Genomic DNA, 57,538 nt, shown 5'->3' on the forward strand with positions numbered 1-57,538 from the left:
CGCCGATGGTAGTGTGGAGCTTCTCCATGCGAGAGTAGGTCATCGTCAGGCATCTATACCAAGGCCCCGATCAATCGATCGGGGCCTTTTTTTATGCCTGAAATATACCCCGTGCGTACAGCCATCAAGCCGCATATCTTTATCGCTGGTACACTAAAGGCCCCTTTTTCACGATGCCGCAAGGAGTACCGCTAATCATGACCACTGATGTTGTCATACTCGCCGCTGGGCAAGGAAGCCGCATGAAATCTACCCTGCCTAAAGTGCTACACCCTCTGGCAGGTAAACCGATGGTTCAGCATGTTGTGGATGCCGCGAAGTCCATCGGAGAGGCCACATTGCATGTTGTGGTTGGCCATGGCGCTGAGCGGGTCGAGAAAACACTTTCGGATCAGAATATCCGCTTTGCGCTTCAAAAAGAGCAAAAGGGGACAGGTCATGCCGTTGCCCAAACGCTTGAGAATCTTGGCGATGGCCCGGTATTGGTGCTCTACGGTGATGTGCCGCTTATCAAGTCGGAAACGCTTGCCGCGTTGCTGGAAAAAGTCGATGACGATCATCTGGGCCTTTTAACCGTGACCGTTGATGACCCGTCCGGGTATGGGCGTATCGTGCGTGAAAATGGCGCGGTGACTTCCATTGTCGAGCAAAAGGATGCGACGGATGCGCAAAAGGCCATTCAGGAATGCAACACGGGCATTCTTGCGACAACCGGCAAGAAGCTCAAGCAATGGCTTCCGGCACTTTCCTCGAACAACGCTCAGGGCGAATACTATCTGACGGACATCATCGCCATGGCAGCTGGCGAAGGTGTGACGATCACAACCGCCGAACCCATGAACGAGCATGAGGTACAGGGCGTTAATGATCGTGTTCAGCTCGCCTATCTGGAACGTATTCATCAAAAGGCACAAGCTGAAACACTGATGCGCAGCGGCGCAAGCCTTGCCGATCCAAACCGCATTGATGTCCGAGGCCGGTTGAGCGTTGGTCAGGACGTCTTTATCGACGTAGGCTGCGTCTTCGAAGGGGATGTGGTGCTTGAAGATGGCGTGCATGTTGGGCCATATACGCTTATCAAGAACAGTGTCATCAAGCAGCACACAGTTATTGCAGCGCACAGCATTGTTGAGTCGGCGCAGGTTGGTGAAGAGGCAACGGTTGGGCCGTTTGCGCGCCTGCGACCGGGGACGGAACTGGCCGATCAGGCCAAGGTCGGCAATTTCGTCGAGACCAAGAACGTCAAGGTCGGAAAGGGCAGCAAGATCAATCATCTGAGCTACATTGGCGATGCTGAACTTGGCAGTGATGTGAACGTAGGCGCAGGCACCATCACGTGCAATTACGATGGCGTCAACAAACACAAGACGCTTATTGGCAACGGCGCGTTCATTGGCTCGAACACCGCGCTGGTTGCGCCGGTGGACGTTGGCCAGGGGGCGACCATCGCGGCGGGCTCTACCATCACTGACAGGGTCAGCGAAGATGCGCTTGCGATTGCGCGTGGTCGTCAGGTCGAGAAGAATGACTGGGTCAGACCGGCCAAAAAGTAAGCGCTAAAAAAGCCGGGGCATTGAGCCCCGGCTTTTTTATATGCGCGTGAATGCCATCGAGCACGAGGACATCTGAAGCGGCGTGTCAGGAATCCAGTTTCTTGGTGTCCAGACCGCTGATGTCGGTGTGTCGAATATCCAGCCCCTTGACCAGATAGATGACGGATTCAGCCAGATTGTTGGCGTGATCGCCAATACGTTCCAATGCGCGAAGTACCCACATGATATTAAGGATGGACCCGATTGAGCGAGGGTCTTCCATCATGAAGGTGACCAGTGAGCGCATTGAACTTCGGTACTCACTGTCGACCGCTTCGTCGGTATGCAGGACCTGAATCGACAGCTCCGTATCAAAGCGTGCAAACGCGGTCAGCGCGTTTCTAAGCATCTCCCGGACCTGCTGGCCGATACGTCGCACTTCGACAAACCCGTGATTGGTGTGGCCTTCCTCAATCAAAGACAGCGCGTTTCGCGCGATCTTGTTAGCTTCATCGCCGATGCGTTCGAGATCCGAAGCTGTTCGGGTCACCGCGAGGACAAGTCGAAGGTCAGATGCTGCCGGCTGACGACGAGCGATGATGTGCGTGCACTCATCGTCGATGCGCAACTGCATCTCGTTGACTTCCTGATCCTTCCTGCACACTTCCTGGGCTTGATGCGCATGGCCTTCGAGCAAGGCATCAATGGCATCTTGAACCTGCCGTTCCACCAAACCGCCCATGGCCATCAGGTGGGTCTTCAAAGCCTCCAGTTCCTGATTGAACTGACTGGAGATATGTTGGCTGTGCCGGCCGCTGTCGATATCCATAACCCATCCTGCTGCCATAAAAGAGGCGGTTGAGTGCCATAGTAATGGCTGAACATGTTATTCGATCAATATGACAATCGTTTGACACTCAAAGCACGTCGAGCTTGGCAAAGCCCAGAACCAGCCATTTGTCACCGTGCTCTTCGAAGCTCACATGCACCCGAGCGCGGTCACCCTCGCCCTCACCATCGATGATGATGCCCTCACCGAACATCGGATGGCGAACGCGCTGGCCAACGCTCAACTGCGTTCCCGACGCCTTGGCGCCCTGGGTTGGGGTTGGCCGATGTGAAACCGGGCGCGAGACCTGCCCCCGCAGGCGGATTTCCTCGAGTGCCTCGTCCGGCAGTTCGCGGATAAAGCGAGAGGGGCGCTGATAGGTTTCCTTGCCGTGCAATCGGCGCATTTCCGCGTGTGTCAGATAGAGTTGCTGCATGGCACGCGTAACGCCGACGTAGCAGAGCCGTCGCTCTTCTTCGAGCCGCCCGGGTTCTTCGAGCGACATCTTGTGCGGAAACAAGCCTTCTTCGACGCCTGTGATGAACACCACCGGAAACTCAAGGCCCTTGGCCGAGTGTAATGTCATCATCTGAACGGCATCCTCGAATTCGCCGGCCTCATGGTCACCTGCATCGAGTGCCGCTTCTGCCAGAAACGTCGCCAGGCCGTTATCAGCCTCAGGCAGTGCCTCTGTATCGGCGAACGGATCCTGGGTGCCGGTATTTTTGGCGGCGCTGACCAGCTCCTGCAGGTTCTCGACGCGCGCCTGGCCCTTTTCACCCTTTTCGGCCCGGTGATGTTCGATCAGGCCGGTCGTTGTGATCACATGATCGATCTGTTCATGAAGACTGACGCCTGCGGTGTCGTTGTCCATCGATTCGATCAGATCGGTGAACTGGCTGACTGCGCTGGCCGCCCGACCCTTGAGCAGCTTATGAGCTGTCGCCTCATGCAGGGCCTGCCACAGTGACATATCCTGTTCACGAGCGATCATGCGAAGCTGCTCGATCGTGCGGGTGCCAATGCCGCGGGCGGGCACATTGATGATGCGCTCGAGCGAGGCGTCATCGTCGCGATTGATCAACAGGCGCAGATACGCCAGCGCGTTTTTGATCTCGAGGCGTTCGTAGAAACGCTGTCCGCCGTAGATGCGATAGGGCACGCCTGCACGAATCAGCGCCTCCTCCAATACGCGTGACTGCGCATTTGAGCGATAAAGGATCGCGATGTCCTTGCGCGAGATGCCTTTCTTGGCGTGTTTTTGAATGGTGTCGACGATGAAGCGTGCTTCATCCAGATCGTTGAATCCGGAGTACACGGCGATCTTTTCGCCGTTAACGACGTCGGTCCAAAGCTCCTTGCCCATGCGCCCGGCATTATTGCGAATCAGATGGTTTGCAGCATCGAGGATGACGTTGGTCGAGCGGTAATTGCGTTCTAGCCGAACCACCTCGGTATTGGCAAACTCGGTTCGAAACCGGTCGAGGTTCTCGACCCGAGCGCCACGCCACCCATAGATGGATTGATCATCGTCGCCGACGATCGTCAGGCATTCACGCTGGCCGGCTAGAAGCTTGAGCCAGGCGTATTGGAGCGTATTGGTGTCCTGGAACTCATCGACCAATAGATGCGCGAATCGCTCCTGATAATGGGCGAGAAGCCGCGGGTTATCACGAAGAAGCTCCAGGCTTCTCAGCAGAAGTTCGCCGAAATCGACCAGCCCGCCACGCTCGCAGGCCGCTTGATAAAGCTCGTAGAGCTCGACCATCTGCATCATGTAGCTGTCGCCGTGCGCATCGATCTGTGGCGGACGAAGACCTTCTTCCTTGCAGCCTCCAATGAAATACATCACCTGCTTGGGCGGATAACGCTCATCGTCGATGTTGTATTCCTTGATCAAACGCTTGATCAAACGAAGCTGATCATCGGGGTCGATGATCTGAAAGTGCTCTTGAAGCTTGGCATCCTGCCAGTGAGTGCGCAGCAGTCGGTGAGAAATCGAGTGGAAGGTGCCGACCCACATGCCTCGCAGCGAGACATCCAGCAGAGCTTCGAGGCGGGTACGCATCTCACGTGCGGCCTTGTTGGTAAAAGTGACCGCCATGATCGAAAAGGGGGAGAGGTGCTCGTTATGCATCAGCCAGGCGATGCGGTGAACCAGCACCCGGGTCTTTCCGGAACCTGCGCCGGCAAGCACCAGCAGGTTGCCCTGCGGCGCGCTGACGGCGCGGCACTGGTCCGAATTGAGGGCGTCGAGTAAAGGCGATGAATCCGTCATGAAAGGCCGTCGGCAGAAGGTGACTGAATGCCCTTACCTTACCATACCCGTCAGTGGTTGCCGCTGCCCTCGGGCACGCGCAGTGGCGCGAGACTGCGTTTTACCGCCCGGACCTTTTCATCGAGCTGAGGGCCCTTGGACTTCGCCACGCCCACCGCAAGAATATCGATTACGACCAGGTGGACGATACGAGAGGTCATCGGTGTATACACTTCGCTGTCCTCACGGACATCGATGTAGAGTGGCAGATTGACCGCGTGAGCCAGCGGGGAATTCTTGGGGCAGAGCCCGATGACGGTCGCGCCGGCCTCGCGCGCCAGATCGACGCTGCTGAGCAGTGAGCTTGTGCGCCCGGTCTGTGAGATCGCCACGACCACATCACCTTCGCCAAGCGTTACCGCTGACATGTTCTGCATGTGTGGGTCAGCGTAGGCGGCGGTTGAGACCTGAAGCCTGAAGAACTTGTGCTGCGCGTCGGAGGCCACGGCGCCGGATGCGCCGAACCCATAGAATTCGACCCGGTTGGCGTTGGTCAGGGCGTGAATGGCCTGACTGATGGACTCGGGATTCATTCGGTCGCGGACGGACAGCAGAATACCTACGGTTGAATCGAAGATACCGTTGGTGAATTCAGCCACATCGTGGCTGTCATCCATGGAAAACTGAGCGAATTGCGCACCGGTTGCGAGCATCTGGGCCAGCCGCAGCTTGAAATCCTGGAAACCGTCGCACCCCAGTGCCCGGCAAAAGCGGATAACGGTGGGCTCGCTCACGCCAGCGTTCTTGGCGATGTCGGCAATACGCATGTGGATGGCTTCTTCAGGGTGGCGCAGAACGTAGCGCGCCACCTTCTGTTCGGAGCGTCTGAAATCGGGCAGACGTTCCCTCAGCTCATCAAACAGGGCAAGACTCACGGTAGCTCCCAATGCATAAATTTGGCTCGGCTAACGTCATTATACTGTCAATAACGCTATAGTAATGTTGCAGCGCCTCGTTCACGACGAGACAGCCGTCCGGATGATGCGTCACATAGTACTGTTAAACGGACCTTAACGTTAGGCGAAAACGCTGTTTTAGATAGGCCCTTTTAACAGATAGACCCGTCGTTCGGTTGGCATTGTTCATAGATCCCCCAAGGGAGAGTTGATCATGCACAAGGGCGAACAGCTTGCAACCATCAAGGCCGAGCTTCTGGACATTTATATGGCACTTGAAGCCGAGCAGCACGAAAAACGCAAGCAAACGGCAGAAATGCGGTATGTGAAGGCTCGCAAGGGCATCGAGCAGCATCGCGAAGAACGTCGTTTGGAGCGCGATCTAAAAGACATCAATGAAGAGGCGGCTCGACGAAAACGCCGGCTCTCCTGAACTTGCCCCGCCCAAGTCAGGGCAGGGCTTTCAACACCAGCTCGACGCGTCGATTCTCGGCGCGTCCGGACGGTTTGTCATTGTCGGCCACAGGATGGGTCGATGCCAACCCGACCGCACGCAGTCGCTCGCCATCAATCCCTCGCGTTCTCAGCAAACGCACCACCGAACTTGCCCGTGCCGTCGACAGTTCCCAGTTCGAGGGGAAACGCTCGGTCGAAATTGGCCGGCTGTCCGTATGCCCTTCAACCGAAATTGATCCCTTGAACTGACTGAGTCCCGGCACTAACCGGTCAAGCAAGCGTTCGCCGCTGGCTGATATATCGACGTCACCGCTTGAGAAAAGCACCTGATTTTGAATGCGCACGGTAACGCCCTGAGGCGTCGGACTGACCAGTACGCCCTCAAGCGCCGGGAACATGTCCTCGAGCCGATCCACTGCCGGCACGGAATCGCTTGCCAGCGCGGGCTCTGACTCGGCGCTGAGTGCCGGCGTGATCGGTGGTGTGAACGCGTTGGAGGGTGCTGTGACCAACCCCACCGCCATGAGTGCTTCCGGAGACAGCGCAAAGACGGGAGCAGAAGGCGCGGGCCGCTCTCCGGGCGTTTCGACGATGGCCTGACGTGCAGGTTTCGCAGGCCCGACCACTTCGCCATTGACCATCGGTTGAATGCCTCGGTGCAAGGGCATGATGCCGCCAGTCATTGGAGCCTCAATTGGAGGTTCCGGCTCATTTGCTGGCCGATTGAACATCAGCAGGATGATGAACAGCATGATCAGAAGTGTCAGTACGTCCAGATAGCTTATGAGCCATCCGGCCTGCTCGATGGGGCTTTCGGCATCATCCAGCGCATCGTGCTTGGCGCCGGCGCGCCGAACGGGTTCAATCTCTGATTGAGCATCAAGACGCTTGGCGAACATGGGGGGCTTTCTCCATGGAGCGGTGTTCACCGAGTTCATCCTGATCGCGGTATTCCGCGATGAACGACTGAAGCGTGGCCTCGATGAAGGAGGGCAGTCGGCGGCGGCACAGCATCGAGACGCCTTCAAGCACCATGTTCATGGTAATGACGCGCCGCTCGGTGCGGCGTTCGAGCTTGACCGCAATCGGTTTGAACACCAGATTCGCCAGCAAAATGCCGTAAAAGGTCGTCAGCAGCGCGATGCCCATGCTGGGGCCGATGACGGAGATATCACCGGTTTCCATCACGCTCAGCATGTTGATCAGGCCCACAAGCGTTCCCAGCATCCCGAACGCCGGCGCGTAGGCGGCCATGGTGCGAAAGATCTGCGCTTCGGCCCGTTCCCGCGCCTTGAGCCGGGCGATGCGCCAGCGCATGAGGTCAAGAATTTCCTCTTCCTTGATGTTGTCGATGACGAGACTGATGCCGGTTTTCAGAAACGGGTTGCGGGTCTGCTCCAGCATTTTTTCGATATTGCGCCCCTGGCCGTGCATCCACTGGCGAGACAGATTCACAAGCTCGGCGATGTCTTCCTGCACGTGGTCGTCCTCACGGCGAAAGATGGCCGGAAGCGATGAAAACACACGCGAGAGTTCCTTCAGCGGAAAGCTCAGAAAGGTAGCCGCCAGCGTGCCGGCGATCACGATCGACAGACCGGGAATATTCAGGAAGGCAAGGGGAGAGTCAGCGCCATAGGCCAGAACGGCCACCAGGAGCAACACGCCGACGGACAGCCCGATGAGCGTCGAGGCATTGATCGGAAGTCGGCTGAGTTTAAGCACGGAAGAAGTCAGTTTGTTTGACATGAAAGCCCCATACCTCGGTGGAGGTAGTCATCAAGACGGTAGGGCTATCCTATCCAACCAGGCATGAACGTCAGACCAAGAAAAAGGGCCGACAAGCCCGCCTTATCGGCAGAACGTGTCGACCCTTGAGTCGCAGCGTCGCGGCTAACTCAGTGCAGCAGGCCGAAGATAAACACGGCCGCCACACCAATTGGCGTAATGAAGCGCGAAATGGCGTACCAGACCGAGAACGCACCGCTCGACATGTTGAGCTGGGTTCTGAGCTCGTCGCGCTGCATGTACCAGCCCACGAATATAATAGTGGCCAGCCCCGTCAGCGGCAGCATGATCTTGCTGGTCAGATAATCCAACAGATCGAAGATGGTTTTACCCTCGAACATCGCGAACACGCCCAGAGGATGAACGCCCGACCAGAGGTTGAACGACAGCACGGTGGCGATCCCCAGTGCCCAGGTCGCAAGGCCGGCGGCGATGGTGGCCCCGGTTCGGCTCAGCGGGCTTTTCTCTTCCAGCCACTCAACGATTGGTTCCAACAGTGAAATCGACGATGTCCAGGCGGCGAACACCAGCAGAACGAAGAATAAAATGCCGAAAAACCAGCCTCCGGACATCTGCCCGAACGCAAGTGGCAGTGTCTGGAAGATCAGGCCGGGGCCAGCGCCAGCGTCGAGGCCGTTACTGAACACAATCGGGAAGATCGCAAGACCGGCCATCAGCGCGATGACGGTATCCATGATTGCAACAGTGACGGCCGTGCGGCCGATGTTGACGTCATCCGACAGGTACGAGCCGTACGCCATCATGATGCCCATGCCAAGACTTAGCGTGAAAAACGCGTGTCCCAGTGCGGCAAGGACCGTTTCGCCGGTCAGTTTGGATAGATCCGGCATCAAAAGGTACGACGCGCCCTCTGCAAAACCGGGCGTGGTCGCGGCGTAGAGCACCATGACCAGCAAAAGGATGCCAAGTGCCGGCATCAATGTCTTGGCTGCCCGCTCGAGACCGCCCGCAACACCGCCGATGACGACCCCGACCGTCATGATCATGAAGACGCTGTGCCAGCCCAGAAGTGCTGTGGGGCTTTCAAGCAGTCCACCAAAGAGACCACCGACGCTGTCGTTATCCAGCCCGCCGAAGGTATTGGTCACGGCGTACTTCACGTAGGCCAATGCCCAGCCACCGATCACGCTATAAAAGGAAAGGATTAGATACGCGCCGAGAATACCGGCGAGTCCGACCAGGGCCCAGGCCGGTGAGCGTTTCAGGCGGCCTGAAATCTGCTGCATGGTCGACATGGGGTTTTTCTGTCCGAGCCGGCCGAGCATCCACTCGGACATTAGAATCGGCAAACCGATCAGCGCGATACAGATCAGATAGACCAGCACGAACGCGCCACCGCCGCTTTCGCCGGTCATGTACGGGAATTTCCAGATGTTGCCCAGGCCGACAGACGACCCGACCGCAGCCAGCAAAAACGCAACACGAGAAGACCACTGCGCGTGGGTATGGGATTTTTGAGACATCACTTCACCCTGTTTGTCGAAGGCGCGTCCTCACGACCGCCTCTGTTGTTATGTTTGTTATGTCACCAAGCCAGTATGGATCCTGCATAGAGGCTTGCATAACGCTTCTGATCGGCGCGGGTAATCGCCTTTAACCACATGGCACCTTGGCTCGATGCCATGATCAAGAAGCAGTGGCGCGAAGTATACGCCAAGCCGCCCGAGCACTTTAAGCATGAACTCTCAAAAGAGCTCCGCGCAATATCGGGCGGTTTATTCAAGATAACGTCACGTTGATAGCACGATGGCGTCGTTTTTTGATTAAGTGTCTGATGGCGCTCATTGCGCTCAAAAGAGCGACGTTTGTTTATCGGCGGGGAATTCCGGTAATTCAGGCAGCTCCACAGTCTCGCTTAACCTGTTCCAGAATGTGCGTGCCCAGGCCGGGGCCAAGATGTTATCGGGGGTGTGAACGAAGAAATAAGGTTTTTTCCCCTGATTTATCCACAGATTTAGCTGGGAAATCCACGGTTCAAAAAAGTGAGTGTTCGCTTTCTCATCGAAGTGACCGATGAATCGAACGATGGGGTGGTCGCCTGTGGAGAGCACATGCAGCGGGCGTCGAGGTTTTTCCTGTTGCGCTTTTGTCAAGCCTCGATTGGCAACATCCCTACTTGAAAATAACGGACGTACGTCCAGCATCACCCGATTGGCATTGAAAGTTATCAACAATCGGTTGAGTTGACGCTCGGCATCGCCCTTGTGGAAAAACTCGAGCGCCCGTACCTCGACCGCACACACAATATCGTCGGGCCAGCGTGCAAGCAGTCGCTCGAGCTTTAAAAGCTCACTGGCGCCGAAATCCCGAGGTAGTTGCACCATCACCGGGCCGATGCGCGGCCCCAAAACTCGAAGTGCCTCGAGAAACGCCAGGCAGCCATCGATGTCATTCAGGCGGCGCTCGTGCGTTAGAAGCTGTGGCAGTTTAAAGCAGAATCGAAACGTCTCCGGGGTCTGGGCCGCCCAGTTCTCCAATGTCCGCTGGGCGGGTGTGCCGCTATAGAACGTAGTATTTCCTTCAACCGCACCGAATACGCTCGCGTATTCCTCGAGCGCATGCTGCATTGGGGTAGTTTGGGCCAGGAAGTGACCTTTCCACTCCTCATACGACCACATGGGGAGGCCAAGTCTCAGCGGGGCCGCTGGATAATCGGTCATCAGCGAACGCGTCGAGGCGCGAACGGATGCGACGGCGTGACGAGCGAATCCTGCGCCGCGATCAGTTGAAGTTCACGTTCGCCTGACGCGAACGTTGCCGAGAAGACGTCATATACGGACGCCGCTGTGCGTGCCAGAGCGTCTTCCGGGGCAAGTGCGTTCATGCGATGCGCCAGATACAGCGCACTGGTCAGATCGCCTGCCCCATTCGGTGGGGTTTCAAAATGAAGCCGCGGCGTGGCCAGTTCCCAGCTGCCTTCTGCCGTATCGACCATCATCGCGATGTGCCCCTCCGGCAATTCGTCGATGTCGAGTGAAGTTACCACCACCTCGGCAGGCCCTCGTGCCCGCAGCGCACGGGTCGCCTCGAGCGCATCCTGACGTGTGGCGATAGTGGTGCCGGTGAGAAAGCCCAGTTCGAACTGATTGGGCGTAGTGATGGTGGCACGAGGGATCGCGTGTTCGCGAATCCAGTCGGGCAACCCATCTTTTACGAAAAAGCCGCGCCCGACATCGCCCATGACCGGATCGCAGCAGTAGATCGCATCAGGATGATGACGGCGGATGCGCTCGAGCGCCGTCAGTACCACGTCACCGGTATGCTCATCGCCCAGATACCCGCTCAAAAGCGCGGTCATGTTCGAAAGTGCCCCGAGGGTTTCCATGCCATTCAATACCTCGAGCAGGTGATCCGGTGAAAAGACCGTGCCCGAAAAATGGCCGTAACCCGTGTGGTTTGAAAACTGGACGGTATGCAGGGCCGAAACATCGAAGCCCAGGCGCTGAAGCGGAAAAACCGCAGCGCGATTGCCGACATGACCGAAGGCGACGTGGCTTTGAATGGAGAGCAGGTGAGGCATGGCGGATAAGCGACTAAGGCAGTGGGTGAGTCTTGCACTATGCCGAGGATCGCACCAAGTATAAAGCCTCGGCGCCGCAGAGTGCGGCGCCGAGGCTTTAAAGGCTAAGCCTGGGGGACTTACTCGACCGTAACGCTCTTGGCGAGGTTACGGGGCTGGTCCACATCGGTGCCTTTCAACACGGCCACATGATAGGACAGCAGCTGCAGCGGCAGCGTGTACAGAAGCGGCGCGACGTGTTCATCGACCGCCGGCAGGCGCATCACGTGCACGTGATCGTCTTCCTTGAAGCTTACGTGCTCGTCGGCGAACACGAACAGCTCGCCACCACGGGCGCGAACTTCCTGCAGGTTCGATTTGAGCTTTTCGAGCAGCTCATCGTTCGGCGCCACCGCGATGACCGGCATATCGGCATCGACCAGGGCCAGCGGGCCATGTTTCAGCTCGCCTGCCGGGTATGCTTCAGCGTGGATGTAGGAAATTTCCTTGAGCTTCAGCGCACCTTCAAGCGCGATCGGGAACATCGGGCCACGGCCAAGGAACAGGGCGTGATGCTTCTCGGCAAACGCCGCGGACAGCTTCTCGATCGCCCCATCCATCGCAAGGCCTTTTTCGAACAGACCCGGCAGGGCGCGGAGCGCCTTGACGATGTCGGCCTGAATGTCGTCATCGCCTTGCTTGACGTTTCGAAGTGCCAGCGTCAAAAGCATCATGGAGATGAGCTGCGAGGTGAAGGCCTTGGTCGAAGCCACACCGATTTCAGGGCCGGCATGGGTCATCAGGCACAAATCGGATTCCCGCACCAGCGAGCTGCCCGGAACGTTACAGATGGCAAGGCTTGCCAGATACCCGCCCTTGCTGGCGGCGTAGCGCAATGCGGCGAGTGTATCGGCGGTTTCACCGGATTGAGACAGGGTCACGAACAGCGTGCCTTCGGGCACGACCACCTCGCGGTAGCGGTATTCCGAGGCTACTTCGACCTGAGTCGGGATGCCGGCCAGTTTCTCGATCCAGTAACGTGCGACGAGCCCCGCATGATAGCTGGTGCCGCAGGCGACGATCTGGATGTTCTTTACGTGAGACAGCATGTCATCGGCGTCGGCGCCAAAGCAGCGCGGAAACACGTGGTGATCGCTGAGACGGCCTTCAAGCGTGGCGGCGATGACGCTTGCCTGCTCGTGAATCTCTTTCAGCATGAAGTGGCGATAGTTGCCTTTCGAAGCCGCGCCGTCACCGTGCTCGAACTTGGTGATTTCACGGGATACCTGCTCACCGGCGTGATCGAAGACCTGAATATTGCCCTGATGACGCAGGCGAACCACATCGCCTTCCTGCAGATAGATGAAGCGGTCGGTGACTTGCAGCAGTGCCAGCGGGTCGGAGGCCAGGAAGGCTTCCTCGATACCGACGCCCACGACCAGCGGGCTGCCCTTGCGAGCGCCGATCAGGGTGTCGGGCTGGTCGGCGTGAATGACGCCGAGCGCATAGGCGCCATCAAGGCCACTGACAATGTTTTGAACTGCTTCGAGCAGATCGCCGGTTTTATCGAACTCACGGGCCAGCAGGTGGGCGATGACTTCGGTGTCGGTCTCTGACGTGAAAACGTAGCCTTCGCCTTCGAGCGACTCCTTGATGGCTTCGAAGTTTTCGATAATGCCATTGTGCACTACGGCCAGCTTGTCGCCGGACTGATGCGGGTGCGCGTTGTGCTCGGACGGCCGGCCGTGGGTGGCCCAACGGGTGTGCGCGATGCCGGCGTGACCGGACAGGGCGCTTTCCAGAAGCTTGTCTTCGAGCGCGGCGACCTTGCCCATCGCACGGGTGCGATTCAGCGTGGCCTGATCGTCGAGAATCGCCATACCGGCGGAATCATAGCCCCGATATTCCAGTCGCTTGAGGCCTTCCAGCAGGATGTTTTGAACCTGGCGTTGAGCCATGGCGCCAACGATGCCACACATAAGTACACTCCTTGTTCTTGATGGACACGATGCGGTTCAGTGCGTGGTGGACGCACGAATGACTCGAACACCGTGTGTTGCAATGGATTCTAGATGGCCGTCACTGAGCCCGTCATCGGTGATGAAGACATCAATGCAGGACCAGGGCAGTTCGAGATTGTGCATGCGCCGACCGACCTTGTCGGATTCCGCCATCACCACCACCTCGCGTGCGGTTTCCGCCATGACCTGAGATAACCCCAGCAGCTCGTTGAACGTGGTGGTACCCCGTTCGACATCGATGCCGTCTGCCCCGATAAAGAGCTGATCGAAATCGTAGGCCTTGAGCACGCCTTCGGCGACCTGACCCTGAAACGATTCCGAGTGCGGATCCCAGGTACCGCCGGTCATCAGAAGCGTCGGTTCGCGCTCGAGCCCGCGAAGCTGGTGGGCGATCGAGAGTGAGTTCGTCATGACGACCAGGCCCATCAGGGGTTCGAGCAGCGGAATCAGCGCCGCTGTCGTACTCCCACTGTCGATGATAAGGCGGTTATGATCCTTGATGGTTGCCGCTGCGGCACGCGCAATGGCCTGCTTCTGCTTTGAAAGTCGAGGCGGCTGTTCGGCCAGTTCAGACGGCAGGGGAATCGCGCCACCGTAGCGTCTGAGCAGCAGGCCGTTTTTCTCGAGCGCCGCCAGATCCTTGCGGATAGTGACCTCTGAGGTATGAAAACGGCGCGCGAGTTCATCGACGCTCGCTTCTTGCTGGGCGTTGACGAACTCCACGATACTGCGTCGGCGTTGCGGGGTGTTTCGCTTGGCTAGCACTTCCGTCACGATGACTGCCTTGTTTTGAGATGAAAGTAATAATGATTACTTCGAAAGAAAAATTCAACGCTCGATTTTGTAAATGCGACAATAGGCACAAAGGCCTGGTCGTATCAGATCCCGATAAAAGGAAGGCAACGCTATGCTTGAATCGGTAGGCATGTTGGAAAAAGGGCTTCGGATGGTGCTGAAGCCCGGATGTCGGCGCTACGTTGTGGTGCCACTGCTGCTTAATCTGGTGGTGTACAGCCTGCTGATTGGCTGGCTCTTTACCCAGTTCGGCGGTTGGATGGACTACTGGATGGCGCAGGTGCCAGCGTGGCTTTCATGGCTTGAGTGGTTGATCTGGCCGTTGGTGGTGGTCTCGCTGCTGATCGTCGCGTTCTATACCTTCAACCTGTTTGCCACGTTGATCGCGGCGCCCTTTTACGGCTTTCTTGCCGAGCGTCTGGATGAAGAACTGACGGGGCGCCCGATCAATGACTCGAGAAGCCTAACGCGCCAGGCTCTCGATAGCCTTGGGCGAGAACTCAAGAAGCTTGGGTACTTCCTGCCTCGCGTGGCAGTTCTGATCGTGATTGGGTTCATCCCCGTCATCAATGTGGCAGCCCCCTTTCTATGGGCACTCTTTTCGGCCTGGAGCATGGCGATTCAATATCTGGATTACCCGATGGACCTTCATCGCGTCAGCTTTACCGACATGCGCGGCCGCCTTCGAACGAAATGGTGGCAATCCCTGACGTTTGGTGGCGTCGTCACACTTGGGCTCATGATTCCGTTGGTGAATCTTTTGATGATGCCGGCGGCGGTCGCCGCTGCGGTCATGATGTGGAACCGGCATTACTGCGCGCTGCTTCCTCACGATGCCAAGTCGGTACAAAAGAGCGCGCGATGATCAGGCTTTGATTAGGGGCTACCGCCGCACCGTGGCCAGCCCCTTTCCAAGGCGATACTGGAATGATTACCGGGTCGGCGCAGCGGCGGTGCTGCGCCGAATTACCAGCCGATGGGGAAGCGTTTGATGAGGCGTTACGTCTCTCTTGCCTTCGATGACCTCAATCAGCCGGGCAACGGCTTCCTGGCCGAACCGTTCGGCCGGTTGCGAGATGGTGGTAAGCGGCGGGTCGATGAATGAGGCAAACTCGATGTCATCGAATCCCGCGACCGAGATGTCCCCCGGTACGCGAAGCCCGGCTTCCTTGAAATACTGAACGGCGCCAATCGCCATTTCATCGCTTTCGCAGACGACCGCTGTTGGGCGGTTTGCATGATCGACCAGGTGCCTGGCGGCCTCGAACCCGGAGCGCGGGGTGAAGTTGCCGGGCAGAAACAGGTCGGGGTCGGCCTCGAGTCCTGCGGCCTCGAGCGCCTCTTGATAGCCTGCATTTCGTTCTCGAGTCAGAGGGCTCTGGCCGGGGCCCTGGATCATCGCGATACGGCGATGGCCCAGCTCGATAAGATGCCGTGTCAGCTCGTAGGTGGCGCCACGGTTATCGATGCCAACGGTCGGGCACGGGGCGTTATCCAAAAGCTCACAGGCGTTGACCATGGGAGGGGTGGGGCCGTCGCCTGAAAACGGATTGAACGCGCGTAGCTGGATTATCCCATCCGCCTGTCGCGACGACACAAGCCTTGCATAGTCGCGCTCAATCTCATCCTGCCCTTGGGTATTGCACAGCAGCACGCTGTATCCGGCCTTTCGCGCCGTTTCCTGAATGCCGCTGATGACGCGGGCATAGAATGTATTGGCAATTGTTGGCACCAGCACGACCAGGTTATGGGTGCGCTGTGAGCGAAACTTGACGGCCATCTGATTGGGTCTGTACCCCGCGCGTTCGACCGCATCGAGCACCTTGGCACGCGTTTTGGGTGAGACCATCTCGGGTGTAGCCAGACTCCGTGACACCGTCGCGACCGAGACCCCGGCAAGCTCGGCTACCTTGCGAATATTAGACATGAAAGCCGCCTGCGTTCACTGCATTTCCCCACGTGCGAGCCATTGATTTCCGTTCAGGACAAGCTTAACGGATTTCAGGGTGAGGCTCATAGATTCCACGCCGACGCCTGAAGCGTCAACTTTGGTCTGATTGACCAGTTTGCTGTTGAAAACCTAAATTCTACCGCATTGTAACCGGTTACAATTTCATTTTAAGGGGCCGGACTCAAACCCGCACGCCCCGATTGAGCTCAACGGAGAACAATGATATGGCGCAACCCTTGGTGCCTGTTCGCATGGGAATGATTGGTGGCGGTGACGGCGCTTTCATCGGCAAGGTGCATCGACTGGCCGCGGCGCTAGATGGGCACATTGAGCTGGTCAGTGGCAGTTTCAGCCGAACCGACGATAACAATCGCCGTACCGGCGCCTTGTGTGGGCTTTCTCCTGAGCGAGTACACACCGATTGGCGTGCGCTTCTGGAGGCCGAGCGCCACCTTCCGGAAGATCAGCGTATGCAGATGGTCGCGATCGTGACTCCGAATCATCTGCATGTGCCCATGGCGGTTGCTGCACTCGAGGCCGGGTTTCATGTGATGTCGGAAAAACCGGCGGGCCTATCACTTGAGCAGACTCAGGCCTTGCCACAAGCCCTTGCCGACAGTGGGCGTTTGTATGGTCTGTCGCACACCTATCTGGGCTATCCGATGGTGTGGCAGGCCAGGGATATGGTTGCGCGCAATGAACTCGGGGCGCTTCGAAAGATTCATGTCGAGTACCCGCAGGGGTGGCTTGCCGATCAGCCCGAGGCGCAGGGCAACAAGCAGGCCGCCTGGCGGACTGATCCTGCATTTTCCGGGGCAAGCGGATGCATGGCAGACATCGGCACCCATGCGTTCGGGCTGGCCGAGTTTGTCTCTGGGCATCGCATCGATGCCCTGTGCGCCTCGCTCGGCATTCACGCCGAGGGGCGCCAACTCGATGACGACGGCGATGTGTTGTTCAAAACCGCAGAAGGGGCCAGCGGGACATTGACCGTGAGCCAGGTCTGTACCGGTGAAGAGAATGGCCTGCGTCTGAGAGTCTACGGCGAGGCCGGCAGTCTCGAGTGGCGCCAGATGGCGCCCAATAGTTTGATTCATCGCCGTGCACAGGCGCCGATGCAGATTTTTAGAGGCGGCATCGACCAACCCGGTCTGTGCGATGAGGCCAAGCGTCGCTTTCGTCTACCGGGCGGGCATCCGGAAGGGTATCTGGAGGCCTTGGCCAACCTCTACAGCGATTTCGTACACGCCATCCGTGCTCAAAAAACACACGACGCCGAGGGCGTGCCAACGCTTTCGTCAGGCCTTCGCGGCATGGCGTTCATCGAGGCCGTCACCGCCAGTCAGCGAAGCAGTGAAAAATGGACATCGGTAACCGATACAGACGCGTACCTCGAGGCTCAGCGTCGCCAAGCGACCCAGGGAGAATAACGTCATGACACAGGAAACGTCTCAAGGCATGCGCGGGCCGGGTCTCTTTCTGGCCCAGTTTTTGGATGAGGCTGCCCCGTTTGATCGGTTGGACACCCTGACCGAGTGGGCGGCAGAGAAAGGCTACCGCGGCGTTCAGATTCCAAGCGGAGATGCGCGCTGTATGGATCTGACACTTGCCGCCGAAAGCCAGACGTACTGCGACGAACTCAAGGGCACCTGTGAGGCCGCGGGCGTCGAGATCACCGAGCTGTCGGCTCACATACAGGGTCAGCTGGTCGCAGTTCATCCGGCCTGCAATGAGCTGTTCGATACCTTTGCCCCCAAGGCGCTTCAGGGGAACCCCAAGGCACGGACCGAATGGGCGGTCGAACAGATGCACCTGGTCGCCCGTGCAAGCGAGCGGCTGGGACTGACCTCGGCGGCGGCGTTTTCCGGTGCGCTGCTTTGGCCCTTTCTTTACCCGTGGCCTCAGCGCCCACCCGGACTGGTGGAAGAGGGGTTTGCCGAACTGACAAAACGATGGCGGCCGATTCTGGATCGCTTCGATGAGGCCGGTGTGGATCTTTGTTTCGAGCTGCACCCCGGTGAAGATCTGCACGATGGCGCAACGCTTGAGCGGTTTCTGGACGGCGTCGATCACCACCCTCGAGCCAAGATCCTGTACGACCCGAGCCATCTGCTGCTTCAGCAGCTCGACTACCTCGGATTTATCGACCGCTATCACGACCGCATCGGCATGTTTCACGTCAAGGACGCTGAATTCCGGCCTGATGCTCGAAGCGGCGTCTATGGCGGGTATCAGGACTGGATCGACCGTCCGGGCCGATTTCGCTCGCTTGGCGACGGTCAGATCGATTTCAAGACCATTTTCAGCAAGCTGACCCAGTACGGCTATGACGGCTGGGCGGTGCTCGAGTGGGAATGCTGTCTGAAAGAGGCCACGCAAGGGGCGGTCGAAGGCGCGGACTTCATCAAATCCCACCTGATTCAGCGCGCCGAGAAGGCGTTCGATGATTTCGCAGGCGGAGAAAGCAGTCCTGCGCGTAACCGGCGGCTGCTCGGGCTGGACGCTGCCAACTGACCTGGGCGTTCGCCCCTTGACCAACACTACAACAGAGAGGCTACGGCATGATTCGATCCAGGCTCGGCATCATGATGTTTCTGCAGTTCTTTATCTGGGGCGGCTGGTTCGTCACGCTCGGGACCTTCATGGCCAACAATCTCGAGGCCACCGGCGGTGAGATTGGCATGGCGTTTTCGACCCAATCCTGGGGCGCAATCATTGCTCCCTTTATCATCGGATTGATTGCCGACCGCTACTTCAATGCCGAACGCATTCTCGGCGTGCTTCATCTGGCCGGCGCCGCCTTGATGTTCGGCCTATACACATCGACCGACTTCTCGACGTTTTACCCGCTCGTGCTTGCCTACATGGTGCTCTATATGCCAACGCTTGCGTTGGTCAATTCGGTATCGTTTCGGCAGATGGAAGACCCGGGCCGCGAGTTCGCGCGTATTCGCGTATGGGGCACGATTGGCTGGATCGTGGCAGGTCTGATGATCAGCTTCGTATTTTCATGGGATTCCACGGCCGCCATCGAGGCGGGTCTTCTGCGCTACACCTTTCTGATGTGTGCCATCGCCTCCCTTGCGCTCGGCTTGTATAGCTTCACCCTGCCAGCGACACCCCCGGTGGCTGGCGGTGGTGGGCTTCGAGAGGTGCTCGGGCTCGATGCGCTGACGTTGCTCAAGGATCGAAACTACGCGGTGTTTTTCATGGCCTCGATTTTGATCTGTATACCGCTTGCGTTTTATTACCAGAACGCCAATCCGTTTCTGGCTGAAATCGGGGTCGAAAATCCGACGGGCAAGATGACGCTGGGTCAGATCTCGGAAGTGTTGTTCATGCTGCTTTTGCCGGTATTCATTCAGCGTTTTGGCATCAAGATCACGCTGTTGATCGGCATGCTGGCCTGGGTCGTACGGTATGTGCTGTTCGCGTTCGGCAACGCCGACGACGGGGTCATCTTGCTACTGATCGGGATTGCCCTGCACGGGGTGTGCTACGACTTCTTCTTCGTCTCGGGGCAGATCTATACCGACAAGCGGGCCGGTGAGCGTTTCAAGAGTGCAGCCCAGGGCATGATCACGCTTGCAACCTACGGCGTGGGCATGCTGATCGGCTTTTGGGTGGCCGGCCAGGTCACCGAGCGGTTCGTGGCGGCGGATGGCCATGACTGGCAAGGCATCTGGTTGTTTCCTGCATGCTTCGCACTCGGCGTGCTCGTACTGTTTCTGCTTTCGTTTCGAAACAAGCAGTAGCGGCGTTTATTAACGTTGGGTCTTTGGGGGCGGGCGTAGTGCAAGTTATTTACTCGCCTTTGGTCGAATAGAGACCAAAGTGTGCTGCGCTTTGTCAGACAAATGCGCTATCGATTATAGGCGGGGTCATAGATAAGACGGATAAAACATGGCCCTGACCGATAGGATTCTTCGATGGGAGCAGCTCATGGCAAGACCGACCGACGACGCCAGCCCCTGGCAGGCGATTCAACGCAACCCGACCTTTCAAACCCTGGTTGAGCGCCGCGGGCGCTTCGCGACGCGACTGTCGCTGATCATGATGGCGCTGTACTTCACCTTCATCCTGTTGATCGCCTTTGCACCGGGGGTACTTGGCATGCCGCTCGGAAGCGGGACGGTCATCACCCTCGGTATCCCGATCGGGCTTGGCCTGATCGTGGTGGCGATCGTGTGCTGACCGGCATATACGTGCGCCGCGCCAATGGGGAGTTTGACCGGCTGACCGCCGAGATTCTGGACGACGTCAAGAAGCAGCGCATCGGGGGTGGGCAGCGTGATTAATCGACAACGTCTTTTATGGGCTCTGTGGCTGGTGGTGGTCGGCGCGCTGGTACTGACACCGCAGATCGTGTTTGCCGACGCCATCACCGGGTCGGTCGAGAAGCGCAGCATCAATGTCTCGGCCATCGTGCTGTTTTTGGTGTTCGTGGCGGCAACGCTTGTGATTACGTGGTGGGCATCGAAACAGAACCGCACCGCGTCGGATTATTACGCCGCTGGCGGCAAGATCACCGGCTTTCAGAACGGGCTGGCGATTTCGGGCGATTTCATGTCGGCGGCGTCCTTTCTGGGCATCTCCGCGCTGGTGTTCACCTCGGGTTACGATGGGTTGATCTACTCGATGGGCTTTCTGGTCGGCTGGCCGATCATCATGTTCCTGATCGCCGAGCGACTGCGTAATCTGGGCCGCTATACCTTTGCCGATGTGGCCTCGTTTCGCCTCGGCAAGCGCCCCGTGCGGACGCTCTCGGCGTTTGGCTCGCTTGCGGTGGTGGCGCTTTATCTGATTGCGCAGGTGGTCGGGGCGGGCAAGCTGATTCAGCTGCTGTTCGGGCTCGATTACGTGATCGCGGTGGTCGCGGTGGGCGTGCTGATGGTGTGCTACGTGCTGTTCGGCGGCATGCTGGCGACCACCTGGGTTCAGATGATCAAGGCCGCGATTTTGCTGTTCGGCGCGACCTTCATGGCGTTGATGGTGCTGGCGCACGTGGACTTCAGCCTCGAGGGCCTGTTCCAGCAGGCGGTCGATGTACACGACAACGGCGCGGCGATCATGAGTCCGGGCGGGCTTGTGGATGACCCGATTTCGGCGATTTCGCTGGGCCTTGCCTTGATGTTCGGCACCGCCGGGCTTCCGCACATTCTGATGCGCTTTTTCACCGTGAGTGACGCCAAGGAGGCGCGCAAGAGCGTGTTCGTGGCGACCGGTTTCATCGGCTACTTCTACATTCTGACCTTCATCATCGGCTTCGGCGCGATCATTCTGGTCAGCACCAACCCGACCTTCATGGACGACACCGGGGCGATCATCGGCGGCACCAACATGGTGGCGGTGCATCTGGCCGAGGCGGTCGGCGGCAGCCTGTTCTTGGGCTTCATTTCCGCAGTGGCCTTCGCGACCATTCTGGCGGTGGTGGCGGGGCTTGCGCTTGCCGGGGCATCGGCCATCTCGCATGACCTCTACGCGGGCGTCCTCAAAAATGATAACGCCGATGAAGCGAAAGAAGTGCGGATCTCCAAGATCACCGTGCTGGTGCTTGGGGTGGTGTCGATCGTTCTGGGGATTGCGTTCGAAACCCAGAATGTCGCCTTCATGGTGGGGCTTGCGTTCTCGATCGCGGCGAGCTGTAACTTCCCGGTGCTGCTGCTGTCGATGTACTGGAAGCGGCTCACGACCCGCGGGGCGGTGATCGGTGGCGGGCTGGGGCTTCTGACCGCGATCGCGCTGGTGATTCTTGGGCCAACGGTGTGGGTGCAGGTGTTCGGCTATGAAAACGCGATCTACCCCTACAAGTACCCGGCGCTCTTCTCGATGGCGGTCGCGTTCATCGGTATCTGGCTGTTCTCGATCACTGATAACTCGGAGCGGGCGCGGCTTGAGCGTGAGGCGTTCGACGCTCAGTTCGTTCGCTCCCAGACCGGGCTTGGCGCCCACGGCGCGGTCGATCACTGAGTCGTTTCAAGGCCAGTGGCGGCGCCCCTTCGGGGGCGCTTTTTTTTGGGCGCGCGCCGTGCGTGAGTGGCGCCCCCTGCCCGGGGGTTATAGGGTGACAGGACTGAACCGCACCAATCCACGATTCACATTCACGATTCACGATTCACGATTCACGACCCGGCGAGACGCCGAGGGGAGCGCCCATGACTCCGCAGGACCTATTGGCCGAACTGGTGAGCTTTGACACCGTCTCGCGCCATTCCAATCTCGAGCTGATCGAGTACATCGAGCGTTATCTGAATGCGTTTGGGGTGACCAGCCAGCGCATCGAAAGCGATGACGGCACCAAGGCCAATCTCCTGGCCCGCATCGGGCCGAACGTCGAGGGCGGGGTGGTGCTGTCCGGCCACACCGACGTGGTGCCGGTCGATGGCCAGCCGTGGTCGAGCGAGCCGTTCACGCTGACCGAGCGTGACGGCAAGCTCTACGGGCGCGGCAGTTGTGACATGAAAGGCTTTATCGCCTGCGCGCTGGCCGAGGTGCCAACGTGGGTGACGCTTGATCTGGCCCGGCCGATCTGGCTGGCGTTTTCCTATGACGAGGAAGTCGGCTGTGTCGGTGCCCCTCGGATGATCGAGCGTCTGGTCGCCGAGTGCCCGCGCCCGGCCGCGGTGATTGTCGGCGAGCCGACGATGATGCGCCCGGTGACGCAGCAAAAGGGCATTACCTCGCTTCGAACCACGGTGACCGGGGTCGAGGCGCACTCGAGCCAGGTCGATCAGGGCATCTCCGCGATTCACGTTGCGGCGCGGCTGGTTGCGAAGATCGAGGACATCATGGTAGAGCGTCAGGCGGCCGGCTGCTGCAACGAGGCGTTCAATGTGGCGCACTCGAGCCTGCACGTCGGCAAGATTCAGGGCGGCACCGCGATCAACATCATGGCGCGCGAGTGCAGCTTTGACTGGGAAATTCGCCACCTGCCGGAAGAAACGTTCGAGGCCGTGTTCGAACACGTGCGCGCCTACAGCGAGTCGCTCGAGTCGACGCTCAAGGCGCGTGACGCGCGCGCAGCGATTACCACCGAGTTTCTGACGCACACCGTGCCGGGGCTTGCCGGCAGCGAGAACCTGCGGGCGATCGCGCTGTGCGATGCACTCCTTGGCAAGACGCCACTCGACGCGGTGGCCTATGCAACCGAAGCCGGCCAGTTTCAGAACGCCGGCATCGAGGCGATTATCTGCGGGCCCGGCAGCATCACACAGGCGCACCAGCCCGATGAGTACATTGCCTGCGAGCAGCTGGCACTCGGCGCTGACTTCATACGCCGTCTTGGCCCGCACCTGACCGAGACGCCTGCATGACGAGTACGCCGTGAGCGCCTTCGGAGGTGATAAGCATAAAGGTGATAGACATAGAGGTGATAGACATAGAGGCGATAAACATCAGGCATAAAAAAACGGCCACCCCGGATGGGGTGGCCGTTTCGTTGATACGCAAGGTTTGGCTCAGCACTCGACGGCGTTGACCGCCAGACCGCCCTTGGACGTTTCCTTGTACTTGTCCTGCATGTCGCGGCCGGTATCGCGCATGGTGCGGATAACCTTGTCGAGCGAGATGAAGTGCTGGCCGTCGCCACGAAGCGCCAGCTGAGCGGCGTTGATCGCCTTGACGGTCGCGATGGCGTTGCGCTCGATGCAGGGCACCTGCACCAGACCACCGACCGGGTCGCAGGTCAGGCCAAGGTTGTGCTCGAGGCCGATTTCCGCGGCGTTCTCGACCTGCTCGGGCGTGCCGCCCATCACTTCGGCAAGCCCGGCCGCAGCCATGGCGCAGGCCGAACCGACTTCACCCTGGCAGCCGACTTCGGCGCCGGAGATGGAGGCGTTTTTCTTGCACAGTACGCCGATCGCGCCGGCGGCGAGCAGGAAGTCGACCGCATCACGCTCGCTCGCGCCCTGCTGGAACTTCATGTAGTAGTGCAGTACCGCCGGGATGATGCCGGCCGCGCCGTTGGTGGGCGCGGTGACCATGCGCCCGCCCGCGGCGTTTTCTTCATTGACGGCGAGGGCGAAGATGTTGACCCACTCCATCGCCGAGAAGGTGGAGGCGATCAGGCACGGATCGTTTTCCGCCTTTTCAAGCCGCTGGTGCAGGGTGCGGGCGCGTCGGCGCACGTTAAGCCCGCCCGGCAGAATGCCTTCGTTGGTTAGGCCGTTCTGAATGCAGTCGCACATGGCGCCCCAGATGGTCCAGAGCTTGCTGCGCACTTCTTCTTCGCTGCGCCAGACCAGCTCGTTGGCCATCATCAGCTCGCTGATGCGCATGTTGTGCGTCTTGCAAAGATCCAGCAGTTCGACGGCGGTGTCGAAGTTGTAGGGCAGTGTCACGTCGGTATCGAGCGGTGTGTCACCGGCCTGGGCCTGAGCTTCGTCGATGATGAAGCCACCGCCGATCGAGTAATACGTGTTTTCGTACAGCAGGTCGCCGTTCGCGCCGTAGGCGTGCAGCGACATTGCATTTGGGTGGTAGGGCATCGGGTCATCGAAGAACTGCATGTCCCGCTCCCATACGAACTCGGCCGTGGTCTCACGACCGAGCTGCAGCTGGCCATCGGCCTTGAGCGCGGCGATGGACGGATTGATGATGTCCGGATCGATGCTGTCGGGGCGCTCGCCCATCAGGCCCATGATCACGGCGTTATCGGTGCCGTGACCTATGCCGGTCGAGGAAAGCGAGCCGAAGAGCTTCGCTTCGACGCGGTGGACGTCCTGCAGCAGGTGCTTCTCCCGCAGGGTCTTTTGATAGTCGAAGGCCGCTTGCATCGGACCAACGGTATGAGAACTCGAGGGCCCGACACCGATCTTGAACAGTTCGAATACGCTGATTGGCATTGAAACCTGCTCCTGTCTTGTTATCACCCGCTACCGCGTAGGTAACGGGCCGAATGAGCGGAGAGCGGCGCGTCTGCGCCGTCAGTGTTTTAAAATCACGGTCCGTCCGGCGTGCAGGAACACACGCCGTTCGATGTGGTACCCAATGGCGCGCGCAAGCGTCAGACACTCGACGTCGCGGCCCTTGACCACCAGGTCCTCGGGGTAGTGAGCGTGATCCACGGCATCGACCCCTTGGGCGATGATGGGACCTTCATCCAGATCGTCGTTGATGTAGTGCGCGGTGGCACCCACCAGCTTGACGCCCTTTTCATAGGCTTGGTGATACGGCTTGGCGCCTCTGAAGCCGGGGAGCAACGAGTGATGAATGTTGATGGCTCGGCCGCTTAGACGGTGGCAGAGCTCCGGCGACAGCACCTGCATGTAGCGCGCAAGCACCACCAGTTCGGCATCGACCTCATCGATCAAGGCCCGGATGCGCGCTTCCTGCGCCCGCTTGGTGTCGGGCGTGACCGGGAAGTGGTAATAGGGCAGCCCGTGCCACTGGGCCAATGGCTCGAGGTCTGGGTGGTTCGAGACAATGCCCTTGATGTCCAGCGGCAGCTGGCCGGTGCGGTGGCGATAGAGCAGGTCATTCAGGCAGTGATCGGCCTTGGAAACCATGATCAATGTCTTGACCCGCTTGTCGGCGGGCGTCAGTTCGAACGTCATGGCAAAGGGCGCGGCGCGCTCTGAAAAGGCCGTTTCGAACTCGGCCTGATCGAAGGTTGCCGTGTCGTCTGCGGTAAACGCCGCCCGAATGAAGAACCGGCCGGCGCGCGGGTCATCGAACGAGCTGATTTCGGTGATGTAGCAGCGTCGCTCCTTGAGAAAGCGGGTCACGACATCGACCGAACCGAGCTGGCTTTCGCACTGCGCTGACAGTATCCAGGTAGACGCTTTTGCCGTCATGACGCTTCCACTCCTTGCCAAAACGCCGCTGTGTACGCACGTACGGCGTCCCCCGTGTCCGAGAACTCGGGAGTTTAAAAAAAGAAACTGGAAAAAAGGCCGGCCCGGACGGGCCGGCCTTTATAGGGTCAGGCGCGCTCTTGCGTCACACCGTATTCGGCGGCTGCGTCGAGCAGCCAGCGGTAGGTGTAGTCGGCGAAGCTACGACGCACGACCAGTTCCCAGTGATCCTCGGCCGGGCGCCGAATGATGGTGGTCGCCTTGGCGAAGACCGTAGTTACGCCCTTGCCGACCGGGAACGCGGACGGATGCACGTCATAGACCACGGACTTCATCAGCACTTCCCGAACGTTGGCGCCGGACAGCGTCAGAACGGTCTGGCCGCCGCTGACGTTGACGATGCTGAAGTGCGCATCACCGAGCGCCTTGCGAAGCTTGGTCTCAAGCTCGGCCTCTTCACCACCGGGCACGATCACGAGCCACTCGTCCGGGCCAAGCCACTGAACCGAGTGCGTACCGGCGTCGTTCTGGGTCATCGTGTTCGGGCGGCCCGGCAGGGCGATACCGAGAATGTCACGAACGGCTTCGTCGAGCACGATGGCACCGCCGCGCAGGATCAGGTGACCCAGAAACGCCTTCTCGGCGATGCGCACGCCGGGGTTTTGCCCGGCGGGGCGTGATTCATGGTGCTGGTGTGTCCATGCCATCGGCGACTCGGCGCCTTCCTGACTGACCGGACGGCAATCGAATTCTTTGATATTAGACATTTTGACGCTCCCACTTGGGATCAAGAAATACCGGGCTGACGATTTCTGCTTCATGCACCGTGCCATCGACCATCGGCATGTAGACGGTCTGGCCCATGCGCTCGTGACCACCCTTGACGACCGCGAGTGCGATGCCGTGCTTCAGGTGCGCACTGTAGTAGCTTGATGTCACGTGGCCGACCATGGTCATCGGGATCGACTGGTTCGGGTCGAACACGATCTGGGCGCCTTCCTCGAGCACCACGCTTGGGTCCTTCGGCTTGAGGCCGACGAACTGCTTGCGGTCCTTGCGCGAGGTGTCGGGACGCGTCAGAGCGCGCTTGCCAATCCACTCGAACGGCTTGTCGTAGCCCACGGCCCATTGAAGACCAAGGTCTTCCGGCGTGACGGAACCATCGGTGTCCTGACCGGCGATGATCAGACCCTTCTCGGCACGCAGTACGTGCATGGTTTCGGTGCCGTACGGGGTCAGGCCGTATTTCTCGCCCTTGTCGAACAGCTCAAGCCAGACCTTCATGGCGTAGTTGGCTTGAATGTTGATCTCGTAGGCCAGCTCGCCGGTGAACGAGATTCGGAAGATGCGCGCCGGTACGCCGGCCACGGTGCCTTCCTTCCAATCCATGAACTTGAACGACTCACGGTCGAGGTCCAGATCGGTGGTCACTTCTTCCATCAGCTTCCGCGCGTCCGGGCCGGTCACGGTCATGGTGGCCCAGTGATCGGTTACGGAGGTGAAGTAGACGTCGAGTTCCGGCCATTCGGTCTGATGCCATACTTCCAGCCACTCGAGCACGGACGCCGCGCCGCCAGTGGTGGTGGTCATCAGGAAGTGGTTCTCACCGAGGCAGCTGGTGGTACCGTCGTCCATCAGCATGCCGTCGTCTTTACACATCAGGCCGTAACGAACGCGACCCGGCGCGAGCTTGGCCCACTTGTTGGTGTAGACGCGGTTAAGGAATTCACGCGCGTCCGGACCCTGGATGTCGATCTTGCCGAGGGTGGATGCGTCCAGAATGCCGATTTTCTCGCGCACCGCGAGGCATTCGCGGTTCACGGCCTCGTGCATCGTTTCCTTCTTGCCGTTGACGGTTTTCGGGAAGTACCACGGACGCTTCCACTGACCGACGTCCTCGAATTCCGCGCCGTGCTCGACGTGCCACTGATGCATGGCGGTGTAACGCTCGGGGTCGAACAGCTCACGGCAGTGACGGCCGGCGATGGCGCCGAAGGTGACCGGCGTGTAGTTCGGGCGGAACACGGTGGTGCCGACTCCCGGGATGCTGCGCTTCAGAATGCGCGCGGCAATCGCCATGCCGTTGATGTTGCCGAGCTTGCCCTGGTCAGTGCCGAAGCCGAGCGCGGTGTAGCGCTTGACGTGCTCGATGGACTCGAAGCCTTCACGGGTCGCGATGTCGATGGCAGAGGCCGTGACGTCGTTCTGGAAGTCGACGAACTGCTTGGGCGCGCGCAGCGTGTCCTTGGTGTGTGGCACCTGGTAAAGCTCGCAGCTCGGGCCTTCCTTGAGTGCGTCGACCTTCGGTACTTCGATCTTCTTGCTGCTGTCGAGGCTGCCGAGATCGCTGAGTGCCTGTTCGGCGGCGGCGGCGGCGTTTTCAAGCACGCTTTTCAGATCGAAGGTGCCGGTAACGCTGCCTGCAGAGGTCAGACCGCGAACCTCGCCGGGTACGAAACCAAGCACGTCGTCACGCCATTGCGGACGGGTACCGGTGTGCGAGGACAGGTGCACGACCGGGCTGTAGCCACCGGAACTTGCGATGGTGTCGCACTCGATGTCCTGAACCTTGCCGGTGACCTTGAAGCCCTGCGGATCGATTTCGGCAACGCATGCGCCAGAGACGCGGTTGGTGCCCTTGCCTTCGATCACGGCGCTGCCGGTGATGATCTTGATGCCGAGGTCACGGGCCTGATCGATCAGGCTGCCTTCGGGCGATTTACGCGCATCGACGATGGCGGCGACCTTGCGGCCGGCTTCGTGCCAGTCAAGTGCGGCGCGATAGGCGTGGTCGTTGGTGGTCGTGAGGACCAGCGTGTTGCCCGGTACTACACCGTAGCGACGGATGTAGGTCGAGACAGCGCCGGCGACCATGTTGCCCGGAACGTCATTGTTGGCATAAACCAGCGGACGCTCGTGCGTACCGGAGGCCAGAATCACGCGCTTGGCGCGAACGCGGTGCATGCGCGAGCGAACCTGCGGGCGGCCGTTGATCGGCGTGGCGCGGTCCCAGACGTGCTCGGTGCGGCGCTCGTGCAGGGTCACGAAGTTGTGATCGTGCAGGCCGTTGGCGGTGGTGCGCGGCAGCAGTTCGACGTTGTCGAGCTGTGTCAGTTCCTCGAGCACCTCGGCGACCCAGCGTGCGGCCGGCTTGCCGTCGATCAGCTCGCGGCTGTCGAGCAGGGCGCCGCCCATTTCTTCCTGTTCGTCGCAGACAATGACGCGCACGCCACTGCGACCGGCGGAAAGCGCCGACATCAGACCTGCCGCGCCGGCACCGACGATCAGAACGTCGCAGTGCTGGTTCAGGTGGTCATAGGTGTCCGGGTCGTTTTCACGCGGGCTGCGGCCGAGACCGGCGCCCTTGCGGATGTACTTTTCGTACGTCATCCACATGGAGGCCGGGGCCATGAAGGTCTTGTAGTAGAAGCCCGGCGGCATGAACCCACCGCCCATCTTGCCGACCATGCCCATCAGGTCGCGCTGAACGTTGGGCCAGCCGTTGGTGCTCTTGGCGACGAGGCCTTCGTAGAGCGCCTGCTGAGTGGCACGCACGTTCGGAACCTGAGTGGACTCGGTCGAACCAAGCTGCACCAGCGCATTGGGCTCTTCGGCACCTGCGGCGACGACGCCACGCGGACGCGAGTACTTGAAACTGCGGTTGACGATGTCGACGCCGTTGGCGAGCAGGGCCGAGGCCAGTGTGTCGCCTTCAAAGCCTGTGTAACGTGTGCCGTTGTAGGTGAACGTGAGCGGCCGCTTACGGTCGATGCGTCCACCCTTGGCAAGACGATTAGCCTGTGTCATGCCTGTTCCTCCTCGTTCAGTGATTCGCTCTCGGGACGTGCGCCAACGGTCTGCCAGCCGCTTGTTTCAGCCTGGACGCCGGACTGACGTTTCAGGTCCCCAACGTTTTCAGCGGTAACCGACGGGCGCTCACCCATCTTGTACGTCTCGTAGATTTCATAAGTTGCGGAGTTACGCGTCATGTTGAAGAACTTGCGGCAACCGACCGCGTGCAGCCACATCTCGTGGTGAACGCCGCGCTCGTTATCACGGAAGAACAGGTAGCCGCCCCATTCGTCGTCGGTGCTGTTCGCCGGGTCCGCCGGACGGCGCAGGTGCGCCTGACCGCTCGGGTGGAACTCTTCTTCTTCGCGGTACTCGTCGCAGTACGGGCAATAGATATGAAACATGCTGCAATCTCCTCAGTGAGCGACGCCAGCGGCACCGTGTTCGTCCACCAGTGCGCCCGTATTGAAACGGTCGATCGAAAATGGCGCGGCAATGGGGTGGGCTTCGTTCTTGGCAAGCGTTGCCGCGAAGATATGACCGGAACCTGGCGTGGCCTTGAAGCCACCGGTACCCCAACCGCAGTTGAAGAACATGCCCTTGACCGGCGTTGCCGAGATGATCGGGCTGGCGTCCGGGCAGGTGTCGACGACACCACCCCACTGACGGTTCATGCGGACACGCGAGAAGATCGGGAACATCTCGACGATGGCCTGAAGCGTATGCTCGACCGTCGTGTAGCTGCCGCGCTGACCGTAGCCGACGTAGCCATCGATACCGGCGCCGATGACCAGGTCACCCTTGTCCGACTGGCTGACGTAGCCGTGAACGTGGTTGGACATGACCACGGTGTCGAGTACCGGCTTGAGCGGCTCGGAGACCAGGGCCTGCAGCGGGTGCGACTCGAGCGGCAGCTTGAAGCCGGCCATCTTGGCAAGTACGCCCGAGTTACCGGCCGCGACGCAGCCTACGGTCTTGGCTTCGATGTCACCGCGGTTGGTGTGCACGCCATAGACGCGGCCGTCACGGATCTTGAAGCCGGTCACTTCGGTGTTTTGCAGAAGGTCAACGCCCATGGCGTCGGCTGCGCGGGCAAAGCCCCAGGCGACGGCGTCGTGACGCGCAACACCACCACGTGGCTGCCAGGAGGCGCCCATGACCGGGTAACGTGCGTTCTTGGAGCAGTCGAGAATCGGAACGATGTCCTGCACGCCCTTGGCGTCGAGCACTTCACCGTCGACGCCGTTCAAGCGGTTGGCGTTGACGCGGCGCTGGATGTCGCGCATGTCCTGCAGGGTGTGACCCAGGTTGAGTACGCCACGCTGCGAGAACATGACGTTGTAGTTCAAGTCCTGCGACAGACCTTCCCACAGCTTCATCGAGTGCTCGAACATCGCTGCGGCTTCGTCCCACAGATAGTTCGAACGAACGATGGTCGTGTTACGCGCGGTGTTACCGCCGCCAAGCCAGCCTTTCTCGATCACGGCCACGTTGGTGATGCCGTGTTCCTTGGCCAGGTAGTAGGCCGTCGCCAGCCCGTGACCGCCGCCGCCGACGATGATGACGTCGTACTGCTTCTTGGGCGTCGGGTTGCGCCATTGACGCTCCCAGTTCTCATGGTGGCTCATCGCATGCTTGACGAGCCCGAATCCTGAATAACGCTTCATGTTTATCTCCAAAGAACGCCGATCCGTTCTTGTCAGGCAATCAGAAGGCGGTGGCGTTTTCGTCGGCCATCGCGGAAGTTTTGGCGTCCCCGTAGACGGGGTAACGAGCGCAGAGGCGTGCGACCTGGTCGCGAACCTCGGCTTCGACCGCCTCGGTGGCATCGCCCTGTTCGAGCGCATCGAGTACGTCGCAGATCCAGCCAGCAAGCTGCACGCAGTCGGCTTCGACCATGCCGCGGGTCGTGATGGCCGGTGTGCCGATGCGAAGACCGGAGGTCACGAACGGGCTCTGCGGATCGTTGGGTACGGTGTTCTTGTTGACCGTGATGTGCGCGCGACCGAGCGCGGCGTCGGCGTCCTTGCCGGTAATGCCCTGCTTGATCAGCGACACGAGGAACAGGTGATCGTTGGTGCCACCGGACACCACGTCAAAGCCTCGCTCGATGAAGGTCTCGGCCATGACCTGAGCATTGGCCAGTACCTGACGCTGATAGTTGACGAAGTCCTGACACATCGCTTCCTTGAACGCCACGGCCTTGGCCGCGATGACGTGCATCAGGGGGCCGCCCTGCTGGCCGGGGAATACGGCTGCATTGAGCTTCTTGTACAGGTCGGCGTCGCCGTTGGCTGAAAGAATCATGCCGCCACGCGGGCCGCGCAGAGTCTTGTGCGTGGTGGTGGTCACGACGTGGGCGTGGGGCAGCGGGCTCGGGTAGAGATCCGCCGCGACCAGACCGGCCACATGGGCCATGTCGACCAGCAGCCACGCACCGACGTTATCGGCAATGGAGCGGAACCGGCGCCAGTCGATCACGCGCGAATAGGCAGAAAAGCCCGCGATGATCAGCTTGGGCTGGTGTTCGTTGGCCAGGCGCTCGACGTCGTCGTAGTCGATTTCGCCGGTCTCTGGGTCGAGGCCGTATTGAATGGCGTTGTAGTGCTTGCCGGAAAAGTTCGGCGCCGCACCGTGGGTCAGGTGGCCACCGTGGGCAAGGCTCATGCCGAGCACGGTGTCGCCGGGCTTGACCAGCGCCATGAAGACCGCCGCGTTCGCCTGGGCACCGGAGTGCGGTTGCACGTTGGCGTAGTCGGCCCCGAACAGGTCGCAGGCGCGCTCGATCGCCAGCTGCTCGGCCTTGTCGACGAACTCGCAGCCGCCATAGTAGCGACGACCCGGATAGCCTTCGGCGTACTTGTTGGTGAGCTGTGAGCCCTGGGCCTGCATTACCGCCCGACTGGTGTAGTTTTCGGACGCGATCAGCTCGATGTGCGCTTCCTGGCGCTCGACCTCTTCGGTGATGGCGGCCGTGATCAAGGGATCAAAGACGTTCAGATCATCATGGTTCATGGAAGTACCCGGCATCTTGTGATTGTTCGGCCCAAGCGGCCTTGCAGGCGGGACTTGGACAATGCGCGTCGGCTGGCGCCGATTCCGGTGGGATGGCGCGTCCGTGATGAGCCCATCATTGGCTGGATCGAGAGGCAAATGATTGAACGTTTGCGTCAGTTCTTTTGTAAGAAATCGCGAACGACGCTAATTTTTTGAATTTGCGTCATTTTTCGGTAACAAAGCGCGTCATTCATTAGTCGTGCATGTCGCGCTGAGATACACCGATGTCGCGGCTGTTATCGGTCGCTGTGGTCGTCGATGTGCAGGAAGAAGGGGTCCACCAGCGGCGTGTGCGCCGTTTTTGAACGTTTGCGCAATTCCGAGGGGGATACGCCGAAGGCGTCGCGAAAATGACGCGAGAAATGGGCGGTGTCGGAAAAGCCGCAGCGGTCGCCAATGTCGGTGACGCTTGCCTGAGTGTAGCTCAATAACCAGTACCCGTAGCGAAGGCGCAGGTCGCGGGCGAATTTCTGTGGGCTCATGCCGAGCTGATCGCGAAAGCGGCGCTCGAGGCTCCGCCGGGAGGTGTTGAGCCGACCGGCCAGCTCATCGACGCTCAGGATGGTGCCGAGGTGCTGCTCGAGCGTCGAAATGGCCCGTCGCACCAGCGGGTCGACCACCCGGTTGAAGATCACGGGCTGAGGCTGGGGGTGCGAGGCCTCCCGGGGCTCATCGATCAGCATGATGTGCAGGCTCTTTCGTGCCCACGAGCGGCCCAGATGGCGCTCGATCAGATACGCCGCCAGGTCGGCGGAAGCGATGCCGCCGGCGCAGGTCAGCCGGTCGCCGTCGTCCAGGTAGAGCTGATCGGCGACCGGCTCGATGTCGGGGTAGCGCGAAGCCAGATCGCGATGGTGGTACCAGCTGATGCAGCAGCGCCGGCCCTCCATCAGCCCGGCCTGAATCAGCGGGAAGGCCCCGGTGCAGATACCGATCAGCGGCACGCCCTTGTCGGCGGCGAGGCGAAGATAGGCGAGGGCGTCCGGGTCCTGCGGGTCGTCGTGCTCCTCGTCTGACAGCACCCCGCCGATCACGACGATGTAATCGAAGCGCTCAGGGGCGCTCAAGGGCTCGCAGTCGGTCATGACCGCGCCGCAGCTGGAGGCGACATTCTGACCGTGGCTTGTCATGAAGCGCCACTGACAGTGCACCTGCCGGCTGCGGTCGCCGTCATCGGCGGCCAGGCGCAGGCAGTCGACGAACGCCGAGAAGGGCAGCATGGTGAAGCGCTGCAAAAGAACGAACCCCACCGACAGGGGCGCGCATTGAGGCGCACTGGCATTTAACAGCATGACTCGGCCATCCGGGGACACGTTGATCCGTATTGTTGTTGTCGTGGCACCGGGGCGGCAAGCGCGCGGTGCAGTTGTTGGGCGACAAGAATAGTGCGGACGGCAAGGCGGTGTCGATACGCTCTTCAGTTCGATGCGGGGTTCAGGGCGAGAGGCTCACCCGAACGGTCGGGCTGCCGTCGGTTTCATCGAGTTCCAGCGCATGATCGAGCCGGCGCTCGTGGTCATCGAACAAGTGGCATGGACCGTCGATGGCGAGGCGAATCGGTCCGTCGACGATAACGCCTTCGGCCTTGAGTTCGGCCATTGGTCGACGCGCCGTCACCGGCGTCTCGTGGCCGGGCAGACGCACATGCACCAGTGCCTCGGTTCCAAGCGGTTCGATCAGATCGACCGTGCCGGAAAGCGCGCCGTCTGCGTCCAGGCGCAGATGTTCCGGGCGAATGCCCAGCGTTCGGGCCTGCGCAAGCACCGCATTTGAGCCCGTGAGCTGACGGTGGCCGGGTAGAAAGGCCAAACCGCCCTCATGATGCACCGGCAGCAGGTTCATGGCCGGTGAGCCGATGAATCGGGCCACGAAGCAGCTGGCCGGGCGTTCAAACAGCGCCATCGGCGTGCCGATCTGCTCGATCCGCCCGTCTCGCATCACCACCAGTCGGTCTGCAAGCGTCATGGCCTCCACCTGATCGTGGGTAACGTAAAGCATGCTGGCCCCGAGGCGCTTTTGCAGCCGGCGGATTTCGAGGCGCATCTGCACTCTGAGCGCGGCGTCCAGATTCGACAGCGGCTCATCGAACAGAAACACCCTGGGTTCTCTCACGATCGCTCGGCCCATGGCGACCCGCTGGCGCTGGCCGCCGGAAAGCTGTTTCGGCCGCCGGTCGAGCAGATGCTCGATGCCAAGCAGGGTGGCGGCTTCCTTGACCCGGCGCGAGATTTCCGCCCGCGGCCGTTTTTGAAGCGTGAGCGCGTAGGCCATGTTGCCGAATACGCTCATGTGCGGGTAGAGCGCGTAGTTCTGAAACACCATCGCCACGTCGCGCCTGGCGGGTTCGAGCGTGTTGGCCGGTTGATCGCCCAGGGTGAGCGTACCGCCGCTGATCGATTCGAGCCCGGCCACCATGCGCAGAAGCGTCGATTTTCCGCAGCCGGATGGCCCGACCAGTACCATCAGTTCGCCATCCTCGAGGGTCAGGTCGATACCATGTACGGCGCGCTGGCCGCCGGGATAGGTTTTCGTGAGCTGCTCGCAGGCAAGCGTTGCCATGTCAGGGCCTCCTTGGGGTGCGGGGTCATTTATCGAGGTCGGTCAGCCCGCGCACGAAAAACCGCTGGAAGGCGATGATGACGGCGACCGGCGGCAGAATCGTCAATACGGCCATGGCGGTGGCAAGCTGCCACGGCGGCAGGGTGTCGGTGGCCTGTACGAAGTTTTTTAGGCTGATGACGGCGGTGGCGTGCTCGGGGGAGTTGGCCGCGAGCAGCGGCCACAGATACTGGTTCCAGCCGTAGAGGAACATGATCACAAAAAGCGCCGCCAGATTGGTCCTTGAAAGCGGTATGACGAAATCCTTTAAAAAGCGCATTGGCCCGGCGCCGTCGAGCCGGGCAGCCTCGATCAGCTCCTGAGGCAGGCTCATGAAGCTCTGGCGCAGTAGAAAGGTCGCGGTGGCCGAGGCGATCAGCGGCAGGATCATGCCGGCGTAGGTGTCGATCAGGCCAAAGCGGGCTACCACGCTGTAGGTCGGGACGATGCGCACCTCGATGGGGAGCATCAGCGTTACGAAAATCAGCCAGAAACACAGCGTGCGGCACGGAAATCGAAAGAAGACGATGGCGTAGGCGGCCAGCAGGGAAATGGCGATCTTACCCACTGCGATGCCCAGCGCCATGATCAGGGAATTCAACAAGAGCCGGAGCGCGCTGACGCCGAGCCCGCTGATGGGCTCGCTCAGAAGCTGCCAGTAGTTGGCAAGCCCTTCGTCTCCAAACCACAGTGGCGCCACGCCGCTTTGAAGCGCGCCCGCGCTGTGGGTCGAGGCGGTAAGGGCGAGCCAGACCGGCAGGCCGAACACGAGCACGCCGAGCACTAAAATCACATGAGTGAGCCGGTCAAGACCCGGGCGGGAGTAGCGCATCAGTACTGCACCTGGCGTTCGATGTAGCGAAACTGGACGACGGTGAGTAGCCCCACCAAAGCCATCAACAGCACCGACTGCGCGCTCGAGCTTCCAAGGTCTCGGGCGACGAAGCCGTCTTCATAGAGCTTGTAGACCAGCGTGCGCGTTGCCCCGCCCGGCCCGCTAAGGGTGGTGTTGTCGATGGTGGCGAAGGTTTCGAACAGTACGTAGACGGTGTTCATCACCAGCAGAAAGAACGCAGTGGGCGAGAGCAGCGGCAGCGTGATGGTTGCAAAACGCTTGAAGGGGCCGGCGCCGTCGATGGCGGCGGCCTCGAGCAGCGAGGCCGGAATCATCTGAAGGCCTGCCAGAAAGAACACGAAGTTGTAGCTCATCTGCTGCCAGACCGAGGCGATCACCACCAGCAAGAGCGCTTGAGTCGGGTCGAGGTGCACGTTCCAGTGCACGCCGATCAGCGCAAGTCCGTGCGACAGCACACCGAGCACCGGGTCGAACATGAACAGCCACAAGAGCCCCGCCACTGCCGGGGCGACGGCGTAGGGCCAGGTCAGAAGCACCCGGTAGAGTTTCGAGCCGCGAAGAACCCGGTCGGCCAGCACCGCAAACAGCAGTGCCAACCCCATGGCGCCGGCCGCAACCGCGATGCTGAAGATCAGTGTGACGCCGGCGGCGCGCCAATACTCGGCGGTTGCCAGCACACGCTCGAAATTGGCAAGACCAACAAAGCGTTCGCCGAGGCCGAAGGCGTCCTGTACGTAAAACGCCTGACGCAGCGAGGCAAACGCGGGCCAGAAGAAAAACAGGACGACGATGACGAGCTGCGGCGCGAGCAGAAGCCACGGGGTCAGGCGGTGACGTTCGAATACGGTCATGACGACGTTCGCGGGCGACGTGTGCCGCCCGCGACCTTGATCAGAGGGTTACTGGCCGACGCTTTGCTGAAATTGCGTCAACTGCGCGTTGCCCCGTTTAGCGGCGTTATCCAGTGCCTCGGGCACCGAGTCGCGGCCGTTGAACGCGTTTTCCAGCGCGTCAGCAATGATGTTTCGAATCTGCGGCATGTTGCCAAGGCGCAGGCCGCGCCCGTTGTCGTTCGGGGTGCCGCGGGTCAGCTGATTGATCGCCACGTCCGCGCCGGGGGTCTTGTCATAAAAGCCTTGCTGCTTGAGGCGCTCGAACGCGGCGGTGGTGATCGGCACATAGCCGGTAAAGCTTGCCCAATCGGCCTGAACCTCGGGCGAGGCGACGAAGTTCAGAAATCTGGCCACGCCCTTGTAGACCTCGTCGCGTTGGCCCTTCATCACCCACAGCGACGCGCCACCGATGATCGAGTTCTTCGGCTGGCTGATCGCATCCTGATCGAAGGGCATCGGCGCGATGGCGAATTCGAAGTTGCCGGCCGAGGCGTCCTTGATGCCGGCCTGGGAGGCGGATGATGTGGTCAGCATCGCGCAGCGACCGGACTGGAAGCGCTTGGTGCCGTCATCGCCGCGGCCGCCGTATTCGAACGCGTGCGTTTTTTGCCAGTCGGCGAGCTGCTGGATGTGGGCGACGGTCTCGGGCTGCTGATTGAACACCAGCCGGGTGTCGGTGCCGTTGAAGCCGTTGGCCTTGGTGGCGAAGGGCAGGTCGTTGATCGCGCTGAAGTTCTCAAGCTGAGTCCAGCTCGGCCAGGCGGTGGTCAGGCCGCATTCGGACGCACCGCGTTCAACCAGTGTCCGGGCATCGTCGCCCAGCTCGCTCCAGGTTTTCGGCGGCGCGTCGATGCCGGCTTTCTTGAACGCGTCCTTGTTATAGTAGAGCACCGGGGTCGAGGAGTTGAACGGCATCGACAGCATGTGGCCGTCGGCGCTGGTGTAATAGCTTTTCACCGCCGGCAGGAAGGCGTTGGGATCAAACGGCGTGTCGGTATCCTGCATCAGCTCATGAACCGGGTAGATCGCGCCCTTGGCGCTCATCATGGTCGCGGTGCCGACCTCGAACACCTGAGTGATGGCCGGCGCCTTGTTCGCGCGGAATGCCGCGATGGTGGCGGTCAGGTTGTCGCTGTAGCTGCCCTTGTAGACCGGCTTGACCACGTACTGATCCTGGGATGCGTTGAACGCATCGGCGATCTCATTGACCTTGTCGCCCAGCACGCCTTCCATGGCGTGCCACCAGGTGATGGTGGTCGCAGCGTATACAGGCGTTGCAAGGGGCGCGGTGGCCAGAATCAGGGCAGACAGTAGACGGTTGAAGCGCACGAGGTATCTCCGGGCGGGCAAGTGAGAAAAATCTCATACGAGCGTAAGTCGGCAAGATGTCAGCCCAGTGGCGCCTTGATGACAGTGTGATGTCACCGCTATGCGCTGTGTGCTGTAGTTGAGCTACTCCATCGAAAAGATAGGCCTCGTGGGCTGCGTGAGGCCGCGACTGGCGAAGTGAACCGGTAAAGAGGTGGTTAAAGCGCACTACTTAGGTCGATGGTGGTGTAATTTGGCAACGCCTGGTTCCGCGATGGTCTGGTTTATACGAGCGCGTATCGCGGGCATTCTTTTGGTACTGAAACCGTTCCCATTGGCGTAATTGACGCATTGGCGCGTCCATTGGCCCTATCGGGATCGGCTTGATCAAGGAGTCGCCTCTTGCCGTCCTCTCGCTCACCGTCTCGGCCCACCATTATCGATGTCGCCCGGGACGCCGGTGTTTCGAAAACCAGTGTATCGCGCTATTTCGGCACGGAACGCACGCTGTTGTCGGAGTCGATGCGCTCGCGCATCGAGGCGTCGATTGCCCGGCTTGAATTTCGGCCCGACCGCATCGCAAGTAGCCTGCGCGGACGCAAGACCGGACTGATCGGCATGCTGGTCGCCGACCTTCGAAACCCCTATACGGTCGCGATGGTGCATGGGGCCGAGCTTGCCTGCCGCGAGCGTGGCTATGCGCTTGTGGTGTTCAATACCGACAACGACGACGCCCTCGAGCGGCGCCACCTCGATATTCTCAAGGGCTACAGCATCGAAGGGCTGATCATCAATACCCGTGGACAAAACCTGGCGCCCCTGCAGCAGAGTCTCGCCTCGGGCCTGCCAATGGTGCTGGTCGACCGTCATATGCCGGGCCTTGAGTGCGACATGGTGGGCCTCGATAACGCGCAGGCGGTGGCGCTTGCGCTGTCGCACTTGAGCGAGCAGGGGTTTCAACACGTGATGCTGGTCACGGAGCCGGTCGCGGGCATCAGTTCCCGTGAGGAGCGGGTGGCGGCGTTTGACGTCGAAGCGGGCCGGCTTTGCCTTGGCCATCAGGTGCTTGAAATCGAACTCGGCGATAACGCTGAGCGGCTCGACTGCGCCGTGGGGGCGTGGCTCGAGCGCGGTGAGCACCCCCGGGCGCTATTGTCTGCCAATGGCGTGGTCACGCTTGCGCTGTGTCAGGCGCTGTCACGGCTTGGCGCGCAGTCGTTTGAGCGCGCCGGACTGATCGGCATCGATGAGCTCGAATGGTGTTCGCTGGTGGGGCCGGGCATTTCGACCATTGCTCAGCCGGTCGAGGCGATCGGTGCCCAGGCTGTCGAGCGGCTTTGGACCCGGATCGAGGGGGCCACGGACGCCCCATGTCAGGTCGTGCTCGAGGGCGAACTGACGCCGCGCGGCTCGACCATGGCGGCTGTCCGGCCCTAGCTCCGCGCGGGGGCGGCGCTGGATCAATTAAACGTGTCATTGGGAACGTTCCCAATGGCAAGCATCAATTCACGGGGTGGCGGCAAACGGTCAACCCCATGGCATAGGCAGTAACGATCATGAGTGATGGTGTGTGGGTATGCACCTCCGCGTTCGGGCGTACGGCGGGCAGCGCCAACGGGCAGATTCAGGCCGTTGAGTGGATCGCGGCATCGGGCGCGCAAGGGGTGGAGATTCGTGAGGAACTGCTCGATGAGCGCCCCGGCATGCTGGCCTCGCTTGCCGATGCGCTGCGACGAAGTGGGCTATCGACCGTCTATTCCTGCGCCCGGCCGCTTTTTTCAGACAACGGCCAGCTTGACGGCGACCGTTTTCTGGCTGCCTGTGAGCGGGCGGTCATGCTCGGTATACGCCGGATCAAGGTGGGGCTTGGCAACCTGTCGCTCGACGGGCTCGACTCGGCGCTGCCTGCGCTTGTCGCGCTGTTCGAGCCCCTTGAGGTCGGGGTGTCGATCGAAAACGATCAGACCCCCGGCGGCGGCGACCCACGCCATCACCAGGCGCTGCACCAGGCGCTGGCAGAGCGGCTGCCATCCTCGAGCCGGCCGCACGCCACACTCGATCTCGGCAACGGATGCTGGACCGGCCATGCCCTCGACGACAGCGCCCGGCGTCTTGCGCCCTGGCTTGGCTATGTGCACTGCAAGCAGGGCGTCTGGCGCGACGGGCAGTGGCACGCTTCGGCACCGGATGAGGCCACCCTCGCGCATTGGGCTGCTCTCTGGGTCAACTGGCCGGCCAATCTGGCCCGTGCCATCGAATTTCCCGTGACGCCGGACGCGTTGAGCGCCTGGGTCTCGACGTTGTCCTCTCTTTCAAACGGCGGTTTCACCGCCCCTGATACGACAGCCGCATGCTGTCAGGAGCGTATTTCATGACTCGATCCACGACGTTCGACGTAATTGCCTTCGGTGAAACCATGGCGATGATGGTGGCCGATGATCCCGGCGAGCTGGCCGAGGTCACCCGGTTTACCAAGCGCATCGCGGGGGCGGACAACAATGTCGCCATCGGCCTTGCCCGGCTCGGGTTGACGGTTGGGTGGGTCAGCCGTGTCGGCGATGACAGTTTCGGCCGCTTTATCCGCCAGACGCTGGCCGGCGAGGGGCTCGATGTCTCGCGGTTGAGCACCGATGAGCGCTACCCCACCGGGTTTCAGCTGAAGTCGCGCCGTGACGACGGCGGCGACCCGGCGGTGGAGTATTTCCGGCGTGGCTCGGCGGCAAGCCATATGGGGCCGGAAGACGTGCCGGAGTCGCTGCTTTCGAGCGCCCGACACCTGCACTGCACCGGCATTCCGCCCGCACTCGGCGAGGGCCCGCTCGCGCTCAGTGAGCACGCGATGAAAACCATGCGCCGCGTGGGCGGATCGGTGTCGTTTGACCCCAATCTGCGGCCGTCGCTTTGGAAGGACCGCGAGACCATGCGTCATCACCTGAACCGGCTGGCGTCGCTTGCCGATGTGGTGCTGCCCGGTCTTTCCGAGGGCGAGATTCTGACCGGCGAGTCGACGCCTCAGGGCGTCGCTGAATTCTATCTTTCCCAGGGCGTGCGTGAGGTGGTCATCAAGCTTGGCCCCGAGGGGGCGTGGTATCAGAACGACTCCACCGGATTCATGGTGCCGGGCGTTAAGGTAGACCGAGTGGTCGATACCGTTGGTGCCGGTGATGGCTTCGCGACCGGTTTCGTCAGCGCCTGGCTCGAGGGCTTGCCTGCCGAGCAGTGCGTGGCCCGAGCCAATCAGATCGGTGCGTTTGCGGTACAGGCCAGCGGCGACATGGAAGGCCTGCCGACCCGAGACGCGCTCGAGCGTGCGATGAGCTCTTGACGCCCCTGACCGGCGGGCGCGAGCCCGTCGGTCACCCCTAAGCCAGATCATGACAAGGAGTCAGCAATGAGCGCGCGCTTACCCGTACGGCGTTGGTGGTATCTGATGCCGATCGTTTTCATCACGTATTCGTTGGCCTATGTCGACCGGGCCAACTTTGGCTTTGCGGCTGCCGGCGGCATGGCGGACGACCTTGGCATCACGCCTGCGATGTCCTCGCTTTTGGGGTCGCTGTTCTTTTTAGGGTATTTCTTCTGCCAGGTGCCGGGCACCATCTACGCCGAAAAGCGCAGCGCCAAGGTGTTGATCTTCTGGTGTCTGATCGCCTGGAGTGGGCTGGCCACGCTGACCGGAATCATTCCCAACGCCTACGCCCTGATCGTGGTGCGTTTTCTGCTCGGGGTGACCGAGGCGGCGGTGATGCCGGCGATGCTGGTCTATCTGAGCCACTGGTTTACCCGCGCCGAGCGCTCGCGCGCCAACACCTTTTTGATCCTCGGTAACCCGGTCACGATCCTTTGGATGTCGGTGCTGTCGGGCTACCTCATCGAGCACGCCGACTGGCGCTGGATGTTCATCATCGAGGGTGTGCCCGGGCTTATCTGGGCGGTGTGCTGGTGGTTTTTGGTGGTCGACAGGCCCGAGCAGGCAACCTGGCTTCGAGATGACCAGAAAGCGCAGCTGGCCGAGGCGTTCGAGGCCGAACAGCAGGATCTGAAACCGGTCAAGAACTACGCAAGCGCGTTCAAAAATCCCAAGGTGCTGCTGCTGTGCGTGCAGTACTTCTGCTGGAGTGTCGGCGTCTACGGCTTCGTTCTGTGGCTGCCCTCGATGCTCTCGAAGGCCGGTAGCCTCGACATCGTCGAAACCGGCTGGCTCTCGGCCGGGCCGTACGTTGCCGCGGTGATCGGCATGCTGGTGGTGTCGTGGGGCTCGGATAAATGCCTCAACCGCCGTGGGTTCGTGTGGCCGCCGCTGGCGATTGCCGGGGTCGCGTTTCTGGGGTCCTTTTTGCTCGGGCCGGGCCATTTCTGGGGGTCCTACGCGCTGCTGGTGGTCGCGGGCTTTGGTCTTTACGCGCCCTACGGCCCGTTTTTCGCGATCATTCCCGAGATTCTGCCGCGAAACGTCGCCGGTGGCGCCATTGCACTGGTGAACTCGCTCGGCGCGCTCGGCGGCTTCATCGGCGCCTACGGTGTCGGGTACCTGAACGGCATCACCGGCAGCTCCGCCACGTCCTACGTGGCCATGGGCGGGTTCCTGCTGGCGGCGGCGGCGTTGACGCTGTGCGTAAAGCCCGCCACCGAGAAAGCCCCCAAGGGCTACACCGTGGCGGCAAGCGCTGCGCGATGAACATGTATTATCTGGTTTGAACAAGGAGCAGCCCGATGGCAGACACCACTACGCCCCCCGAGAAGAAAACGGTCATTGTTTATAAGCGCCCGCTGGCGCCGGACCTGATGGCGCAGCTCGAGCAGCGCTTCACGGTGCTCGATTTCACCGGCGTTACCGACCTGGCCGAGGAGGCCGATTTCCTCGAGGCGCTGCCGCGCGCCCATGGGTTGATCGGTGCAAGCGTCAAGCTCGACCGGGAATTGCTTGCACGTGCCGAGCGGCTGGAGGCGATTTCGAGCATTTCGGTCGGCGTCGACAACTACGACATCGCGTATCTGAACGAGCGCGACATCGTCTTGTGCCATACCCCGGACGTGTTGACAGAGACGACCGCAGACACCGCGTTTCTGCTGATTCTTTCCGCGGCGCGGCGCGGGGTCGAGCTTGCCAACATGGTCAGAAAGGGCGAATGGACCGAGAGCGTCAAGGAGCCTCAGTTCGGCGTCGATGTGCACCACAAGACGCTGGGTATCGTCGGCATGGGCCGCATCGGTCAGGCGATCGGGCGGCGCGCGAAGTTTGGCTTTGGCATGACGGTCAACTACCACAACCGCTCGCGCCATGAGGTCGTCGAGCAGGAGCTGGACGCGACCTGGCTCGAGTTCGAGACGTTGCTTGAGCGCTCCGACATCGTCTGCGTAACGGTGCCGCTGTCAGACGCCACCCGCAAGATGTTCGATCAAAAGGCGTTTGAGGCCATGGGCGCCGAGTGCATTTTCGTCAACATCTCCCGCGGCGGTGTGGTGGATGAGCCGGCGCTGATCGAGGCGCTTCAAAACGGCACCATCCGTGCGGCGGGCCTTGATGTGTTCGAAACGGAACCGCTGTCGGCGGATTCGCCGCTGACGCGCCTCGATAACGCCGTCACTCTGCCGCACATTGGCTCGGCCACTCATGAGACCCGCTTCGCGATGGCAGAACTTGCGGTTCAGAACCTGATCCAGAGCCTTCAGGGCGACCGCCCGCAGGCGCCCTACAACTGGGACGCGCTTGACCGAGGCTAGGCGACTGACTGGACGTCACTTGAACGCGCCGGGGCTTGCCCCGGCGTTGGTCGTTCAAGGGGCTTAGCCCGTGTGATCCTTGGCCGTTTCTGCCGGTGACGCGCCGAGCATCAGAAGCGCCACGGCGGCAATTGCAGCGCCGAGCGCCATGGTGATGGCCACGCCCTGAAGGCCGAAATCCAGCGTGAAGAGGATGCCGACCACGATCGGTGACAGCGCGGCGCCACCCCGACCGACGCCAATGGCAAAGCCGGTGCCCGAGGCGCGCTGGGCGGTCGGGAAGCGCTGGGCGAACAGTGCATAAAGGCCCACCACACCTGCGTTGGTGCAAAAGCCGGTCACCCCGACAATCAGCGAGACTTCGCTTAGCGAGTCCGCGCCCCGGCCAAACAGGATCACCATGACAACCGACAGACACAGCGCCGCGATGGTGACCTTGCGTATCGGCAGGTAGCGGCCCAGAAGGCCCAGCAGGATGCCGCCGAGCGCGCCGCCGATATTGGCCCAGATCAGTACGCCGGCGGCGTTGGCAGCGTCGAAGCCCATACCCACGACGATTTCCGGCACCCACTTGATGATGAAGTAGAAGGTGGCGATGTGCATGAAGTAAGCCAGCGTCAGCAGCAGCGTGGTGCGAATCAGCCCCGGTTTGAAGATCGCCAGCAGCGAACCGTCACTTTGATCGGCGGGCAGCTCCGGCAGGTGCGCGACCGTTGGGTGACCGAGCCTTCGCATTTCACGATTGATGCGCTCGAGGGCGTTCGGGGGGCGGCGCTGGCAGAGATACGGCACGGTTTCCTTGAGCAGCAGAAAAGTCAGCGGAATCATCAGTGCCGTCACCCCGGCGCCGAAGAAGAACACGGCGCGCCAGTCGAACAGGCGCAAAAGCTGGGCGGCGACGGTGCCGCCGATGATGGCGCCCAGCGGGTAGCCAATGGCCATCAGCGACACGCACAGATTGCGGCTCTTGCGGTTGGCGTACTCGGCGGCGGTCGCGTTGATCGAGGCCAGCATACCGCCGATACCGACGCCGGTGAGCACGCGCCAGGTGGCCAGTTCGGTCACGCTTGCCGCCATGGCTGACATCAGCATGCCAATTGTCATCAGAAGCAGGCAGCCCAGATTGGCCGGTCGGCGCCCGATCCGGTCTGTCAAACCGCCCAGCAGGATCGAGCCCAGCGCCATGCCGATCAGCTCCATGGCAAGTACCACCCCCAGCTCGGCGCGATTGATGCCCCATTCGGCCACGATGCCAGGCGCGGCGAAGCTGATGGCGAGCACATCGAACCCATCGAGCGCATTAAGGGTGACGGTCGCGGCGACGGCCAGGATCTGGGCGCGCCCCATCGGGGCGTCGTCGATCAGCTGGCGTGGGTCGGCGTGAACGTGGGCGGTGGTGTCGGGTGTCATGCAGGACTCCTCGTTGTTGTTATTGCATGCCCATGCATCAGAGGGGCAGTCGGTCGGTCAGGGCGCTTGAATCAGGGCGCTGCCGCGCAGGCGCTCGAGCCGCGCCGGGTGCTCGAGGACGGTGTCGAGATTGCGTTGGGCAAGGCGTGCGTGCTCGCGCGCGATCTGTTCGGCGCGGGCGCCTTCGCCGTGGGTGATGGCATCGACCAGGCAGCGGTGCTGGTCGTTGGCGATGAGCAGGCTTCGATGCGCCGAGGGCGAGTGGGCGTAGCTCATGACAAACGCGCTGGGCGAGGCGAAGGGCAGGTGTTCGATGCGCGCCAGCGCTTCGGCCAGCGCCATGTTGTCGGCCAGTGCGATCAGGTGCTGGTGAAATGCGCTGTTGAGCGTCGTGTACTGCGAGAGGGCGTCTTCATCGAGGACGGGATGCATCACAAGGGCGTCGATGCGTTCAACGAGCTGGCGAAGAGGCTCGAGCCGGGCCGCGGGTGGGCGTGCCTCGGCGGCCTGACGCGCGGCCAGCCCCTCGAGGGTACCTCGAAGCTCGATGGTCTGCTTGAGGTACTCGGGCGAGAAGCTTCGCACCGCGTAGCCGCCCCGATCGGCGCGCTCGAGAAGCCCTTCATGGGCGAGGCAGCTGAGCGCTTCTCGAAGGGGCGTTCGGGAAACGCTCAGGCGGTCGGCCAGTGAAGCCTCCCACAGACGCTCACCCGCGCACAGGGTGCCGTCGAGAATCCAGCTTCGAAGGGTGAGCAGCACACTCACTGACTGGCGCATGATCGGGCCGCTCGAGGGAACATGGACCGCCGCATCGCTTGCCTCCACGGGTGAAAAACACGTCGTCATGTATACACATGTATCGGGCAAGCAAGGAATTCGCGACCTTTTCGAGCCAAATTTGGTCTAAAGCACTAGGCGCTCAAGCAATGTGTATACATTGAGCCGCTTGGTACGAATGACGAGGCGCGCAACAGGCGCCACCCTCTTTTACAGGCGCCACCCCTTCTACCCATCCCGAGGACGTCATGAACAACGAATCGTTTGAGTCCACTCGGCCGGATGAGCTGGCCCCCTTCATCGGCCACCACGTCATCTACACCTACGACAACGGTTGGCAATACGAGCTGTATCTCAAGAACGCCGACACCATCGACTACCGCATTCACGGCGGCATGGTCGGAGGCCGATGGGTCAAGGATCAGAAAGTGCATCTGGCTCGATTGAGCGACGAGGTGTGCAAGGTGTCCTGGCATGAACCGACCGGCACATCGGTCAGTCTGGCGCTCAATCTGTCCGAGCGGCGAGTGCATGGCATTATCTTCTTTCCGCGCTGGGTCGCCGAGCACCCGGAGCGTACGGTCTGCTATCAGAACGACCATCTGGAGGCGATGGTGCGTTACCGGGACGCCGGGCCAACCTATCCCTATCTGATCATCGACGAGTTCGCCACGCTCACCTTCAAGGACTGCCCGGGGCCGAACGACGAACGGGTGATCGCGTGTGCGCCCGAGGCATTGCCCGAGGGGTTTGCCGACCGCCGGCAGTGAGCGCCGGCTAGCGCGGAAGCGCCTCCGGGCGGTAGCGTTCGAGCAGTGCCCAGAGAATCGCTGCGGTTTGCGTGTCCGGCTCGCCCGAGTAATCGGCGGGCCGGAAGTGCATCTGAAAGGCGCGGGTGGCGGCGCGGGCCTGGTCGGTCAATCGGTCGGTCGGCGAGACGGCGTAGCCATAGGCCGAGAGGGCACCCAGAAACTGTGCGAGCGATGGCGGCTCACGCTCGAAGCGCGCGCGAAAGTGGTCGACGCTCTCAGGTCTGGGCCAGGCGCCGATGCCGGCGCGGTAAAGCCGGTGCCACGGAAATGCCGGCCCCGGGTCGACCTTACGGGTCGGGGCGATGTCCGAGTGGCCGACGATGGCGGTCGGGTCAAGGCCGTAGCGCCGGGAGATATCACGGGCGAGCGCGATCACGGCGTTGATCTGGTCGGCGGAGTAAGGGGCCCAGCCATTGAGCGTGCCCTCCCGCGGGCCTTCGTTAACGATCTCGATCCCGATCGAACTGTCGTTGAGGTGGGTTCTGCCCTGCCAGGCGCTGACGCCTGCGTGCCACGCCCGGCGTGATTCCGGCACCATCTGAAGCACGATGGGGGTGTCGCCCCGGCGCTCGGGCGAACGGGTGATCAGATAGTGCACGCTGACGTTTGGGCCCTGAAGGGCGCGAAACGCGGCCGCGTTGTCGTCGCTTGTGAAATGAAGCACCAGAAAGCGCACGCGTGAATTGCTGACGTTAGCCGGATAGTGGTGATCGACCAGATAACCCGCCCGCGCGTCCAACGGATGCGACTGGCTCAAGCGGTCCGGCGGGCCGGGCGCCAACAGCGGCGGCGCCTGATGGGGGTGCCACTCGGTGGGAAGCGTTAGCGAGCTACTGGCGCAGCCTGTCATCAACACCACGAGGGCGATGAGGCTTGCCGGTCTTGTCAGCGAGTAGAGCATGCGGCGTCGGTGTCAGTGAATGCAGAGCCCGAACTCTAGCATGCTTACATCTGCTGCGGTTTCTTGGGCACGGCCAGCCGCGACGCCGGAAAGACGCAGCGGAAGGTGGCGCCCTGGCCGACGTCGCTTTCGATTTCAAGGCGGGCATCATGGCGCAGCAGTACGTGCTTGACGATGGCGAGGCCGAGACCGGTGCCGCCGCTTTGAGTCGATCGGCTCTTGTCGACGCGGTAGAACCGTTCGGTCAGCCGGCTCAGATGCGTCTTGGGAATACCGTCGCCGTCGTCGATAACCTCAACCATCGCACCGCGAGGGTGATCCAGGTAGCGCAGGGTAATGGTGGTGCCGTCCGGGGTGTAGCGCACTGCATTGATCACCAGGTTCGACAGCGCACTTCGAAGCTCGTTGGCGTCTCCCAATATCGTCCGGTGCTCATCAAGTGACAGGGTGAACTGATGGCGGCCGTTCGAGAGTGAGGCGGCGTCGGTGTGGATCTCCCGGCACAGGGCGGCGATATCGACCGGCTGGCGTTCGGTCTGGCGCTCGCTGGTTTCGAGCCGCGACAGCGTCAGTAGGTCATCGACCAGGCTCTGCATGCGTCGTGTCTGGCTTTGCATCTGGCCGAAGGCGCGCTTGAGGCGCGGCGGTACCGGGCTTTCCTGCTGGTCGGCCTGATCCAGAAAGGTTTCAAGGTAACCCGAGACCACGGTCAGTGGCGTTCGAAGCTCGTGAGAGACATTGGCAACGAAGTCGCGCCTTGTCTGCTCGAGGCGTTGGAGCCGCGTGACGTCGCGGGCGAGCACCAGGCGTTCGTTATCGCCGAACACCGTGATGCGGGCCTCGATGGTACGCCCGTCATGCGCCGGCGATGAGAGAAAGACAGGCTCGCTGTAATCGGCCTGGTTGAAGTACTGGATAAAGGCCGGGTCACGCAGGTAATTGGTGATGTGGTGGCCGCGGTCGTGGCGGGCGTCAAGGCCAAGCATCCGCTCGGCAGCGCTGTTCCACCAGTCCAGGTGACCGGCCCGATCGAGCATGACGATGCCATCCTGCATCGCTTCCGAGGACTCCTCGACCCGGGTCAGAACGCGGCGAAGCCGGCCTTGAAGTTGCGCCTGGCTTTTCTGGTAGCGATAGAGGCGGTCGAACAGATCTCCCCACACGCCGTCGCCGGAAGGCGGCTTTTGCATGACCGGCGCTTCAAGCCAGCCGTAGAGCTTTTTCAGGTGCCAGAGCGTAAAGGTCATATGCACGGCAAGTCCCAGCGCGACGCCCCAGCCGCCTGCGCCGATCAAAAGGCCCAGCAGTCCGAACCCGATCACGAGGTAGGAAAGCCGCCATATTTCGTTGGTCCAGTAATGCATTGTGGGGGCGGTCGCCTAGTGCTGGGTTGAAAACCGATAGCCGGTGCCACGCACGGTCTGGATCAACTGTTGATAGGGGTCACCAAGCGCCTTTCGAAGCCGGCGGATGTGCACGTCGACCGTGCGTTCCTCGACGTAGACATTGCCGCCCCAGACCTTGTCGAGCAGTTGGGCGCGCGTATAGGCCCGCTCCTGGTGGGTCATGAAGAACTGAAGCAAACGGTATTCGGTAGGGCCGATGTCGATCAGCTGGCCGGCGCCGCTGACGCGGTGACTCGAGGGATCAAGACGCAGACCATCAACCTCGACGGCCTCTTCGACGCCCTTGGGCGTCGTGCGCCGGAGGACGGCCTTAAGCCGGGCAATCAGTTCTCGCGGGGAGAACGGCTTGACGATGTAGTCGTCGGCGCCGCTTTCAAGCCCCATGACCTTGTTGTCTTCTTCACCCTTGGCCGTCAGCAGAATCACGGGTACTTCGGCCGTGGCGGAATCGCGCTTGAGCCGGCGTGCGAGTTCGATGCCGCTGAGGCCGGGCATCATCCAGTCGAGCAGCACCAGATCCGGCTGGTCATCGACGATCAGGGCATGGGCATCCTGAGCGTTGTCGGCCTCGAGGACCTTGAAGTCGGCCATTTCGAGTGCGATAGCCACCATTTCGCGAATCGCGGCTTCGTCATCGACGATCAGAACAGTTTTCGACATGAGTCGCCTCTTTTATTGAGTGCGCAGTACGTCGCGGTGTGGGTACGTGCGGCTGTATTGATGACAAGGCGATGACAGTTTTAACGCTTGGGTGTGACAGCAATATGACACACGGAGCCAGGGGCGAGAAGAGGGGCGGTGAGGCGTTCGGGAAGGGGCGTTATTCAGAAGCGGCCGCCTCTCGCGGCGAAACGAGAGACGGCGTGGGGCACGTGTCGGGCCGGATTGCGCCTAGGGCCAGACCGAGAGCGCAATGCCTGCAAACAGCAGCACGCCGCTCCAGTGGTTGTTCAAAAAGGCCTTGAAGCAGCCTTCACGGGTGCGGGTCCAGGTGAGTTGCTGCTGATAGAGAAAGGTCACCGCGATGCCGACAAGTCCGAGCCAGTAAAACCCGTCGAGCCCGGCGGCAAGGCCGAGCATGAACAGCAGACCCAGCACCAGAAGCTGCAACAGGCCGATGATCAACCGGTCCTGTGCGCCAAACAGTACGGCCGTGGATTTGATGCCGACCTTTAGATCGTCGTTGCGATCAACCATGGCGTACTGGGTGTCATAGACCAGGGTCCAGGCGACGTTTGCGAAGAACAGCCACCAGGCAATGGCGGGCACGCTTTCCTGTACAGCGCCGAACGCCATCGGAATGCCCCAGCCGAACGCCGCCCCGAGGACCGCCTGCGGGAAGTGGGTGTAGCGCTTCATGAAAGGGTAGATTGCCGCTAGCGCGGCCGCCCCCAGCGACAGCCAGATGGTGAAGGCGTTGGTAAAGCAGACCAGAACGAACGCCAGCACCAACAGCGCGGCGAACAGAATCAGCGCCTCCCTGGCGGAAATACGCCCGGTGGCAAGCGGCCGGGCACGGGTACGCTCGACATGGCCGTCGAAATTACGGTCGGCGTAATCGTTGATCACACACCCGGCCGCGCGCATGACGTACACCCCCAGGATGAAAATGATCAGCGTGCTGCGCTCGGGCTGGCCGTTTGATGCCAGAAACAGCGCGGCAAGCGTTGGCCACATCAAAAGCCAGGTGCCGATGGGGCGGTCGAGACGCATCAGTTTCAAGAAGTCGGGCAGGCGCTGAAACGGGGGCGGTAAGGACATCATGACGCGGCGTAAGCTCCCTTGGGTGGGTAATGATGGGCGATGAACGATGACACTGAAGGTGCATGGCGTCGGGTGAGTCTAACGCATCATCGGCTTGGGGTGGGCAGTCGGCAGGCCGTGGTCATGGCGGGCAGGAAGAATTCCTGCACCAAAAGCGTGATGTCCGGGTGCTGGAACACTGACCGGCGCCCGGCGAGCGCGCCGACCCCCAGCGGGTCGCGTGTGGTGATTTCAAGCATCGAGCGGCGGGTAGCGCTTTGTCGAAAGAGCCAGTGGCCCAGCGGCGTTCGCCCCATGCGCGCCAGTAACGCCTCCGCGCGGGCGGTCGGCAGTGCCAATGAGCGGGCGTAAACCCAGGGCGTGTCACCGCAGTTGAGCGTGACCTCGCGTACGCGCACATGACGCCGGCAGGCTAGCCCCAGACGCTGTTGCTCGTCCGGGTGGGGGCGCTCGAACGCTTCGTTGAGCACTGTGACGCCGAGCGGCGCTGGCATGGCGTGCTCGAGCCGCGCGGTCAGCGAATCCTCGCTTGCAAGCCACGGGCCCCAGCGGGCATCGAGGGTGGTCGGCCATAGCGTAAGGGCGTGCCAGGAAGAAAAACGGGGCATCGGGTCTGCTCACGGTGAACGAGGTGCAATATGACGCGGTGAGTATAGAGCTTGAGCCCCGTCTTCCCAATGGGTAGCCTCTGGTGCCGCACTGACGCTTGCCCCGCGGCGTTCAAATCGCGTTACGCTAAGGTTGCGCTGGCGGTGTCGGGGCAGAGGTTGCTAGGCTAGAGCGTGCTCGTCACGCGGCCAACGCCTTTGTAGGTCGTGCCCGGGGAAGCAAACCGGGCGGTCAAGAGAAAACAACAGTGCACGCGGCATCGACTGCCATGTATCGCACGACTTAGGAGACATTATGCGTAAGCCCGAACTTGCTGCAGCAATCGCGGAACAAGCCGACCTGTCCAAGGACAAGGCCGGTCAAGTGCTCAATGTGATTCTCGATGAGATCACGGGCCAGGTTGCTAAAGGTGAAGATGTCACGCTGATCGGCTTTGGGTCGTTCACTGTGCGCGAGCGTGCAGCGCGCACCGGTAAGAACCCTCAAACGGGCCAGGCGCTCGAGATTCCGGCCAGCAAGACCGTGGCATTCAAGCCCGGCAAGAAGCTCAAGGACGCAGTTCAGTAAGTACGCTATCGATGCCGGCATTCGCCGGCATTTTTTATGGCTGGTTTTATGATCGTACGCCGCTGGGCGTACGCGCCTGTTTGGCCTAGGCTTTAGAGGGTGTCGGCCTGGGAGAACGCCAATGAAATACCGATTTGTACTGTGGTTTTTAGGGCAACTATTAAAGCGTGCGTATCGGCGCTCACCGGAGTTTCGCGACAACCTCGAAAAAAAGGGGCCGTTCAGCTTCGGCATCGGTCTTGACGAGGATCCAGACGTTGGACGCCATTACACGCTTTCCCCCAACAGAGTCGATAGCGGCGAGGGCGTGCCAGTCACGACCGACCTCGAACTTCGTTTTCAAGACACCACCACCGCCGTTTCCTTTCTCAAGCGCCCCAACGCCCGCCACTTCCGAACGCTTTTGATGGCGCACCGCCTGCGTTTAGTGGGCAGCGTGCGGGACCTCGAACGGCTTCAAACGCTTTTAAAGCACGTGCGTAAGTGAGCGTGGCCGTCGACGGGGCTAGACCTGCCCGTAGCGGTCCGCGCCGCGACCGACCCAGCGGTTGATCAGCGCGCTCTGGCGCGCATCATCCTGCTCGAGCGCCTCGGCGCAGGCTCGAACGGTCGGAAGCAACCCCTTGTCCCGCGTCAGGTCGGCCACTTTCAGATCGACAAGCCCGGTTTGGCGCGTGCCCAGCACTTCACCAGGGCCGCGCAGCGCCAGATCCTGTTCGGCAATCTTGAAGCCGTCGTTGGTATCGCGCATGACGCCAAGCCGGGCCTTGCCCTGATTCGACAGCGGCGGATGATAGAGCAGTACGCAAAAACTCTGGGTCGAGCCGCGCCCGACGCGTCCACGCAGCTGGTGGAGTTGGGCAAGCCCGAGTCGTTCGGGGTTTTCGATGATCATGAGGCTTGCGTTGGGAACATCAACACCGACCTCGATGACGGTGGTTGCCACCAATAGATCCAATTCCCCGGCCTTGAACGCCTGCATCACAGTGGCTTTTTCAGCCGCCTTCATCCGCCCGTGAACTAGTCCGATACTCAGGTCCGGCAGTGCGTCCTGAAGCCGGATGTGGGTGCTTTGCGCCGCCTCTGACTGAAGCGCGTCGGACTCCTCGATAAGCGTGCAGACCCAGTAAGCCTGACGCCCCTCGAGGCAGGCTTCACGAATACGCTCGATGACCTCGTCGCGGCGCTCATTGGGCATCGCGACGGTGCGCACCGGCGTTCGCCCGGGCGGCAATTCATCAATGACCGACACATCAAGGTCGGCGTAGGCGCTCATGGCAAGCGTTCGCGGGATCGGGGTGGCGGTCATGATCAATTGGTGCGGCGTTACGCCCTCGGCCTCGCCTTTCTCGCGCAGGGCAAGGCGCTGATGGACCCCAAAGCGGTGCTGCTCGTCGATGACGGCAAGGCCCAGCCGTTTGAACTGAACGTCGTCCTGAAACAGCGCATGGGTGCCCACCGCGATCTGAACGCGGCCATTGGCAAAGCCTTCCTTGACGTCAAGACGCGCCTTGCCCTTGAGCTTGCCGGCAAGCCAGCCGACCTCCAGCCCAAGTGGCGTCAGCCAGTTTGAGAGCGTTTGGTAGTGCTGTTCGGCGAGCAGTTCGGTCGGCGCCATCAGCGCGGCCTGATAGCCGTTGGCCACGGCGCTGAGCATCGCCATGGCGGCCACCACGGTCTTGCCCGAGCCCACATCCCCCTGGACGAGTCGAAGCATCGGCGCGCCGTGGGCAAGATCCTGATGGATTTCGTTGAGCACGCGCTGCTGCGCGCCAGTGAGTGCGAAGGGAAGGCCCGCGAGAAAGCGCGCCTCGAGCCCGGCGCCGGAGTGCAGGCGCGGGGCGCTGTCGCGCTGAATGCGCTGTCGGATCTGACGCAGGCTCAGCTGGTGAGCCAGCATTTCCTCCAGCGCCAGCCGCGATACCATCGGGTGGGTGCCGTCGATCAGCTGATCGAGCGAGACCTCGGGCGGAGGGCGATGAATCAGTGCCAAGGCGTCATGGAGCGTCGGCAGCGAAAACCGCGCGCGCAAAGCATCGTCGAGCAGTTCGGGCAGCGTGTCTGGGTCGTACTCGAACGCCTCCAGCGCCTGCTGCATCAGGGCGCGCAGCTTGGTCTGCGGCAACCCTTCGGTGGTCGGGTAGATCGGCGTCAGGGTCTCCTCGACCGGGGCTGCCGCGTTCGAGGTCAGCACCCGGTATTCCGGGTGATAGAACTCGAGGCCGGTGCTGCCCGCACGGGCCTCGCCGAAGCAGCGCACATGAGTGCCCCGCTCGAACTGCTTGAGCTGAGCCTGACTGAAATGAAAAAACCGCAACGATACGATGCCGGTCTGGTCTTTCAGGCGGACCAAAAGGCTCTGCCGCCGACCCTTGACCAGCTCCGAGGCCGTGACCGTACCTTCAATCACTGCTTCGCGGCCACTGGTCAGGTGCGCAATGGCGGTAACCTGGGTGCGGTCCTGATAGCGGTGTGGCAGATGAAACAGAAAGTCGGAAACGGTTTCGATGCCAAGACGCGCCAGTTTCTCGGTCAAGGCCGGCCCGACGCCCTTCAGGCTGGACGCGGGCTGTGCAAGCGTCGCCCGATCCGTCATGCAGTCTCGGTGCCGTTAGCGGCCTGGCACTGCTTGATGGCGTTGGTCAATGCATCGATGGCCTTGGGCCGAGGAAAGCTTGCCCGCCAGGCCACCGCCACGCGTCGGCTCGGCGCCGGTTCACTGAACGGGCGACTGTCGAGCATGCCGCTCTCGTAGTGGCTGGTACCGGTGGCGGAGTTCGGCAGGATGGTAATGCCAAGGCCCGAGGCGACCATGTGGCGAATAGTTTCAAGAGACCCGCCCTCGGCGATCAGCGTATTGGTGGGGCTATTGAGCTGGGCATTGAGGGCCGGACAGGTCTCGAGGATTTGATCCCTGAAACAGTGCCCCTCGCCAAGCAGCAGCAGCCGCTCTTCAAGCAGCCATTCCTTGTCGATGGTGTCGTGTTTCAGCCAGGCGTGGTCGGCGGGCAGCAGAACTTCGAAGGCCTCTTCATAGATGACCTTGGTCAGCACATCGGGCTCGTTGAACGGCAGGGCCACCACGATGACGTCGAGTTCGCCACTTCGAAGCTTGCGTCGAAGCTCCCCGGTGAAATTCTCTTCGATATAGAGCGGCATCTTTGGCGCCAGTTTTGAAAGCGCCGGCACCAGATGGGGGAACAGATAAGGGCCAATGGTGTAGATCGCGCCGACTCGCAAAGGGCTTGAGAGCTGATCCTTGCCTTCCGAGGCGAGCTCCTTGATCACGCTGGCCTGTTCCAGTACACGCTGAGCCTGCTGGACGATTTTCTCGCCGAGCGGCGTCACCTGTACGGTGGATTTACTGCGCTCGAACAAGGCAACCCCAAGCTCTTCCTCGAGCTTCTTGACCGCCACGGACAGAGTGGGTTGGGAGACGAAACAGTGCTCTGCCGCTCGGCCAAAGTGCCGTTCCTGCGCCAAGGTTACGATGTAGCGAAGTTCTGTTAGAGTCATGTGCTGGCCTTAAAAGAGTGCCTGAATGCAGGGATGGCAGTTCAGGTGATGGTCAGTGCGACCTAACACCATGATATCCGTACAGTTGTAACAGGGAGTAGTGAAAAGGTGAATATAACAACGCTTATTCTGGGCTGTGGCGATGTCGGGACGCGGGTCGGCAAGGCGCTGATCGAGCGTGGGCATCGCGTTATCGGGGCACGCCGCTCAGCGCAGGCCCTCGAGGGCACCGGTATCGAGCCCCTGGCACTGGATATTAATGATAGTTCAGCGCTATCGAATCTGCCGGATGCGGATATCGTACTTTATATCCTGAGCGCCGACCGTTTCGAAGAGAGCGCGTACGAAGCGGCCTACCACGATGGACTGGATCATGTGCTGAGCGAGTTCGAGGCGCGCAAGCACTCGCCCAAGCATGTTTTCTTTGCCTCATCTACGTCAGTATATGGACAAAGCGAGGGCGAAACCGTCAACGAAGACAGCGCCATCGAACCGACAGGCTTTGCCGGCAAGTGGCTTCATCGCGCCGAACAGCGCCTCCAGACTAGCCCGCTGCCCGGCACGACCGTGCGGTTTTCAGGCATCTATGGCCCAGGTCGTGAGCGGTTGATCAATCAAGTGCGTGAAGGGCGTATCGCGCCGAAGTCGCCTGCCATGTACTCCAATCGCATCCATCGGGACGACTGCGCGGGCGTGCTGACGTTTCTGATCGAAAAGACGCTCGAGGGTGTGACGCTCGAGCCGGTCTATCTGGCAAGCGACAAGGAAGCGGCGCCGATTCATGACGTGATGTTGTGGCTTGGCAAGGCCATGGGCGTCGAATCCAGCGACATCATTCAATCGCCGCTCAGGCGCCGTGCCAGCAAGCGCTGCGACAGTGCGCTCCTTCAGACCACCGGGTACGAGTTCATCTACCCGACCTTCCGTGAAGGCTACCGCGAGGTGCTGAAAGCCGCAGGGCTGCCCTGCACGCAGTGAGCGGCTATCTCCGACACAAAAAAAAGCGCGTCCGGGACGCGCTTTTTTTAGGGCCATCAACCGCGTTTTAGCAGTCGACGTGTTGGCGAGCTCAGTCGCCGATGACCATGACGCCTTCGGCTTCAACCTGGCTGCCCTTGGGCAGCGCACGCACACCGATGGCGGCACGTGCCGGGTATGGCTCTGAAAAGTACTCTTCCATGATCGCGTTGACCTTGGCGAAGTTATCCAGATCGGTGAGGTACAGGTTGAGCTTGACGATGTCGCTCAGCGAGCCTGCGGCCTCTTCGCACACGGCAGCCAGGTTCTTGAAGACCTGATGCGTCTGGGCTTCGATGTCGCCTCCGACGAGTTCCATGGTTTGCGGGTCGAGCGGAATCTGACCGGACAGATAAACCGTATTGCCGGCCTTGATGGCTTGAGAATAGGGGCCGATGGCGGCCGGTGCGCTTTCTGTCTTGATTGCAGCCTTGTTACTCATGAATGCGTCTCCAGTTGGGTTATTGTCGAATCAATGCATTCGGAAAGCGGGTCGCACAGGCGCCGCTGTCCGTGGTTGGTCTTGTTGTTGTAAACCGGCCGTCGTAAACCGGCTGTTGTAAGCTGACGGTCGTAAACGAGCGGCGACGGCGCGCCTTAATTGGTCAAGCGCACCACTTTGCTGACATGGGGCA

At 61.1% G+C, this 57,538-nt stretch carries 52 protein-coding genes (1 of these 52 cut by a window edge); 18 read left to right on the top strand and 34 right to left on the bottom strand.

Annotated elements, in window-relative coordinates:
• The first annotated feature begins 197 nt into the window (after positions 1-197).
• On the top strand, positions 198-1,553 hold the full coding sequence (gene glmU / locus NAT23_RS13575) for a bifunctional UDP-N-acetylglucosamine diphosphorylase/glucosamine-1-phosphate N-acetyltransferase GlmU (RefSeq protein WP_251929167.1): 1,356 nt from the start codon (positions 198-200) through the stop codon (positions 1,551-1,553).
• 85 nt (positions 1,554-1,638) lie between these two features.
• Here the strand turns inward: glmU and phoU are convergent, their stop codons facing one another.
• The 3 genes from phoU to hexR all read right to left on the bottom strand — a co-directional run bounded on the left by phoU (position 1,639) and on the right by hexR (position 5,553).
• Positions 1,639-2,361: a phosphate signaling complex protein PhoU gene (gene phoU / locus NAT23_RS13580; RefSeq protein WP_251594418.1), complete on the bottom strand. Its 723-nt coding sequence runs from the start codon at positions 2,359-2,361 to the stop codon at positions 1,639-1,641.
• Positions 2,362-2,449: 88 nt separating this feature from the next.
• Positions 2,450-4,639, bottom strand: coding sequence for a DNA helicase II (uvrD, locus tag NAT23_RS13585; RefSeq protein WP_251929168.1), 2,190 nt, complete (start codon positions 4,637-4,639; stop codon positions 2,450-2,452).
• Between the two features lie 50 nt (positions 4,640-4,689).
• Complete coding sequence (gene hexR / locus NAT23_RS13590; protein WP_251929169.1) at positions 4,690-5,553, bottom strand: transcriptional regulator HexR; 864 nt, start codon at positions 5,551-5,553, stop codon at positions 4,690-4,692.
• A 235-nt stretch (positions 5,554-5,788) separates the two neighbouring features.
• On the opposite strand from hexR, the gene NAT23_RS13595 reads away from it, so the two are divergent.
• On the top strand, positions 5,789-6,007 hold the full coding sequence (locus NAT23_RS13595) for a PA3496 family putative envelope integrity protein (protein WP_251594423.1): 219 nt from the start codon (positions 5,789-5,791) through the stop codon (positions 6,005-6,007).
• 16 nt (positions 6,008-6,023) lie between these two features.
• On the opposite strand, the gene NAT23_RS13600 is transcribed toward NAT23_RS13595, so the two are convergent.
• The 7 genes from NAT23_RS13600 to NAT23_RS13630 all read right to left on the bottom strand — a co-directional run bounded on the left by NAT23_RS13600 (position 6,024) and on the right by NAT23_RS13630 (position 14,130).
• Positions 6,024-6,929, bottom strand: a complete 906-nt coding sequence (locus NAT23_RS13600) for an OmpA/MotB family protein (RefSeq protein ID WP_251929170.1) — start codon at positions 6,927-6,929, stop codon at positions 6,024-6,026.
• Positions 6,910-7,728, bottom strand: a complete 819-nt coding sequence (locus NAT23_RS13605) for a motility protein A (protein WP_251595245.1) — start codon at positions 7,726-7,728, stop codon at positions 6,910-6,912. The genes NAT23_RS13600 and NAT23_RS13605 overlap by 20 nt, the downstream gene beginning before the upstream one ends.
• Positions 7,729-7,925: 197 nt before the next feature.
• Positions 7,926-9,299: a sodium-dependent transporter gene (locus tag NAT23_RS13610; protein WP_251929171.1), complete on the bottom strand. Its 1,374-nt coding sequence runs from the start codon at positions 9,297-9,299 to the stop codon at positions 7,926-7,928.
• 327 nt (positions 9,300-9,626) lie between these two features.
• Positions 9,627-10,496: a DUF72 domain-containing protein gene (locus NAT23_RS13615; RefSeq protein WP_251929172.1), complete on the bottom strand. Its 870-nt coding sequence runs from the start codon at positions 10,494-10,496 to the stop codon at positions 9,627-9,629.
• On the bottom strand, positions 10,496-11,356 hold the full coding sequence (gene pdxY / locus NAT23_RS13620; protein ID WP_251929173.1) for a pyridoxal kinase PdxY: 861 nt from the start codon (positions 11,354-11,356) through the stop codon (positions 10,496-10,498). The genes NAT23_RS13615 and pdxY overlap by 1 nt, the downstream gene beginning before the upstream one ends.
• A 119-nt stretch (positions 11,357-11,475) precedes the next feature.
• A complete protein-coding gene (glmS, locus tag NAT23_RS13625) occupies positions 11,476-13,314 on the bottom strand; it encodes a glutamine--fructose-6-phosphate transaminase (isomerizing) (protein WP_251929174.1) in 1,839 nt (612 codons plus the stop codon).
• 36 nt (positions 13,315-13,350) lie between these two features.
• The gene (locus NAT23_RS13630) at positions 13,351-14,130 is read right to left on the bottom strand and encodes a DeoR/GlpR family DNA-binding transcription regulator (protein ID WP_251594434.1); all 780 of its coding nucleotides are present in this window, start codon (positions 14,128-14,130) and stop codon (positions 13,351-13,353) included.
• A 133-nt stretch (positions 14,131-14,263) separates the two neighbouring features.
• Here NAT23_RS13630 and cysZ point away from each other — a divergent pair, with 133 nt between their 5' ends.
• Positions 14,264-15,016: a sulfate transporter CysZ gene (gene cysZ / locus NAT23_RS13635; protein WP_251929175.1), complete on the top strand. Its 753-nt coding sequence runs from the start codon at positions 14,264-14,266 to the stop codon at positions 15,014-15,016.
• A 66-nt stretch (positions 15,017-15,082) separates the two neighbouring features.
• On the opposite strand, the gene NAT23_RS13640 is transcribed toward cysZ, so the two are convergent.
• Positions 15,083-16,078: a LacI family DNA-binding transcriptional regulator gene (locus tag NAT23_RS13640; protein WP_251929176.1), complete on the bottom strand. Its 996-nt coding sequence runs from the start codon at positions 16,076-16,078 to the stop codon at positions 15,083-15,085.
• Positions 16,079-16,326: 248 nt separating this feature from the next.
• Here NAT23_RS13640 and NAT23_RS13645 point away from each other — a divergent pair, with 248 nt between their 5' ends.
• From NAT23_RS13645 to argE, 6 genes are all read left to right on the top strand, one after another.
• The gene (locus tag NAT23_RS13645) at positions 16,327-17,532 is read left to right on the top strand and encodes a Gfo/Idh/MocA family protein (protein ID WP_251929177.1); all 1,206 of its coding nucleotides are present in this window, start codon (positions 16,327-16,329) and stop codon (positions 17,530-17,532) included.
• Positions 17,533-17,536: 4 nt separating this feature from the next.
• The gene (locus tag NAT23_RS13650) at positions 17,537-18,616 is read left to right on the top strand and encodes a sugar phosphate isomerase/epimerase family protein (RefSeq protein WP_251929178.1); all 1,080 of its coding nucleotides are present in this window, start codon (positions 17,537-17,539) and stop codon (positions 18,614-18,616) included.
• Between the two features lie 47 nt (positions 18,617-18,663).
• The gene (locus NAT23_RS13655; RefSeq protein WP_251929180.1) at positions 18,664-19,857 is read left to right on the top strand and encodes a nucleoside permease; all 1,194 of its coding nucleotides are present in this window, start codon (positions 18,664-18,666) and stop codon (positions 19,855-19,857) included.
• Positions 19,858-20,044: 187 nt separating this feature from the next.
• On the top strand, positions 20,045-20,296 hold the full coding sequence (locus NAT23_RS13660; RefSeq protein ID WP_433962203.1) for a DUF485 domain-containing protein: 252 nt from the start codon (positions 20,045-20,047) through the stop codon (positions 20,294-20,296).
• 96 nt (positions 20,297-20,392) lie between these two features.
• Entirely contained in the window at positions 20,393-22,072 is a 1,680-nt protein-coding gene (locus NAT23_RS13665) for a cation acetate symporter (RefSeq protein WP_251929182.1), read from the top strand.
• Between the two features lie 185 nt (positions 22,073-22,257).
• Positions 22,258-23,415, top strand: a complete 1,158-nt coding sequence (gene argE / locus NAT23_RS13670) for an acetylornithine deacetylase (RefSeq protein WP_251929184.1) — start codon at positions 22,258-22,260, stop codon at positions 23,413-23,415.
• A 144-nt stretch (positions 23,416-23,559) separates the two neighbouring features.
• On the opposite strand, the gene NAT23_RS13675 is transcribed toward argE, so the two are convergent.
• From NAT23_RS13675 to ugpB, 12 genes are all read right to left on the bottom strand, one after another.
• Positions 23,560-24,945: an L-serine ammonia-lyase gene (locus NAT23_RS13675; protein WP_251929186.1), complete on the bottom strand. Its 1,386-nt coding sequence runs from the start codon at positions 24,943-24,945 to the stop codon at positions 23,560-23,562.
• 81 nt (positions 24,946-25,026) lie between these two features.
• A complete protein-coding gene (gene purU / locus NAT23_RS13680) occupies positions 25,027-25,896 on the bottom strand; it encodes a formyltetrahydrofolate deformylase (RefSeq protein ID WP_251929188.1) in 870 nt (289 codons plus the stop codon).
• A gap of 128 nt (positions 25,897-26,024) precedes the next feature.
• Entirely contained in the window at positions 26,025-26,663 is a 639-nt protein-coding gene (locus tag NAT23_RS13685; RefSeq protein WP_251929190.1) for a sarcosine oxidase subunit gamma, read from the bottom strand.
• Positions 26,656-29,703, bottom strand: coding sequence for a sarcosine oxidase subunit alpha (locus NAT23_RS13690; RefSeq protein ID WP_251929192.1), 3,048 nt, complete (start codon positions 29,701-29,703; stop codon positions 26,656-26,658). Before NAT23_RS13690 ends, NAT23_RS13685 begins: the two co-directional genes overlap by 8 nt.
• Complete coding sequence (locus NAT23_RS13695; protein ID WP_251594509.1) at positions 29,700-30,092, bottom strand: sarcosine oxidase subunit delta; 393 nt, start codon at positions 30,090-30,092, stop codon at positions 29,700-29,702. The genes NAT23_RS13690 and NAT23_RS13695 overlap by 4 nt, the downstream gene beginning before the upstream one ends.
• A gap of 12 nt (positions 30,093-30,104) precedes the next feature.
• Positions 30,105-31,355 carry a sarcosine oxidase subunit beta family protein gene (locus NAT23_RS13700; protein WP_251594511.1) on the bottom strand — a complete coding sequence of 417 codons (1,251 nt, stop codon included), beginning with the start codon at positions 31,353-31,355 and terminating at the stop codon, positions 30,105-30,107.
• A 40-nt stretch (positions 31,356-31,395) separates the two neighbouring features.
• On the bottom strand, positions 31,396-32,703 hold the full coding sequence (gene glyA, locus NAT23_RS13705) for a serine hydroxymethyltransferase (protein ID WP_251929194.1): 1,308 nt from the start codon (positions 32,701-32,703) through the stop codon (positions 31,396-31,398).
• Positions 32,704-32,981: 278 nt separating this feature from the next.
• On the bottom strand, positions 32,982-34,037 hold the full coding sequence (locus NAT23_RS13710; RefSeq protein ID WP_251929196.1) for a GlxA family transcriptional regulator: 1,056 nt from the start codon (positions 34,035-34,037) through the stop codon (positions 32,982-32,984).
• 142 nt (positions 34,038-34,179) lie between these two features.
• Entirely contained in the window at positions 34,180-35,304 is a 1,125-nt protein-coding gene (locus tag NAT23_RS13715) for an ABC transporter ATP-binding protein (RefSeq protein WP_251929198.1), read from the bottom strand.
• A 25-nt stretch (positions 35,305-35,329) separates the two neighbouring features.
• Complete coding sequence (gene ugpE, locus NAT23_RS13720; protein ID WP_251929199.1) at positions 35,330-36,175, bottom strand: sn-glycerol-3-phosphate ABC transporter permease UgpE; 846 nt, start codon at positions 36,173-36,175, stop codon at positions 35,330-35,332.
• Positions 36,175-37,050 (bottom strand): ABC transporter permease subunit, encoded by an 876-nt coding sequence (locus NAT23_RS13725; RefSeq protein WP_251929202.1) that lies wholly within the window; start codon positions 37,048-37,050, stop codon positions 36,175-36,177. The genes ugpE and NAT23_RS13725 overlap by 1 nt, the downstream gene beginning before the upstream one ends.
• Positions 37,051-37,098: 48 nt before the next feature.
• Positions 37,099-38,421 carry a sn-glycerol-3-phosphate ABC transporter substrate-binding protein UgpB gene (gene ugpB, locus NAT23_RS13730; protein WP_251929204.1) on the bottom strand — a complete coding sequence of 441 codons (1,323 nt, stop codon included), beginning with the start codon at positions 38,419-38,421 and terminating at the stop codon, positions 37,099-37,101.
• A gap of 381 nt (positions 38,422-38,802) precedes the next feature.
• Here ugpB and NAT23_RS13735 point away from each other — a divergent pair, with 381 nt between their 5' ends.
• The 5 genes from NAT23_RS13735 (at position 38,803) to NAT23_RS13755 (ending at position 44,124) form a co-directional block, all read left to right on the top strand.
• A complete protein-coding gene (locus NAT23_RS13735) occupies positions 38,803-39,837 on the top strand; it encodes a LacI family DNA-binding transcriptional regulator (protein ID WP_251929206.1) in 1,035 nt (344 codons plus the stop codon).
• A gap of 119 nt (positions 39,838-39,956) precedes the next feature.
• The gene (locus tag NAT23_RS13740) at positions 39,957-40,775 is read left to right on the top strand and encodes a sugar phosphate isomerase/epimerase family protein (protein WP_251929209.1); all 819 of its coding nucleotides are present in this window, start codon (positions 39,957-39,959) and stop codon (positions 40,773-40,775) included.
• Positions 40,772-41,725: a sugar kinase gene (locus NAT23_RS13745; RefSeq protein WP_251929211.1), complete on the top strand. Its 954-nt coding sequence runs from the start codon at positions 40,772-40,774 to the stop codon at positions 41,723-41,725. Before NAT23_RS13740 ends, NAT23_RS13745 begins: the two co-directional genes overlap by 4 nt.
• A 66-nt stretch (positions 41,726-41,791) precedes the next feature.
• Complete coding sequence (locus tag NAT23_RS13750; RefSeq protein ID WP_251929214.1) at positions 41,792-43,078, top strand: MFS transporter; 1,287 nt, start codon at positions 41,792-41,794, stop codon at positions 43,076-43,078.
• A 35-nt stretch (positions 43,079-43,113) separates the two neighbouring features.
• Positions 43,114-44,124 (top strand): 2-hydroxyacid dehydrogenase, encoded by a 1,011-nt coding sequence (locus NAT23_RS13755; RefSeq protein ID WP_251929216.1) that lies wholly within the window; start codon positions 43,114-43,116, stop codon positions 44,122-44,124.
• Between the two features lie 63 nt (positions 44,125-44,187).
• Here the strand turns inward: NAT23_RS13755 and NAT23_RS13760 are convergent, their stop codons facing one another.
• Positions 44,188-45,534: an MFS transporter gene (locus NAT23_RS13760; RefSeq protein ID WP_251929217.1), complete on the bottom strand. Its 1,347-nt coding sequence runs from the start codon at positions 45,532-45,534 to the stop codon at positions 44,188-44,190.
• Between the two features lie 57 nt (positions 45,535-45,591).
• A complete protein-coding gene (locus NAT23_RS13765; RefSeq protein WP_251929219.1) occupies positions 45,592-46,380 on the bottom strand; it encodes a GntR family transcriptional regulator in 789 nt (262 codons plus the stop codon).
• Positions 46,381-46,559: 179 nt separating this feature from the next.
• Here NAT23_RS13765 and NAT23_RS13770 point away from each other — a divergent pair, with 179 nt between their 5' ends.
• Positions 46,560-47,081, top strand: a complete 522-nt coding sequence (locus tag NAT23_RS13770; protein ID WP_286010049.1) for a phenolic acid decarboxylase — start codon at positions 46,560-46,562, stop codon at positions 47,079-47,081.
• 7 nt (positions 47,082-47,088) lie between these two features.
• Here the strand turns inward: NAT23_RS13770 and NAT23_RS13775 are convergent, their stop codons facing one another.
• From NAT23_RS13775 to NAT23_RS13795, 5 genes are all read right to left on the bottom strand, one after another.
• Positions 47,089-48,024: an N-acetylmuramoyl-L-alanine amidase gene (locus tag NAT23_RS13775; protein WP_251929221.1), complete on the bottom strand. Its 936-nt coding sequence runs from the start codon at positions 48,022-48,024 to the stop codon at positions 47,089-47,091.
• A 44-nt stretch (positions 48,025-48,068) separates the two neighbouring features.
• Positions 48,069-49,388, bottom strand: a complete 1,320-nt coding sequence (phoR, locus tag NAT23_RS13780) for a phosphate regulon sensor histidine kinase PhoR (protein WP_251929222.1) — start codon at positions 49,386-49,388, stop codon at positions 48,069-48,071.
• A 15-nt stretch (positions 49,389-49,403) separates the two neighbouring features.
• Positions 49,404-50,090 carry a phosphate regulon transcriptional regulator PhoB gene (gene phoB, locus NAT23_RS13785; RefSeq protein WP_251594546.1) on the bottom strand — a complete coding sequence of 229 codons (687 nt, stop codon included), beginning with the start codon at positions 50,088-50,090 and terminating at the stop codon, positions 49,404-49,406.
• Positions 50,091-50,321: 231 nt separating this feature from the next.
• Positions 50,322-51,194, bottom strand: coding sequence for a 4-hydroxybenzoate octaprenyltransferase (gene ubiA, locus NAT23_RS13790; protein WP_251594548.1), 873 nt, complete (start codon positions 51,192-51,194; stop codon positions 50,322-50,324).
• An 86-nt stretch (positions 51,195-51,280) separates the two neighbouring features.
• Positions 51,281-51,802: a chorismate--pyruvate lyase family protein gene (locus NAT23_RS13795; RefSeq protein ID WP_251929223.1), complete on the bottom strand. Its 522-nt coding sequence runs from the start codon at positions 51,800-51,802 to the stop codon at positions 51,281-51,283.
• Positions 51,803-52,097: 295 nt separating this feature from the next.
• Here NAT23_RS13795 and NAT23_RS13800 point away from each other — a divergent pair, with 295 nt between their 5' ends.
• Positions 52,098-52,370, top strand: a complete 273-nt coding sequence (locus NAT23_RS13800; RefSeq protein ID WP_251594552.1) for an HU family DNA-binding protein — start codon at positions 52,098-52,100, stop codon at positions 52,368-52,370.
• 121 nt (positions 52,371-52,491) lie between these two features.
• Complete coding sequence (locus NAT23_RS13805) at positions 52,492-52,857, top strand: hypothetical protein (protein WP_251929224.1); 366 nt, start codon at positions 52,492-52,494, stop codon at positions 52,855-52,857.
• Between the two features lie 18 nt (positions 52,858-52,875).
• Here NAT23_RS13805 and recG read toward each other — a convergent pair whose 3' ends face one another.
• On the bottom strand, positions 52,876-54,966 hold the full coding sequence (gene recG / locus NAT23_RS13810) for an ATP-dependent DNA helicase RecG (protein ID WP_251929225.1): 2,091 nt from the start codon (positions 54,964-54,966) through the stop codon (positions 52,876-52,878).
• Positions 54,963-55,886, bottom strand: coding sequence for a hydrogen peroxide-inducible genes activator (locus NAT23_RS13815; RefSeq protein WP_251929226.1), 924 nt, complete (start codon positions 55,884-55,886; stop codon positions 54,963-54,965). Before NAT23_RS13815 ends, recG begins: the two co-directional genes overlap by 4 nt.
• A gap of 108 nt (positions 55,887-55,994) precedes the next feature.
• Here NAT23_RS13815 and NAT23_RS13820 point away from each other — a divergent pair, with 108 nt between their 5' ends.
• Complete coding sequence (locus NAT23_RS13820) at positions 55,995-56,864, top strand: SDR family oxidoreductase (protein ID WP_251929227.1); 870 nt, start codon at positions 55,995-55,997, stop codon at positions 56,862-56,864.
• Positions 56,865-56,955: 91 nt separating this feature from the next.
• Here NAT23_RS13820 and NAT23_RS13825 read toward each other — a convergent pair whose 3' ends face one another.
• Positions 56,956-57,345, bottom strand: coding sequence for a RidA family protein (locus NAT23_RS13825; RefSeq protein ID WP_251929228.1), 390 nt, complete (start codon positions 57,343-57,345; stop codon positions 56,956-56,958).
• A gap of 155 nt (positions 57,346-57,500) precedes the next feature.
• Positions 57,501-57,538: the end of a RelA/SpoT family protein gene (locus NAT23_RS13830; protein WP_251929229.1), read on the bottom strand. The gene runs 2,089 nt beyond the window's last position; only the last 38 of its 2,127 coding nucleotides appear in the window; the start codon falls outside the window, past its right edge; the stop codon is at positions 57,501-57,503.

Origin of the sequence: Larsenimonas salina, from assembly GCF_023736155.1 — a bacterium.
GTDB lineage: Bacteria > Pseudomonadota > Gammaproteobacteria > Pseudomonadales > Halomonadaceae > Larsenimonas > Larsenimonas salina.

Coding starts and splice junctions, on each gene's coding strand:
- glmU (WP_251929167.1), top strand. CDS start 198: ATGACCACTGATGTTGTCATACTCGCCGCTGGGCAAGGAAGCCGCATG.
- phoU (WP_251594418.1), bottom strand. CDS start 2,361: ATGGATATCGACAGCGGCCGGCACAGCCAACATATCTCCAGTCAGTTC.
- uvrD (WP_251929168.1), bottom strand. CDS start 4,639: ATGACGGATTCATCGCCTTTACTCGACGCCCTCAATTCGGACCAGTGC.
- NAT23_RS13595 (WP_251594423.1), top strand. CDS start 5,789: ATGCACAAGGGCGAACAGCTTGCAACCATCAAGGCCGAGCTTCTGGAC.
- NAT23_RS13600 (WP_251929170.1), bottom strand. CDS start 6,929: ATGTTCGCCAAGCGTCTTGATGCTCAATCAGAGATTGAACCCGTTCGG.
- NAT23_RS13610 (WP_251929171.1), bottom strand. CDS start 9,299: ATGTCTCAAAAATCCCATACCCACGCGCAGTGGTCTTCTCGTGTTGCG.
- NAT23_RS13615 (WP_251929172.1), bottom strand. CDS start 10,496: ATGACCGATTATCCAGCGGCCCCGCTGAGACTTGGCCTCCCCATGTGG.
- pdxY (WP_251929173.1), bottom strand. CDS start 11,356: ATGCCTCACCTGCTCTCCATTCAAAGCCACGTCGCCTTCGGTCATGTC.
- glmS (WP_251929174.1), bottom strand. CDS start 13,314: ATGTGTGGCATCGTTGGCGCCATGGCTCAACGCCAGGTTCAAAACATC.
- cysZ (WP_251929175.1), top strand. CDS start 14,264: ATGCTTGAATCGGTAGGCATGTTGGAAAAAGGGCTTCGGATGGTGCTG.
- NAT23_RS13640 (WP_251929176.1), bottom strand. CDS start 16,078: ATGTCTAATATTCGCAAGGTAGCCGAGCTTGCCGGGGTCTCGGTCGCG.
- NAT23_RS13645 (WP_251929177.1), top strand. CDS start 16,327: ATGGCGCAACCCTTGGTGCCTGTTCGCATGGGAATGATTGGTGGCGGT.
- NAT23_RS13650 (WP_251929178.1), top strand. CDS start 17,537: ATGACACAGGAAACGTCTCAAGGCATGCGCGGGCCGGGTCTCTTTCTG.
- NAT23_RS13655 (WP_251929180.1), top strand. CDS start 18,664: ATGATTCGATCCAGGCTCGGCATCATGATGTTTCTGCAGTTCTTTATC.
- NAT23_RS13660 (WP_433962203.1), top strand. CDS start 20,045: ATGGCAAGACCGACCGACGACGCCAGCCCCTGGCAGGCGATTCAACGC.
- argE (WP_251929184.1), top strand. CDS start 22,258: ATGACTCCGCAGGACCTATTGGCCGAACTGGTGAGCTTTGACACCGTC.
- NAT23_RS13675 (WP_251929186.1), bottom strand. CDS start 24,945: ATGCCAATCAGCGTATTCGAACTGTTCAAGATCGGTGTCGGGCCCTCG.
- purU (WP_251929188.1), bottom strand. CDS start 25,896: ATGACGGCAAAAGCGTCTACCTGGATACTGTCAGCGCAGTGCGAAAGC.
- NAT23_RS13685 (WP_251929190.1), bottom strand. CDS start 26,663: ATGTCTAATATCAAAGAATTCGATTGCCGTCCGGTCAGTCAGGAAGGC.
- NAT23_RS13690 (WP_251929192.1), bottom strand. CDS start 29,703: ATGACACAGGCTAATCGTCTTGCCAAGGGTGGACGCATCGACCGTAAG.
- NAT23_RS13695 (WP_251594509.1), bottom strand. CDS start 30,092: ATGTTTCATATCTATTGCCCGTACTGCGACGAGTACCGCGAAGAAGAA.
- NAT23_RS13700 (WP_251594511.1), bottom strand. CDS start 31,355: ATGAAGCGTTATTCAGGATTCGGGCTCGTCAAGCATGCGATGAGCCAC.
- glyA (WP_251929194.1), bottom strand. CDS start 32,703: ATGAACCATGATGATCTGAACGTCTTTGATCCCTTGATCACGGCCGCC.
- NAT23_RS13710 (WP_251929196.1), bottom strand. CDS start 34,037: ATGCTGTTAAATGCCAGTGCGCCTCAATGCGCGCCCCTGTCGGTGGGG.
- NAT23_RS13715 (WP_251929198.1), bottom strand. CDS start 35,304: ATGGCAACGCTTGCCTGCGAGCAGCTCACGAAAACCTATCCCGGCGGC.
- ugpE (WP_251929199.1), bottom strand. CDS start 36,175: ATGCGCTACTCCCGCCCGGGTCTTGACCGGCTCACTCATGTGATTTTA.
- NAT23_RS13725 (WP_251929202.1), bottom strand. CDS start 37,050: ATGACCGTATTCGAACGTCACCGCCTGACCCCGTGGCTTCTGCTCGCG.
- NAT23_RS13740 (WP_251929209.1), top strand. CDS start 39,957: ATGAGTGATGGTGTGTGGGTATGCACCTCCGCGTTCGGGCGTACGGCG.
- NAT23_RS13745 (WP_251929211.1), top strand. CDS start 40,772: ATGACTCGATCCACGACGTTCGACGTAATTGCCTTCGGTGAAACCATG.
- NAT23_RS13750 (WP_251929214.1), top strand. CDS start 41,792: ATGAGCGCGCGCTTACCCGTACGGCGTTGGTGGTATCTGATGCCGATC.
- NAT23_RS13755 (WP_251929216.1), top strand. CDS start 43,114: ATGGCAGACACCACTACGCCCCCCGAGAAGAAAACGGTCATTGTTTAT.
- NAT23_RS13760 (WP_251929217.1), bottom strand. CDS start 45,534: ATGACACCCGACACCACCGCCCACGTTCACGCCGACCCACGCCAGCTG.
- NAT23_RS13765 (WP_251929219.1), bottom strand. CDS start 46,380: ATGACGACGTGTTTTTCACCCGTGGAGGCAAGCGATGCGGCGGTCCAT.
- NAT23_RS13770 (WP_286010049.1), top strand. CDS start 46,560: ATGAACAACGAATCGTTTGAGTCCACTCGGCCGGATGAGCTGGCCCCC.
- NAT23_RS13775 (WP_251929221.1), bottom strand. CDS start 48,024: ATGCTCTACTCGCTGACAAGACCGGCAAGCCTCATCGCCCTCGTGGTG.
- phoR (WP_251929222.1), bottom strand. CDS start 49,388: ATGCATTACTGGACCAACGAAATATGGCGGCTTTCCTACCTCGTGATC.
- phoB (WP_251594546.1), bottom strand. CDS start 50,090: ATGTCGAAAACTGTTCTGATCGTCGATGACGAAGCCGCGATTCGCGAA.
- ubiA (WP_251594548.1), bottom strand. CDS start 51,194: ATGATGTCCTTACCGCCCCCGTTTCAGCGCCTGCCCGACTTCTTGAAA.
- NAT23_RS13795 (WP_251929223.1), bottom strand. CDS start 51,802: ATGCCCCGTTTTTCTTCCTGGCACGCCCTTACGCTATGGCCGACCACC.
- NAT23_RS13800 (WP_251594552.1), top strand. CDS start 52,098: ATGCGTAAGCCCGAACTTGCTGCAGCAATCGCGGAACAAGCCGACCTG.
- NAT23_RS13805 (WP_251929224.1), top strand. CDS start 52,492: ATGAAATACCGATTTGTACTGTGGTTTTTAGGGCAACTATTAAAGCGT.
- recG (WP_251929225.1), bottom strand. CDS start 54,966: ATGACGGATCGGGCGACGCTTGCACAGCCCGCGTCCAGCCTGAAGGGC.
- NAT23_RS13815 (WP_251929226.1), bottom strand. CDS start 55,886: ATGACTCTAACAGAACTTCGCTACATCGTAACCTTGGCGCAGGAACGG.
- NAT23_RS13825 (WP_251929228.1), bottom strand. CDS start 57,345: ATGAGTAACAAGGCTGCAATCAAGACAGAAAGCGCACCGGCCGCCATC.